At 51.3% G+C, this 57671-nt stretch carries 46 protein-coding genes and 1 riboswitch (1 of these 47 running past the window's edge); of the genes, 41 read left to right on the top strand and 5 right to left on the bottom strand.

Annotated elements, in window-relative coordinates; genetic code table 11:
• The 4 genes from M0R33_RS06730 to M0R33_RS06715 form a co-directional block, all read left to right on the top strand.
• Positions 1 to 283 carry the 3' portion of an ATPase gene (locus M0R33_RS06730; RefSeq protein ID WP_292566888.1) on the top strand. It extends 566 nt beyond the left edge of the window, so 283 of the gene's 849 nt are visible here — the last part of the coding sequence; its start codon lies off the left edge, out of view; the stop codon is at positions 281 to 283.
• A gap of 13 nt (positions 284 to 296) precedes the next feature.
• Positions 297 to 1364 carry a homoserine O-succinyltransferase gene (locus M0R33_RS06725; protein WP_292566885.1) on the top strand — a complete coding sequence of 356 codons (1068 nt, stop codon included), beginning with the start codon at positions 297 to 299 and terminating at the stop codon, positions 1362 to 1364.
• Positions 1365 to 1829, top strand: coding sequence for a nucleoside deaminase (locus M0R33_RS06720; protein ID WP_292566882.1), 465 nt, complete (start codon positions 1365 to 1367; stop codon positions 1827 to 1829).
• A 280-nt stretch (positions 1830 to 2109) separates the two neighbouring features.
• Positions 2110 to 2958, top strand: coding sequence for a hypothetical protein (locus M0R33_RS06715; RefSeq protein WP_292566878.1), 849 nt, complete (start codon positions 2110 to 2112; stop codon positions 2956 to 2958).
• Between the two features lie 37 nt (positions 2959 to 2995).
• On the opposite strand, the gene M0R33_RS06710 is transcribed toward M0R33_RS06715, so the two are convergent.
• The gene (locus tag M0R33_RS06710) at positions 2996 to 3469 is read right to left on the bottom strand and encodes a hypothetical protein (protein WP_292566875.1); all 474 of its coding nucleotides are present in this window, start codon (positions 3467 to 3469) and stop codon (positions 2996 to 2998) included.
• Between the two features lie 175 nt (positions 3470 to 3644).
• Here M0R33_RS06710 and hslV point away from each other — a divergent pair, with 175 nt between their 5' ends.
• The 10 genes from hslV to rimI all read left to right on the top strand — a co-directional run bounded on the left by hslV (position 3645) and on the right by rimI (position 12588).
• Positions 3645 to 4211: an ATP-dependent protease subunit HslV gene (hslV, locus tag M0R33_RS06705; protein ID WP_292566873.1), complete on the top strand. Its 567-nt coding sequence runs from the start codon at positions 3645 to 3647 to the stop codon at positions 4209 to 4211.
• A gap of 4 nt (positions 4212 to 4215) precedes the next feature.
• Positions 4216 to 5535 carry an ATP-dependent protease ATPase subunit HslU gene (gene hslU, locus M0R33_RS06700; protein ID WP_292566870.1) on the top strand — a complete coding sequence of 440 codons (1320 nt, stop codon included), beginning with the start codon at positions 4216 to 4218 and terminating at the stop codon, positions 5533 to 5535.
• Between the two features lie 3 nt (positions 5536 to 5538).
• Positions 5539 to 5928 (top strand): DUF971 domain-containing protein, encoded by a 390-nt coding sequence (locus M0R33_RS06695; protein ID WP_292566867.1) that lies wholly within the window; start codon positions 5539 to 5541, stop codon positions 5926 to 5928.
• Positions 5929 to 5936: 8 nt separating this feature from the next.
• Positions 5937 to 6686 carry a bifunctional demethylmenaquinone methyltransferase/2-methoxy-6-polyprenyl-1,4-benzoquinol methylase UbiE gene (gene ubiE / locus M0R33_RS06690; protein WP_292566865.1) on the top strand — a complete coding sequence of 250 codons (750 nt, stop codon included), beginning with the start codon at positions 5937 to 5939 and terminating at the stop codon, positions 6684 to 6686.
• Positions 6687 to 6749: 63 nt separating this feature from the next.
• Positions 6750 to 7391: an SCP2 sterol-binding domain-containing protein gene (locus tag M0R33_RS06685; protein ID WP_292566862.1), complete on the top strand. Its 642-nt coding sequence runs from the start codon at positions 6750 to 6752 to the stop codon at positions 7389 to 7391.
• A gap of 19 nt (positions 7392 to 7410) precedes the next feature.
• Positions 7411 to 8988 carry a ubiquinone biosynthesis regulatory protein kinase UbiB gene (gene ubiB / locus M0R33_RS06680; RefSeq protein ID WP_292566860.1) on the top strand — a complete coding sequence of 526 codons (1578 nt, stop codon included), beginning with the start codon at positions 7411 to 7413 and terminating at the stop codon, positions 8986 to 8988.
• A gap of 19 nt (positions 8989 to 9007) precedes the next feature.
• Entirely contained in the window at positions 9008 to 9358 is a 351-nt protein-coding gene (locus M0R33_RS06675) for a hypothetical protein (RefSeq protein WP_292566857.1), read from the top strand.
• A gap of 249 nt (positions 9359 to 9607) precedes the next feature.
• The gene (locus tag M0R33_RS06670) at positions 9608 to 11152 is read left to right on the top strand and encodes a 2-isopropylmalate synthase (protein WP_292566854.1); all 1545 of its coding nucleotides are present in this window, start codon (positions 9608 to 9610) and stop codon (positions 11150 to 11152) included.
• Positions 11153 to 11164: 12 nt separating this feature from the next.
• Positions 11165 to 12028, top strand: a complete 864-nt coding sequence (locus tag M0R33_RS06665; RefSeq protein ID WP_292566851.1) for a uracil-DNA glycosylase — start codon at positions 11165 to 11167, stop codon at positions 12026 to 12028.
• Between the two features lie 5 nt (positions 12029 to 12033).
• On the top strand, positions 12034 to 12588 hold the full coding sequence (rimI, locus tag M0R33_RS06660) for a ribosomal protein S18-alanine N-acetyltransferase (RefSeq protein ID WP_292567185.1): 555 nt from the start codon (positions 12034 to 12036) through the stop codon (positions 12586 to 12588).
• Positions 12589 to 12675: 87 nt separating this feature from the next.
• On the opposite strand, the gene M0R33_RS06655 is transcribed toward rimI, so the two are convergent.
• Positions 12676 to 13203 (bottom strand): hypothetical protein, encoded by a 528-nt coding sequence (locus tag M0R33_RS06655; RefSeq protein ID WP_292566848.1) that lies wholly within the window; start codon positions 13201 to 13203, stop codon positions 12676 to 12678.
• A gap of 296 nt (positions 13204 to 13499) precedes the next feature.
• Here M0R33_RS06655 and M0R33_RS06650 point away from each other — a divergent pair, with 296 nt between their 5' ends.
• The 27 genes from M0R33_RS06650 (at position 13500) to M0R33_RS06520 (ending at position 52840) form a co-directional block, all read left to right on the top strand.
• Positions 13500 to 14048, top strand: a complete 549-nt coding sequence (locus tag M0R33_RS06650; RefSeq protein WP_292566845.1) for a type II secretion system protein N — start codon at positions 13500 to 13502, stop codon at positions 14046 to 14048.
• 27 nt (positions 14049 to 14075) lie between these two features.
• Positions 14076 to 15941, top strand: a complete 1866-nt coding sequence (gene gspD / locus M0R33_RS06645; protein ID WP_292566842.1) for a type II secretion system secretin GspD — start codon at positions 14076 to 14078, stop codon at positions 15939 to 15941.
• 1 nt (position 15942) lies between these two features.
• On the top strand, positions 15943 to 17454 hold the full coding sequence (gspE, locus tag M0R33_RS06640; RefSeq protein ID WP_292566840.1) for a type II secretion system ATPase GspE: 1512 nt from the start codon (positions 15943 to 15945) through the stop codon (positions 17452 to 17454).
• Between the two features lie 3 nt (positions 17455 to 17457).
• On the top strand, positions 17458 to 18669 hold the full coding sequence (gspF, locus tag M0R33_RS06635; RefSeq protein WP_292566837.1) for a type II secretion system inner membrane protein GspF: 1212 nt from the start codon (positions 17458 to 17460) through the stop codon (positions 18667 to 18669).
• Positions 18670 to 18762: 93 nt separating this feature from the next.
• The gene (locus M0R33_RS06630; RefSeq protein WP_292566834.1) at positions 18763 to 19341 is read left to right on the top strand and encodes a hypothetical protein; all 579 of its coding nucleotides are present in this window, start codon (positions 18763 to 18765) and stop codon (positions 19339 to 19341) included.
• Between the two features lie 720 nt (positions 19342 to 20061).
• Entirely contained in the window at positions 20062 to 21423 is a 1362-nt protein-coding gene (locus M0R33_RS06625) for an ATP-binding protein (RefSeq protein WP_292566832.1), read from the top strand.
• 2 nt (positions 21424 to 21425) lie between these two features.
• On the top strand, positions 21426 to 22043 hold the full coding sequence (locus tag M0R33_RS06620; RefSeq protein WP_292566830.1) for a response regulator: 618 nt from the start codon (positions 21426 to 21428) through the stop codon (positions 22041 to 22043).
• A gap of 193 nt (positions 22044 to 22236) precedes the next feature.
• Positions 22237 to 23244, top strand: coding sequence for a hypothetical protein (locus tag M0R33_RS06615; protein ID WP_292566826.1), 1008 nt, complete (start codon positions 22237 to 22239; stop codon positions 23242 to 23244).
• Between the two features lie 122 nt (positions 23245 to 23366).
• Complete coding sequence (locus tag M0R33_RS06610) at positions 23367 to 23828, top strand: hypothetical protein (protein WP_292566823.1); 462 nt, start codon at positions 23367 to 23369, stop codon at positions 23826 to 23828.
• Between the two features lie 319 nt (positions 23829 to 24147).
• Positions 24148 to 25467 carry a DUF2254 domain-containing protein gene (locus tag M0R33_RS06605; RefSeq protein WP_292566821.1) on the top strand — a complete coding sequence of 440 codons (1320 nt, stop codon included), beginning with the start codon at positions 24148 to 24150 and terminating at the stop codon, positions 25465 to 25467.
• Between the two features lie 54 nt (positions 25468 to 25521).
• The gene (locus M0R33_RS06600; protein WP_292566818.1) at positions 25522 to 26868 is read left to right on the top strand and encodes a mechanosensitive ion channel domain-containing protein; all 1347 of its coding nucleotides are present in this window, start codon (positions 25522 to 25524) and stop codon (positions 26866 to 26868) included.
• Positions 26869 to 27205: 337 nt separating this feature from the next.
• Complete coding sequence (gspG, locus tag M0R33_RS06595) at positions 27206 to 27637, top strand: type II secretion system major pseudopilin GspG (RefSeq protein WP_292566815.1); 432 nt, start codon at positions 27206 to 27208, stop codon at positions 27635 to 27637.
• A gap of 8 nt (positions 27638 to 27645) precedes the next feature.
• Entirely contained in the window at positions 27646 to 28152 is a 507-nt protein-coding gene (gene gspH / locus M0R33_RS06590) for a type II secretion system minor pseudopilin GspH (protein WP_292566812.1), read from the top strand.
• Entirely contained in the window at positions 28149 to 28580 is a 432-nt protein-coding gene (gene gspI / locus M0R33_RS06585) for a type II secretion system minor pseudopilin GspI (RefSeq protein WP_292566810.1), read from the top strand. Before gspH ends, gspI begins: the two co-directional genes overlap by 4 nt.
• A complete protein-coding gene (gene gspJ / locus M0R33_RS06580; RefSeq protein WP_292566806.1) occupies positions 28577 to 29158 on the top strand; it encodes a type II secretion system minor pseudopilin GspJ in 582 nt (193 codons plus the stop codon). Before gspI ends, gspJ begins: the two co-directional genes overlap by 4 nt.
• Complete coding sequence (gene gspK / locus M0R33_RS06575; protein ID WP_292566804.1) at positions 29155 to 30063, top strand: type II secretion system minor pseudopilin GspK; 909 nt, start codon at positions 29155 to 29157, stop codon at positions 30061 to 30063. Before gspJ ends, gspK begins: the two co-directional genes overlap by 4 nt.
• Complete coding sequence (gene gspL / locus M0R33_RS06570; RefSeq protein ID WP_292566802.1) at positions 30056 to 31252, top strand: type II secretion system protein GspL; 1197 nt, start codon at positions 30056 to 30058, stop codon at positions 31250 to 31252. The genes gspK and gspL overlap by 8 nt, the downstream gene beginning before the upstream one ends.
• Positions 31233 to 31751 carry a type II secretion system protein GspM gene (gene gspM, locus M0R33_RS06565; RefSeq protein WP_292566799.1) on the top strand — a complete coding sequence of 173 codons (519 nt, stop codon included), beginning with the start codon at positions 31233 to 31235 and terminating at the stop codon, positions 31749 to 31751. Before gspL ends, gspM begins: the two co-directional genes overlap by 20 nt.
• Positions 31752 to 32796: 1045 nt before the next feature.
• Positions 32797 to 33564, top strand: a complete 768-nt coding sequence (locus M0R33_RS06560) for a hypothetical protein (RefSeq protein ID WP_292566797.1) — start codon at positions 32797 to 32799, stop codon at positions 33562 to 33564.
• 72 nt (positions 33565 to 33636) lie between these two features.
• Positions 33637 to 35226, top strand: a complete 1590-nt coding sequence (locus M0R33_RS06555; RefSeq protein WP_292566795.1) for a hypothetical protein — start codon at positions 33637 to 33639, stop codon at positions 35224 to 35226.
• 223 nt (positions 35227 to 35449) lie between these two features.
• Positions 35450 to 37081 carry a POTRA domain-containing protein gene (locus M0R33_RS06550; protein ID WP_292566793.1) on the top strand — a complete coding sequence of 544 codons (1632 nt, stop codon included), beginning with the start codon at positions 35450 to 35452 and terminating at the stop codon, positions 37079 to 37081.
• A gap of 110 nt (positions 37082 to 37191) precedes the next feature.
• Positions 37192 to 37271, top strand: a riboswitch (cyclic di-GMP riboswitch).
• Between the two features lie 46 nt (positions 37272 to 37317).
• Complete coding sequence (locus M0R33_RS06545) at positions 37318 to 47454, top strand: filamentous haemagglutinin family protein (RefSeq protein WP_292566790.1); 10137 nt, start codon at positions 37318 to 37320, stop codon at positions 47452 to 47454.
• A gap of 88 nt (positions 47455 to 47542) precedes the next feature.
• Positions 47543 to 49330, top strand: coding sequence for a DUF2341 domain-containing protein (locus M0R33_RS06540; protein ID WP_292566788.1), 1788 nt, complete (start codon positions 47543 to 47545; stop codon positions 49328 to 49330).
• Between the two features lie 23 nt (positions 49331 to 49353).
• Positions 49354 to 49758 carry a biopolymer transporter ExbD gene (locus M0R33_RS06535; protein WP_013817628.1) on the top strand — a complete coding sequence of 135 codons (405 nt, stop codon included), beginning with the start codon at positions 49354 to 49356 and terminating at the stop codon, positions 49756 to 49758.
• A gap of 7 nt (positions 49759 to 49765) precedes the next feature.
• Positions 49766 to 50422, top strand: coding sequence for an energy transducer TonB (locus tag M0R33_RS06530; RefSeq protein ID WP_292566782.1), 657 nt, complete (start codon positions 49766 to 49768; stop codon positions 50420 to 50422).
• 34 nt (positions 50423 to 50456) lie between these two features.
• Complete coding sequence (locus M0R33_RS06525; protein WP_292566779.1) at positions 50457 to 52178, top strand: putative porin; 1722 nt, start codon at positions 50457 to 50459, stop codon at positions 52176 to 52178.
• Between the two features lie 11 nt (positions 52179 to 52189).
• Complete coding sequence (locus M0R33_RS06520) at positions 52190 to 52840, top strand: hypothetical protein (protein ID WP_292566777.1); 651 nt, start codon at positions 52190 to 52192, stop codon at positions 52838 to 52840.
• A 90-nt stretch (positions 52841 to 52930) separates the two neighbouring features.
• Here M0R33_RS06520 and M0R33_RS06515 read toward each other — a convergent pair whose 3' ends face one another.
• The 3 genes from M0R33_RS06515 to lptD are packed head-to-tail and all read right to left on the bottom strand — an operon-like array spanning position 52931 to position 57620.
• Positions 52931 to 53446: a DbpA RNA binding domain-containing protein gene (locus M0R33_RS06515; RefSeq protein ID WP_292566774.1), complete on the bottom strand. Its 516-nt coding sequence runs from the start codon at positions 53444 to 53446 to the stop codon at positions 52931 to 52933.
• Positions 53447 to 53461: 15 nt separating this feature from the next.
• Positions 53462 to 54748 carry a peptidylprolyl isomerase gene (locus M0R33_RS06510; RefSeq protein ID WP_292566771.1) on the bottom strand — a complete coding sequence of 429 codons (1287 nt, stop codon included), beginning with the start codon at positions 54746 to 54748 and terminating at the stop codon, positions 53462 to 53464.
• Between the two features lie 7 nt (positions 54749 to 54755).
• Positions 54756 to 57620, bottom strand: coding sequence for an LPS assembly protein LptD (gene lptD, locus M0R33_RS06505; protein ID WP_292566769.1), 2865 nt, complete (start codon positions 57618 to 57620; stop codon positions 54756 to 54758).
• Between the last annotated feature and the right edge of the window lie 51 nt (positions 57621 to 57671).

The following is a 57671-nucleotide window of genomic DNA, read 5'->3' as shown; positions in this document are numbered from 1 at the left end:
GGCCAAAAAAGACCCCAAACCGCTGTATTACCGGCCGGAGTTTGTCGATGAGAAGCTGGCGCTGTTTATGCGCGAAACAGGATGTACCTCTACCGAGCAGATTGATCCGGACAATTTTGTCTGCTGGGTGTTTCCCGAGTTATTTAAGGCGCGCGTGCCACGTTACGAAGCCATTGCCGAGCAATACGGTTACACGGTTGATGGGGATGAAGTGACCAAGGTTCGCAATGAAGACGATTTTTTGCAACTGATCGCGCAGGCTATTGCGCGTCAACAAAGCTGAGCAGGGAACCGCTATGCCGCCGTTAGTCGCTCATACCGATCTGCCGACTTTTCAACGCTTGCACGAGGAAGGCGAGGAAATTCTCAGTCCCGATCGCGCCAGTCATCAATGTATACGCGAGTTACATATAGGTCTGCTCAATATTATGCCGGATGCCGCCTTGGAGGCGACAGAGCGGCAGTTTTTCCGCCTGGTGGGCGCCTGTAATCAGATAGCTCAATTTCATGTGCATCCCTTTACCATAGACGGGCTGGAAAGAAGTTCCGCCGCCGGGCAGCATATTCAGCGATATTACGAAAGCTTCGAGCAAATCAAACGGGATGGCTTGGATGCGCTGATTATCAGCGGTGCCAATGTTACCCACGATCATTTGCAGGACGAAGCCTTTTGGCTGCCCTTGACCGAAGTATTCGAATGGGCCAAACGGAATGTGACCTCCATACTTTGCTCCTGTTTGGCTACCCATGCGCTAATTCAAAGTTGTTATGGCGTCGAACGTACGCGTCTGCCGGAAAAACGCTGGGGGGTTTTCTCGCATAAAGTCGTGGATAGACAACATCCCTTGATGGCGGAAATTAATACCCGCTTCGATGTGCCGCATTCGCGCTTCAATGAAGTTTTTCAAGTCGACATGGAGAAACACGGCTTGAAAGTGTTGGTGGCCAGCGAAGAGGCCGGCGTGCACTTGGCTGTAAGCCCGGATGGTTTTCGCATCGTGTTCTTTCAAGGTCATCCGGAATACGACGACATTAGCTTGTTAAAGGAATATAAGCGCGAGGTGTTGCGCTACTATCACGACGAGCGCAGCGATTACCCGCCGTTTCCAGAGCATTATTTCGATGTCGGCGTGCAAAAACTGCTGGCCGATTATGCAGGCCGGGTCATACTCGCCAAGGCCAAGGGCAAACCGCTGGAGCCCTTGCCGGAAGCGCAAATTATTCCCCAACTCGACATAACCTGGCGCGATTCGGCCAAAGCCGTATTTAATAACTGGCTGGGCAAGGTGTATCAAATCACCAATCAAGACCGGCGTTTGCCGTTTATGGGCGGTATCGATCCGGAAAATCCGCTGGGCTTATAAATGCACGCGGACTTTTTGCGCCAGACGATCGACTTGGCTTGCGACAATGTCGTTAATGGCGGCGGTCCGTTTGGCGCGTTGGTGGTAAAAGATCAACGCATTATTGCCAGTAGCGGAAACCGGGTTACGCAGAATATTGATCCCACCGCGCATGCCGAAATCATGGCTATTCGGCTAGCCTGCCAAAGCTTGGGTGATTTTCAATTGACCGAATGCACCCTCTATACCAGTTGCGAGCCGTGTCCGATGTGTTTGGGGGCTATTTATTGGGCTCGTTTGCACGCCGTTTATTTTGCCTGCAACCGCTTCGATGCGGCTGCGGCCGGTTTCGACGACAGTTTCATTTACGATGAAATCCCTAAATTGCCAGCTGAGCGCTGTATTGCCATGCATTATATCGAGTTGGCAGGGTCTGCTTTGCCATTCCAGGCTTGGAAGCGCTTGGAGAGTAAAATACGTTACTGAAAGCTGTGTTGGTCAGGTTAGGCGGAAATTGTTGCCGGTCGGCTAATGAGGTTGTCATGGCTGCCAATTCTGGCGTGCGTTCAAAGCAAGATATGGCCTCTAAAAGCATGTAATTTGGTGTAAAGGATTGATTTGTATTGAATTTATGCGGGCTGTCAGTTCTGTCGGGCCTGCGAGTTATTTTGCACTGCAGAATATTTAAACTATTAATTTATTTGGTATTTGTTATTTATGGCAATTATTTTGCTTAATTTTATAAAATTAGCATGGAGTAATGTCAATGAAAATAAACAATATCAAGGGGTTGTTACTAATAGGGTTTTTGGGTGTCGTAGCTCCTTTAAGTGCAGTTAAGGCGGGTAGTATCGTAGTCAATTATTCAGGTTCTGCTATTTTGAATGATCAGCAGGTAGGCTACGAGTCGGGGCAAATTTCGCCTAATCCGTCATCTTCCAGCCTCAGAAGTGTCGGCATTGGTGGAGACAGCCTGACAACAAGTGATACCAGTTATTTATTCTCATCGACCGGGGTGTTTAATGCGTGGTGCGTGGATATTTATCACTGGATGTCCGCGGGTACCTCGACCTATAACGTTGAAACCGGGAATGATCTTGCCGGTGTGTTAACGGGATTGCGTCCAGGAACGCCGGATGGGGCTGCGCGAGTAGATGATCTAATCGGCTTGGCCAATGCGGTATACAGTTCCCTGGCGACCAGGGTTGACAGTGCCGCCTTTCAATTGGCGGTATGGGCCATTACATACGGGACCGTGGATGCGAACGGGCTTTATCAAATTAATGCGACTGACCCTGGTTTTCACGTAGATACAAATACTGCCGTTTCGCAATATGTGATATTGGCAAATGAATGGCTAGCTAATTTAGATACGACGGCTTATAGCGGAAACTATGCGCTCACCTATTTGAGCGATGCAGGGGCAGCCAGAGGTACGCAAAACCTGGTTGTGTTTACGCCGGTCATTTTCAGTGCCACTAGCCAGTCTGCCACTGTTCCGGAGCCGGGGTCATTAACGCTGGTGTTGTTTGGTTTCGCTTTGCTTGCAGCAACCACCGCATTTGGATACGGACCGGGAGGTAAAGTCCCGGCCCGCGTGCGGATATCGGCTTGACTTCTTAGCGCTGTAATTAACGGGAAGGCTGGATTCGTTATTCAGCGTCTTCAGATGCTGGGGCCGGGATATTCCCGGTTGCTTTGGTTTTTGGCTCGTTATCGGCAGTTGCGCCGGTTTTATCGCTGATTTTAAGCAGCCAGCCATCCGTGCCGATGCAATCGCCTTCGGTCGATTTGGCTTCTACGTGAATACGGGCATAGCCATCCCTGAGTTCCGCCGGTAGTTTGGCGGTGACATAATAAAATGTCTGTTTATCGGTAATTTCAACCTGCATGGGAATCTTTTTGGCGCTGGCGCCAATGTGCAGCGGGTCGGCATAGCGGTTGATGTGAAAGGAAATCTCGGTTTCCGGCGCCACTTCCGATTTGGGGGCTGGAGAGAAATCCCTGAATTTGGGTTTGATGCACTTTTTATCCGTTTCTTCGGCGGGTGTGATTGCGGAAACCAGGGGGGCGAAAGCCAAGCCGGTCAATAGGATGGCAGTTTTCCAGGATTTGGATAATTTCATAGCGGGCCTCTTGATGTTGTTTTTATTATGTTTTTCCTGCCCAACTTTAATCAGTTTTTCTACACAATTCAATAATTAAACAACCTGATGATGGATGGGGTAACTTGAAACTTCTGGCCCATCGCTATTCATACCATGTAAAATCGTTGGCTTTTCTTGGTAGCAGTTAGAACAAATGAGTATAGAATTGAGAGGCACCACCATCCTGGCTGTCAGACGTGGCAATAAGGTGGTGATCGGCGGCGACGGGCAGGTAACTTTGGGTAATACCGTTATGAAAGGCAATGCCCGCAAGGTCAGGCGTTTATATCACGATAAGGTCATTGCCGGTTTTGCCGGGGCCACTGCCGATGCCTTTACGTTATTCGAACATTTTGAAGGCAAGTTGGAAAAACATCGCGGCAATCTGACCCGCGCCGCCGTTGAAATGGCCAAGGATTGGCGTACGGACCGAGCTTTACGCAGGCTTGAAGCATTGCTGATCATCGCCGATGCCAAAACATTACTGACCTTGTCCGGTACCGGCGACGTAATCGAGCCCGAGCACGATTTTATGGCCATCGGTTCAGGTGGTGCGTTTGCGCAAAGTGCCGCACGGGCATTGCTGGATAACACCGACCTAAGCGCGCGCGAAATCGTCGAGAAATCATTGAACATCGCCGCCGATATCTGCATTTATACCAATCACAATCTGCGCATCGAAGAGCTGGATGCGGAGCCGCAAGCGCCGGAGAAAGAATAAACCCATGAGTCAAATGACCCCAAGAGAAATCGTCAGCGAACTGGATAAACACATCATAGGTCAAGCCGACGCCAAGCGTTCGGTGGCTATTGCGTTGCGCAACCGCTGGCGCCGCAGTCAAGTTGCGCCCGAGTTGCGCGAGGAAATTACCCCGAAAAACATTCTGATGATAGGCCCTACCGGCGTCGGTAAAACCGAAATCGCCCGCCGTCTGGCCCGTCTGGCCAATGCACCGTTCATTAAAATCGAAGCCACCAAATTTACCGAAGTTGGTTACGTGGGGCGCGATGTGGAGTCCATCATTCGCGATTTGGTCGATACCGCCGTGAAAATGACTAGGTTGTCGGCCATGGAAAAAGTCCAAAACCGCGCAGCGGATGCGGCCGAGGAAAAAGTGCTGGATATTTTGTTGCCCAGAGCCGAAGGCGGCATGCTGTCGGAATCCGAGGAATCCACCCGCCAAAAGATGCGTAAAAAATTGCGCGAAGGCCAACTGGACGACAAGGAAATTCAAATTGATGTGACGGCACCCCCGGTAGGGGTGGAAATCATGGCGCCACCGGGTATGGAAGAAATGACCAGCCAGTTGCAGGGGATGTTCCAAAATCTGCATAGCAGCCGGACCAAAGAGCGCAAATTGAAGATCAAGGATGCCATCAAGCTGCTGCAGGAAGAAGAGGCGGCCAAGCTGGTTAACGAAGACGACATCAAACAAACTGCGTTGGAAGCCGTCGAACAGCACGGTATCGTGTTTCTGGATGAAATCGATAAAATCTGTAAGCGCTCGGAAATGGGGGGTGGTGAAGTGTCCCGGGAAGGTGTGCAACGCGATTTACTGCCGTTAGTGGAAGGCAGCACGGTGACCACCAAGTACGGCATGATCAAAACCGACCACATCCTGTTTATTGCTTCCGGTGCGTTTCATTTGACCAAACCGTCGGATTTGATTCCAGAGCTGCAAGGCCGTTTTCCGATTCGGGTGGAACTCAGTGCTTTGAGCGCCGACGACTTCGTGCGTATCCTCACCGAGCCGGATGCCTCGTTGACCGAACAATATCAAGCCTTGTTGGCTACCGAAGGGGTTGAGGTCAGTTTTACCGCCGACGGTATTCAACGCATTGCCGAATTGGGTTGGCAGGTTAACGAAAGCGTCGAAAATATCGGTGCCAGACGTTTGCACACCATTCTGGAAAAGCTGCTGGAGGACATTTCCTTCGATGCTCCGGATTTGCTGGAAAAAACCATTCGTATCGATGCCGCCTATGTGGATACGCATCTGCAGCAACTGGCGGCCGATGAAGATTTGAGCCGCTATATTCTGTAAACCATGCGTATAAAAATTACCCCTTGCCGCTGTACACCGACCGAAATTAAACTGCATAAGCTGTCGGCTATGTTGGAAATCCATTTCGACGACGGCAGTATTTTCGAGTTGCCCAGCGAATATTTGCGGGTCTATACCCAGTCCGCCGAAGCAGTAGGCCACGGGCCCGGTCAGGAAACCCTGCAAACCGGTAAACAGGATGTCAGCATTACCGACATTCGTCCGGTCGGTAATTACGCTATTGCACTGACCTTTAGCGATGGTCACAACAGCGGGATTTATTCCTGGGATTTGCTGTATAAATTAGGTTCGGAGTTTCCGTTGCTCTGGTCAAATTATCTCGAACAACTTAGCGCAGCCGGTATCAGCCGCAAATCGCCCCTAAAAAATTAATGGCTATCATGACAAACGACAATACTACCCATTTCGGTTTCAAAGAAGTTCCCAAGCAGGAAAAAGTTGCGCTGGTGCGCGGTGTGTTCGATTCGGTCGCCAGTCAGTACGATGTGATGAACGACTTGATGTCGTTGGGAATACACCGTATCTGGAAACGGGTGGCGGTGCAATTGGCCAATGTTCGCGAAGGCGATCATGTGTTGGATTTGGCCGGCGGTACCGGCGATTTGACAACCTTGTTCGAAAAGCGGGTCGGCAAAAAAGGTCAAGTGGTGCTGGCCGATATTAATGCCGCGATGCTGCGCACCGGGCGCGATCGTTTAATTAATCGCGGTTTGGCCGGCAACATTGAATATGCGCAAGTCAATGCGGAGTGCCTGCCGTTTGCCGATAACACCTTCGATTGCGTTTGTATCGGTTTCGGCCTGCGAAATGTTACCGACAAGGATGCCGCTCTGCGCTCCATGTATCGGGTGCTGAAACCGGGCGGGCGGGTGATCGTGCTGGAATTCTCTCATCCCACCGATCCTATCACCGAAAAAGTCTACGATTTTTATTCCTTCAAGCTGCTGCCGAAAATCGGCGCTATCGTTGCGAAGGACGAAGACAGCTACCGTTATCTGGCCGAATCGATCCGCATGCATCCCAAACAGGATGAATTAAAACGTATGATTGAAGAGGCCGGCTTGGAACGTTGCGAGTATTTCAACATGACGCAGGGCATTGTGGCGGTGCACAGAGGCTATAAGTTTTAACCTGAGTATGAAATTAAGCCATACGCGGTTTTTGCGACACCTACAACAGCGGCAGGTCGGCTGATGTCCAATCAATTCATGCAGATTAAGCCATTGCTGATTGCCGCAATGGAAACTGCCCTTAATAGCTATTTGGGGCTAGACGAGCAGCTTGAGCAGTATTTGTCGCCCATGGCCGGCAAAGTCATAGCGATACAGATAACGCCGTTTAACGAAACCTTATATCTGTGTCCGACGCATGATCGTATCCAAATGTTGGAAAGTTACCGGGGCGAGGCCGATGCCCGCTTAAGCGGTTCGCTGTCCGCCCTGGGCTTGATGGGCTTAAGCGCCACGCCCATGCACGCACTGTTCAAGGGTGAGGTGCGTATCGAAGGCGATACCCAGCTGGCCCATAAACTGCAGCGGCTGTTCGAAAAACTGGACATCAATCTTGAAGCCAAGCTGGCCCGTTACACCGGCGATAAGTTTGCTCAGCGTTTGTCGGATTTGCTGCGTGGCAGCCGCGACTGGACCCCGCGCACCATGACCAGTTTCCGTTTGAATCTGGAAGAATTTCTACAGGAAGAAACCCGCGACCTGCCCGCCAAGGCCGAAGCCGAGCTTACTTTTCAGCAGGTCGACGCCTGCCGCTGCGACGTCGACCGGCTCAATGCCCGGATCGAGCGATTGACCGCCGCCCTGAATAAAGCCTCCGAGCTATAATAAACACAAGGACTTTGCCGTGATACACCCCAAAATTCTCATGCGCCTCATCCATATCAATTGGGTGATGATGACACACGGCCTGGATGAGATCGTCTTAAAAACCCATTTACTGCGACCGATTCGTTATCTGGCCTATTTTTCTCCCACATTTTGGTTTCGTAAACCCACGGAATCCCGCGGCGTGCGGATTCGCCGCACTCTGGAAGATTTAGGGCCGATTTACGTCAAGTTCGGGCAAACCTTGTCGACCCGTAAGGATTTACTGCCGGAGGACATCGCCGAAGAGCTGGTCAAGTTGCAGGACAGGGTGCCGCCATTTTCCGCCGAAACCGCGCGTAACATTATCGAGGAACAATTAGGCCGGACTATCGAAGAGGCTTTCGACGAATTCGAGTCGCAACCTTTGGCTTCCGCGTCGGTGGCGCAAGTACATACCGCTAAACTGAAAAGCGGCGAAGATGTCATCGTTAAAGTCTTGCGTCCGGATATCGAAGACAAAATCCATTCCGACGTCGGTCTGCTCTATGAATTGGCGCGGCTGGCCGAACGCTTCTGGAGTGATGCGCGCCGGTTACGAGCCACGGAAGTAGTGGCCGAGTTCGAAAAAACCATTCTCGACGAGCTGGATTTGCTGCGCGAGGCTGCCAATGCCAGTGCGATTCGCAATAATTTTAAAAAATCCGATTCCTTATATATTCCTGAGATACATTGGCCATTGACGCGGCGCAAGGTACTGGTGATGGAGCGTATTTACGGTATTCCCGTCGGCGATATTCAGGCATTACGTGAGGGCCATGCCGATTTTAAAAAGCTGGCCGAGCGCGGGGTGGAAATCTTTTTTACCCAGGTGTTTCGGGATAATTTTTTCCATGCCGACATGCATCCCGGCAATATTTTCGTGCAATTGCCGGACAAATATCTGGCGGTGGATTTCGGTATCGTCGGCAGCCTGTCGAATACCGATCAACGCTATCTAGCGGAAAATTTTTTGGCGTTTTTCAATCACGACTATCGCCGTGTGGCGGAAATGCATATCGAATCGGGCTGGGTATCGCCGACCACTCGGGTGGAAGAGTTCGAGGCGGCGATACGTTGCGTCTGCGAACCGATTTTCGAGAAGCCCCTAAAAGATATCTCCTTCGGTTTGTTGTTGTTGCGGTTATTCCAGACCGCCCGCCGTTTCGACATGGAGGTACAACCGCAATTGGTGTTATTGCAAAAAACCCTGTTGAATATTGAAGGCCTGGGACGTGAACTGTATCCCGATCTGGATTTGTGGCAAACCGCCAAGCCGTTTCTGGAAAACTGGTTCAAACAGCGACTCGGCCCGGCGGCCAAAATCAAGGAGCTGCTGTCCAAGTTGCCCGAAATGACCGAGCAACTGCCGGAATTTCCGGCCCTAATCTTTCAGGCTCTGCAAAGCAATGCCCAGATGCAGCAGCAGGTTCAGCAACATAATCTGGAAATGGCCCAGCTGCGTAAACAGCTAAATCGGAATAGCAACCGCACCCTGTGGGCGATTTTAACCGGCGCGTTGATGGTGGCCGGCACGATATTGCTGCAATCGCCTATGTTAAGCAGTTGGCTGGGTTAATTCAGCAACAGGTATATTTATGAACTTAGCCAACAAGTCCGATGCGGAAATTCTGGCGGTCGCCAATCCCATCATGGATAACCTGATGGTGGGTTCGACCGAAATTGATCACGCCAAGCATACCCGGGATTTTAGCGACAGAATGAACGCCATCGTCAGCGAGGCGTATTTGCAAGAAATCTGCAAACGCTATCAAGCCGAATGGGGCTATTTTGCGGAGCGGGAGTTTGTGGCGATCTTTCGGCGGCCCGATTCGGTGGCGGTGATCTGGAAGCAGCGCTGCAGCAAACAGGCAGGCGAGTTTGTCGCGGAAATGGTTTTGGTGGAAAAAAATGGCCGATATTTAGTCGATCACGCCATGGTGTATTAACCGGCGTTCAACGGCGTGGCATCGGATACTTGAGCCTATTCCCGCAATGCAGTATAGTTCCTAGCCATGAACATTCAGTCACACATTCATTTTGCTGATTTGATTTGCTTGCCGTTCCCCGGCGGCTTTCCGTTCGCCCTGTCTTTAAGACTGCTGCTGCCCTGAGGGGCGCACATTCTATCTACCTAAAAATAAACCCTTTTTCTGTTACTCGGCCTATCGAGCCGAACGTTTCATGACGGAGTTCTCATGAAAGACAAATTGATAATTTTTGATACAACTTTGCGCGACGGCGAGCAAAGTCCGGGGGCGTCGATGACGCGCGATGAAAAAGTGCGGATTGCCAGGGCATTGGAGCGCATGAAAGTCGACGTGATCGAGGCCGGTTTTCCTGCCGCCAGTCAGGGCGATTTCGAAGCGGTGCAGGCCGTGGCCGACGCGATTAAAGATAGTACGGTGTGCGGTTTGGCGCGGGCGCTGGATAAAGATATCGATAGGGCCGGCGAAGCCTTGAAAGGTGCGCAAAGCTCGCGCATCCATACCTTTATCGCCACCTCGCCGATTCACATGCAGAAGAAGCTGAACATGCAGCCGGATCAGGTCATCGAATATGCGGTAAGAGCGGTCAAACGCGCTCGCCAATATACCGATAACGTGGAGTTCTCGCCGGAAGATGCCGGTCGCTCGGAGGAGGACTTCTTGTGCCGGATTTTGGAAGCGGTGATCGACGCCGGCGCTCGCACCTTGAATATTCCGGATACGGTCGGTTACAGCATGCCGCAGCAATTCGGCGCCACCATCGCCAATTTGATCCAGCGCATACCCAATTCCGACAAGGCGATTTTTTCCGTACATTGCCACAACGATTTGGGCTTGGCGGTGGCCAATTCCCTGTCCGCTGTGATGAACGGCGCCCGTCAGGTGGAATGCACTATTAACGGTTTGGGCGAACGTGCCGGCAACGCGTCCTTGGAAGAGGTGGTGATGGCGGTGCGCACGCGACAGGACTTTTTTGGTTGCGATAGCAGTTTGGATGCCCGCGAAATCGTCACCTGTTCGAAATTGGTGTCGTCGATTACCGGCTTTCCGGTGCAGCCCAATAAAGCCATTGTCGGTGCCAATGCCTTTGCGCACGAATCCGGCATTCATCAGGATGGGGTGTTGAAAAACCGCGAGACTTACGAAATCATGCGCGCTGAAGACGTGGGTTGGACTACCAACCGCATGGTGTTGGGTAAGCACTCCGGCCGCAATGCCTTTAAAACCCGCATGGCCGAATTGGGCGCCCAGTTTGATAGTGAAGCCGAGCTGAACGACGCCTTTTTCCGCTTCAAACAGTTGGCGGACAAAAAACATGATATTTTCGATGAAGACTTGCAAGCTTTGATTTCCGAACAAGGTTTCGAGGCCGAGGACGAGCACATCAAATTGGTGGCGCTGAAAGTCTGTTCAGAAACCGGCGAAGTACCCAATGCTACCGTGACGATCCGCGTAGAGGGCAAGGAAATGACCGGCTGCGCGCAAGGCGGCGGTGCGGTGGACGCCAGCTTGAAAGCAATTGAAAGCTTAGTCAAAACCGGGGCTATTTTGGCCTTGTATTCGGTCAACAACATCACCAACGGTACCGACGCGCAGGGTGAAGTGACCGTGCGGCTGGAACATGCCGGACGTATCGTCAACGGTTCCGGCGCCGATACCGATATTGTGATTGCTTCGGCCAAGGCCTATATCAATGCGGTCAACAAGCTGCAAAGTGTTGACCAGAGGCAGCATCCGCAAAAAGGCGATGTTTAGCCTGTAAGTGGTATGGATAACGCAACCCGTTTGCAGTACTTGGAGGCGATGGGCATCGACGTCTGGGTACCCAGATATCAGCCCGTCACCGCTGCGCCGGCGGTTGACGAACCGGAACACACAGGACAGGCTGACGACTGCGGGGATGCGGGAGGTATACCGTCAAGGGCACAAGGCGCAATGCCGGGCACAATTGCCGAACGGCGTGAAGCCGATCGAAAAGACCTAAATCAAAGTACCGTTGCTCCAAGTGAAGCGCTCGAGTACAGGGCTTCATTACCCTCAGCCCAAGCTAGGCAATTATCCCATGCCGGCGATCATGCTTGGAGCGAGCTGCAACAACAGGTTGCCGCGTGCCATGCCTGCGGTTTATGCGAAACCCGCACCCAAACCGTGTTTGGGGTGGGTAACCATCATGCCGGCTGGATGCTGATCGGCGAAGCGCCGGGGCAAAACGAAGATTTGCAGGGCGAACCGTTCGTCGGCAAAGCAGGCCAGCTATTGAATGAAATGTTGCGGGCAATCGGTTTGGCGCGGGAGGAAGTCTTTATTGCCAATGTGTTGAAATGCCGCCCGCCCGCCAATCGTGACCCGCAAGCCGAGGAAGTGGCCGCCTGTCATGATTTTTTGCGGCAGCAGATTGCGCTGTTGCAACCCAAAATTATTTTAGCGGTTGGTCGCATTGCCGCACAAAATTTACTCAATACCCAGCAACCTCTGGCAAAATTACGCGGTAGACTGCATCGACTGGAAAATATTCCATTGGTGGTGGTTCACCATCCGGCTTACCTGTTACGCGCATTAACGGAAAAAGCCAAGGCCTGGGACGATCTGCAATTTGCGTTGTCCGTTTATCAATCGCTACAAGAAAAATAATAATGATGTGGAAATTGCTACATAAATTAAAAGATGTCGTGCTGTACGACGCCGATCGGGAATTCTACGCCAAGATATTCCCTGGCTCCGTGGAAAGCAGAGATTTGCTGAGAATGCGGAAAATGGATCATGGTGATTTACCCAGTGTGCTGAAAATCGAAAATTTAAACTACAAATTTCCTTGGTCGGAAGGTGTGTTTAAAGATTGCTTCCGGGCTATGAATTATGTCAACTGGGTTTGCGAGGCGCCGGAAGATAACATTGTTGGCTATTGCATTATTTCGGTTGCCGCCGGCGAGGCGCATGTGATGAATATTAGCGTCAGTCCGGATTTTCAACGCCAGGGAGCCGGTCGAAAGATGCTGGAGCATCTGGTCGAATATGCCAGGTCTCGAGCTCACAAGCTATATTTGGAAGTGCGTCCGAGTAATATTGCGGCAGTTAATCTGTACCGCCAAATCGGCTTTCGGGAAATCGGCGTGCGCAAAGGTTATTATCCTGCCAAGGATGGTCGAGAAGATGCAATTATGTTCGAACTGGATTTAGTGCAGCTGCTATAGAGCTAACCCAGTAAGCCTAGCGATGCGTAAACGGTCTTTTGGCGGCCAGGCAAACCGACCATCGGTCAGGTATTGGGGCGAATGACGTTAATCGATCTCGTACGAGGAACGATGCAGGTCATTGACCAAGGCCGTAAAGTCGTCGGAATCGGCATATTCGTCCGCGGTTATTTGGTATTTCTCCAAAAAATACCCTTTTAACCAGACTCTGGTTTCCGTATGTTTGGTTTTGGCGGCGTCTGGCGTCATTTGTAATCTTTGTCTAACAGCGTGGTCCGGCATCAGCAGCAGTTCTATATCCGCCATGGCCACGTATTTCTCCGGATGCGTATTGCGGCCGTTGAAAATCTTGAATAGCTGGTGCTTCTTCAATTCCAGGTGCACTGATAACTCTTCCTTGAATTCCAGAAACAGCAATAACAAATCGCTGCCGCAACAAGCATCATCGTTGAGTCTGTGCAGGCGGTTCAACAGATGATGAATCGCAAAACGGTACAGTTTGGACTCGCGGACAAACAATCGAGCTGCTGTTGATCTGACGGCAATGCGGTCGGCATTGCTCAATCTCATGGATACGATGTACTTCCGATCGTTGAATAGTTCGTTCTCGCTCAACGCCTGCTTCCTTTTAAAGTATTGACCAAAGCTGATGGGGTTAAATTTACAATTCGGGAAGAATACTGCGTTAATGTTACAACTTTATAACAGTTTGATTACAAAGTTCTTTTTTGTCTGATTGAGCTGTGTGCCAGCCGCGATAGTCAAACAGGTAAACCCGCGCCTAACTAGGCTTGGCCCAGTTCAAGGCAATATCCGCCAACAGCGCTTCTGGGTTAATAAACCAGCTTCAGTTCAGCTAGAATCCACAGGAGTGTCATAAAACAGTCATATTGACTTCGCATAATTTGCGCATGACGAAGTTATGGTTACTATCCGCAAATGAAATCGCGGTACCGCGATTTTCAATTCGATTATTCAACGAGCAAGCTGCATTGCCGCCGCTAACGGCCGGTATTTTCAGCGCGTTATATCTGATTTGGGTCATTATCGCCTGGCCGTTGCCGGACGATGCTTCCGGGGCGGCGATAGCTGAACTCGCGGTGCCGATAGCAGCGACAAATGCCGATTCCACGCCCGATTATCTGGCAGTCGCCGATTGGCATTTATTCGGAGAGGATGAAACTGTCGCGCCAGAGACAACTGCTATCAGATTAGTGGCGACCCCATTGCAACTCAAATTGTTGGGTGTGTTTTTTCTGTCCGGCCAGTCGGATAACAGTTATGCCATCATCCAATCCGCTGATGGCATGCAACAAAAGTACCGCGAAGGTGAAGCCTTGCCTGAAGACGCTATTCTGCAGCGTATCGAAAAAACACGGGTGGTCTTAAAGCATCTGCAGCGATTGGAATCCTTGGCGTTCGATCCAAATCCTATCTCGTTGGCAGCACCGAATCAATAATTCACCTTTCTATTCAATACCATTGCAATGAAAAAAACACGCGTGTGGCTGGGCTGGCTATTGGTTTTGTTATGCCAAATAAGCTGGGCGGAGCAGCAGGAATTTTCCCTGAACCTTAAGGATGTGGATATCCGGGCTTTGATCGAAACCGTGGCGGACGCCACCGGTAAAAATTTTGTGATCGACCCGCGTATTACCGGCAACATCACCGTGGTGACATCCACGCCCATGCGTGCGGCCCAGGTATATGATGTGTTTTTGTCGATCTTAAAAGTTCATGGCTACTCGGCAATTCCCAACGGCAACATTATCAAAATCGTGCCCAATACCACCGCCAAGCAAGACGGCGAGCCAAGTGAGATGCGGGCCGATTTAAAAAACGGCGACGAACAACAAACCCGTATCGTGCAAGTCCAGCATGTCGATGCCAATCAGTTGGTGCAGACGTTGATGCCGTTGATGCCGCAATATGCCTTTATGGCGGCGGTGCCCGAGAGCAATACCGTGATCATCTCCGATACCGCCGCCAATGTGCAGCGGGTGGAAATGATGATAAGGCAAGTCGACAGAAGCGACGCCCAAAACATAGAGGTGATTAATCTGCGCCATGGCAATGCCGTGGACTTGATCCAACCCTTGAACAATCTGATCAGCACCAGCAATGCCGGAAGAACCACCGCAGTAGCGCCACCGTTGGTAGCCGACGAACGCACCAATAGCATTATCATCGGCGGCAATCCAGACACCCGCCTGCAAATGCGGGCCTTGATTGCTACTCTGGACGCGCCGATCGAAAAAGACGGCAATACCGAAGTGATCTATATGCGCTATGCCTTGGCCACGGATTTGGTGGAAACTCTGACCGGCGTCGGCTCGTTGAAGGACGACAGTGCCGACAAGGCTAAAACCAAGGCCAATACCGACAAAATTTTCGACGTGCGTGCCGACGAAGCCTCCAACTCGCTAATTATCACGGCGCCGCAAGATAAGATGCGTACCTTGAAGGGCGTGGTGCGGCAACTGGATGTGCGCAGGGCGCAGGTACATATCGAAGCCATTATTGCGGAAGTGCGCTACGACAAAAATCAGCAACTCGGGGTGGAATGGCAAACCAAACAGGGTGGGAACGTTTTTGGCGCCTACCGGAAGGATGACAAAAATTCACTCGATTTTTCTCAATTTGTCACATCGGTGGGTAAAGGCCTAAGCGTGGGTTATCTGGCGGGGAGTGAAATCAAGGCCTTGATAAATGCCTTCGCCACCAATACCGATGTCAACGTATTGTCGACACCTTCCCTGGTGACCTTGGATAACGAAGAGGCCAGCATCATCGTCGGCCAGAATATTCCGTTGAATACCGGCAGCTTCACCACCAATACCTCGGGGGCCAGCAATCCGTTTACCACCGTGCAACGCCAGGATGTGGGCATTAAACTTAAGGTATTGCCGCAAATCAACGAAGGCGATGCGGTCAAGCTGAAGGTCACGCAGGAAGTGTCCAGCGTGACCGGCGATGGGCAAAGCTTCGACAAGCGGCAGATCGAGACCTCGGTTCTGGTCGATGACGGCAAGGTGTTGGTACTGGGCGGCTTAATCAAGGATGACGTCAACGAGGTTGTCGACAAGGTGCCGATATTGGGCGATATTCCGTTGTTGGGTTATTTGTTTCAGTCCACCACCACCACGGTTAACAAGACTAATTTGATGGTGTTCTTGCGGCCGCGAATCATTCGCGAGGGCCGGCAGTCAACCGGGTTGACTTACGATAAATACAATTACATGCGCGAGAAACAGCAGCAGTTTAATCAGGACGGCTTGATGTTGATGCCGAATGAACAGCAACCCCTATTAAGTCCCTTGCCGGATACCCGTTCTTTGGATTTGGAACCCTGACATGTTAGCCGGCGAATTCCCCGAGGTAATCACTGCCGCATGGCGAGCGCCGAGTTATGGCTTCGCCAAACGCTTCGGCGTTATCGTCGTCAGCGATGACGAACAGCAACTCTGCGTGCTGTATCGCCAGGATGCACCGGTTGCCGCCTTGCAGGAAGTCCGGCGGTTGCTGAATCGACCCGCATCGTTTAAGTTACTGTCCGAGCAGGATTTCGAGCGCCGGTTGCAGGCGGCTTACGAACATAAATCCGGCCATGCCCAGCAAATGGTCAACGATCTGCATGAAAATCTGGATTTGTCGGATATGGCCCAGCACTTGCCTAAACCGGAAGACCTGCTGGAAAGCGAAGACGAAGCGCCCATCATCCGTTTGATTAACGCCTTGCTGACCGAGGCCATCAAGGAAAACGCCTCGGATATCCATATCGAACCTTACGAGGCGCGCATGGTGGTGCGCTTCCGGGTCGACGGCGTATTGCGTGAAATTATCGAGCCGCAACGCGAATTCGCTCCCATGGTGATTTCGCGCTTGAAAGTGATGGCCAAGCTTGATATCGCCGAAAAGCGCTTGCCGCAAGACGGGCGTATCTCACTGAATATCGGCGGCCGCAGCGTCGACGTACGGGTGTCGACGCTGCCGTCCGGTCATGGCGAACGGGTGGTGTTGCGGTTGCTGGATAAGCAGGCCAATCAATTGAACCTGAAGCAGGTCGGTATGGCGCAGCGGGAACTGGATTGCATTCAAGGCATGATCGCCCGCCCGCACGGCATCATTTTAGTGACCGGGCCTACCGGTTCCGGTAAGACCACCAGCTTGTACGCCATCGTCAATCAGCTCAATCAGCGTAGTCGCAATATTCTGACCGTTGAAGATCCGATTGAATATTACCTGGACGGCATCGGTCAGACTCAGGTCAACAGCAAGGTGGAAATGACTTTTGCCAAGGGTTTGCGGGCCATCCTGCGGCAAGACCCGGATGTGGTGATGGTAGGGGAAATCAGGGACAGGGAAACCGCCGAGATTGCGGTGCAGGCCAGTTTGACCGGTCATTTGGTGTTGTCCACCCTGCATACCAACACCGCTGTCGGCGCCATTACCCGTTTGCGTGACATGGGGGTCGAGCCGTTTTTGCTGGCCTCCAGTCTGGTGGGAGTGATTGCTCAGCGACTGGTGCGGGTGCTGTGTCCGCATTGCAAGCAAGCGTCCAGCGTGGAAGGGCGTGACTTGTTCAGACTGGGCTATATAGGTCCCCAATATGAAACCGTCAGCGTCTATCAGCCGCAAGGCTGCCCACAGTGTTATGGGCACGGTTACAAAGGCCGGGCCGGCATTTTCGAACTGATACCGCTGGATAATAGTATGGCGAAACTGATCCATGAAGGCGCCGGCGATATGGCCTTGGAACAGCATGCCCGCACGCTGGCGCCGAGTATTCAACAGAGCGCGCTGGATAAGGTGTTGGTGGGTGAAACCAGTCTCGACGAAGCCTTGCGCATGACGCTGAAGGACTAAACCATGCCGGCCTTTGAATACCAAGCGATCGACAAGCAGGGGCGAGCTCTGAAAGGCACCCTGGAAAGCGATACCGCCAAAACCGCTCGCCAGCAACTGAAAAGCAAAGGCTTGACCTTGCTGGAGGTCAAAGAGGTCCAAAAAAAAGAAGCCGGCGGCGGCTCGGTGCTTTGGCGGCAACGCATAGGTATGCGCGCCCTGGCGCATATCACCAGACAGTTGGCAGCCTTGCTGAAATCCGGTCTCGCCATCGACGAAGCCTTGGCTATCGTGGCTCGTCAGCTGGAATCGGCACGAGCCCGGCGGATTTTGCTGGCGGTCAGAACCCGGGTGATAGAAGGCCAGAGTCTGGCCCAGGCCTGTCAGTGGTTTCCCAGCACTTTTCCGCCCTTGTACCGGGCTACTATTGAAGCTGGCGAGTCGTCGGGAAAACTGGATCAGGTGCTGGAAAGACTGGCCGATTATTTAAGCGACAAAGGCCAGTTGCATCGCAAACTGCAAATGGCCATGATTTATCCGGTGATGCTGACCTTGGTGTCCCTGTTGGTAGTCATTGGCTTGCTGGCTTACGTAGTGCCGGAAATCACCGGTGTATTCGACAAAATGGGCGGGGAATTGCCCGGCATTACCCAAGGCTTGATCGCCTGTAGCGAGTTTTCCAAAAATTACGGTTTATTGCTGGTGTTACTGGCGGCGTTGGCGGGGGTGGCGGCTAAACTGATATTGCGGCGGGAAAAGCCGCGCATGCTGTTTCACCGCTGGTTACTGAGTACGCCCATGGTGTCCAGATTTTCCCGAGGTATCAACAACGCCCGCTTTACCCGTACCTTGGCGATTCTGACCAATAGCGGCGTGGAATTGCTGGTGGCCTTAAGAATATCCAGCCAGGTATTAGCCAACGATGCGATGCGCAAAGCCGTGGAAACCGCGGCCCTCCGGGTACGAGAAGGGCAAAGCCTTAACAAGGCCCTGGAAACCAGCCGGTTATTTCCGCCCGTGACTATCCATCTGGTCGCCAGCGGCGAGGCCAGCGGCCAATTGCCGCGCATGCTGGAAAGCGCCGCCGACGATCAGGAACGCGATATTCAAGACCTGACCGAAATGACCATGGGCTTGTTCGAACCGGCGCTAATACTAACCATGGGTCTAATGGTGCTGATTATCGTATTGGCGATTCTGTTGCCGATTTTCGAGATGAATCAGTTGATTCGCTAAATAGAAAGCTGCCGACATACGCTGGATAGCCGTAACGAACTCGACATATTCCGCTGTTATGCTGAGCTTTTTACTAGTGTCTGGAGTCAGGTAATGAGATTTACTTGGTTTTTGTTATGCCTTTCCGGGTTGCTGCCTTTCGCTGCCCAAGCCGCGATTGACGCAGGTAATGTCAGTTGTTCCGATAGTTTGGTTGTCGACGACGCCTATGCTATTAACTTAAGCTGCAGCGGCGATTTGTCGTTCACTGATGGAGTAGTGTCTTCCGATATTGGTATTACGTTGCGAGCAACCGGCACGCTTTTGCTAGGCAACTTAAGCCTTTATGCACCGGTTATAGAGCTTAGCGGGTACAGTATCAGTTTGATTTCCGATGTGACGATGACGGGAACATCAATTGATATTGTCAGTTCAAACGGGATCGACATTAATGGTAAATCGATGCCGATTGAAGATAGTGGTTCGATGCTAGTTGTAGCGGGGTATGGATTGGATCGGCTGGACAATAACAACTTGATCCTGAATTCAGTTGATCCCGGAACGCTGCAAGTGCGTCCTGGCGGTAATATTTCGTTGGTGGCCCGCCTTCCTCTGCCGGGCTCGGTTTTTCAATTAAGCCTGGGTCTTTTTACGCTACTGTTTCCTGCAATGAAGCGTAAACAGGGTGTCTAACGATCACGAAAAAGCCGCATCACTTGGGCAAATGCAAGAAGCGAGCGGGAAAAGGGGTAAAGACCGGTCGAATTTTTAGAGACTCAATCCTGAAACCTAATGTGTTCCGTCAAGCCGCCCCTGCTCCAACAGACCTGGCAACAGATCGCTCATTGGACTATTACCCCATAACAAGCAATACTCTAAAATTTCTCGGCTACTATTGTCTTGAAAAGCTGATGTATTCGGTGCAGGTGGTTTATAGTGTCCGACCGCTACAAATTAAACCATTTTCCTGATTATAAAGCGGCTTCAGCAACAACAGCCTGCTGTCAGCGACGGGCCCATGCTCACATTTCACGCGTTAGCTGCGCGCGAGTATCTGCGGCCTCGCCACCAAGCCGCGGTTGGAGAATTGGCGGACATTATTGGCAAGCTGTATTAAAGTAAAGACTTGAGATTCTCGGCGAAGACGGTCTTAGCTGACAGCAAAGTGAATCGGAAAAGCCGGCATTAATAACCAATATGGACCTAATTGGAAGCATTAAGCAGGGGTATGCAAAATTGTTTAAGGGGTTGAATGCATCGAAAATTGCCGTGAGGAGTTCGCGATTTCAATGGCGTCGTCGTGTTTTAATCTGCAAGCAAGAATTGATTCGTCCAAGTCCGGAGCGGTCGACTAGCCGGACAGTTCGGCTGATAAACCATTGCGAATGGACGGTCGTCTGCCTGATTTTTCTTTTGTCCCTATCCTCTGGTGCGGCCGCGGTACAACTTCCCAGCGTGTTGATTGTGTCCGTCGAGAGCCGCTTGTCGCCCGCGCTCTCGGTAGGCGATGAAAATATTCGGGCAGTCGCCCGACGACTTTTGAATCGCCGGCCATCCTTTTGGGAGGTCTACCGAGGCAGCATGATTATCGCGATGGTCATACTGGTGATGCAGACGCTAATGATCACCTTGCTGCTAGCCGAACGACGGCGACGGCGGCAGACCTCGGACCGGCTGTCGGACAGTGAAAAACGTATGAACCTGGCGGCGAATGCGGTGGGCATGGGCATATGGGCCTGGAACATCGGCCGAGACGAAATCTGGGCCACCCCGCAAGCCCGCATGCTATATGGCATCGGTGAGTCGGAAGCGATCGATTTCCAACGGTTTCTCGATAGCCTGGATGCCGCCGACCGGGAGCCGGCGCGGAAAGCCGTCGCGGCCGCATTAGCTTCGAATGCCGGCTTCGAAACCCAATGCAGAGTGAACAATCCCGACGGCAAGAAGCGCTGGATTGCCATGCAGGGGCAGGTGGAGTCGGATGCGTCGGGACAAGCCGTTTCCATCGTCGGCGTCTCTCACGACATTACCTCCCGCAAGTGTGCGGAATTGGCGGCTGAACAACACCGCATCGAAATGCTGCGCATGGCTCGCGTAGGCCTGGTGGGACAACTATCCGGCTCAATCGCCCACGAATTGAATCAACCCTTATCCGCGATCCTTGCCAATTCCCAGGCGGCGCAACGACTGTTGGTCTGCGAACCCGTCGACCGGTCGGAAATAAGGGAGATTTTGCAAAGCATCGTCGAGGACGACCAGCGTGCGATCGAAGTCATTCAGCGTCTACGTTCTCACTTCAAAGGCGAGTCGCAACGTCAGCAGCTGAACCCGACTGAAGCCGTCAGGGATGCCCTAAAGCTGGCTCGTAACGATATTCTCACCCATCAGGTTAACCTGGTGATGGAACTGGCGGACCAGTTGCCTATCATCGCGGCGGACTGGGTGCAATTGCAGCAAGTAATACTGAATTTAGTTGTCAATGCCTGCGAAGCGATGGCGGAGAACGAGCTCGATCCGCGCAAACTCACGCTTAGAACCTGGAAAGACGATGGAAAAGTCATTATCGAAGTAGCCGACACCGGCAGAGGGGTCAATGCCGGCGTGGAGACGCGTCTGTTCGAGTCCTTCTTCACTACCAAGGCTAACGGTATGGGTATGGGGCTTGCGGTCAGCCGCTCCATCGTCGAAGCGCATGGCGGGCGGCTTGAATTGGTTAACAATTCGGAGCGAGGCGCGTCCTTCCGAGTCAACCTGCCGATCATGGCGGGAGGATGATAATGACGTTAACGGAACCCACGATCTACCTGGTCGACGACGATCCGTCGGTACTTAAGGCGTTGGCTAGGCTACTCGGAACCGAGGGGTTCCGAGTAGAGGCTTTTGCTTGTCCGCAGGCGTTTTTGAGCAGCTACGACCCGTGGCAAGCGGGCTGCCTGGTGTTGGATTTGACCATGCCTGGCCTAACCGGCATGGAAGTGCAGCAGCGGCTTAATGCATCCGGTGGGCATCTGCCCATCGTTTTTCTGACCGGTCAGGGCGACATTCCGACTGCCGTGCGAGCGATTAAGGCAGGCGCAATGGACTTTCTCACCAAGCCTATCCTCGACGAAGAACTGTTTGCTGCGATACGCGCGGCCCTGGCAAAGAACGCCGTCGACCATGTGTCCCGTGTCGAACTGGGGTTGATCCGGGACCGCCTTGCTTTACTGACGCCGCGAGAAACGGAAGTGCTGAAGCAGGTGGTGGCCGGCAAACTCAACAAGCAAATCGCCGCTGAACTCGGTACGGTAGAAAAAACCATCAAGGTACACCGGGCCAGGGTGATGCAAAAGATGCAGGCGAAATCGCTGGCCGAACTGGTTCGATTGACCGAGCAAGTCGGTCTTGCTTCGTAAGCCCGGCCTGACAAATGGCGAACAGCGCTGTCAGTTTCTTTCGAATTGGTTCGACTGTTAGCCTAAAGCCCAATAGCCGATAGTTGCTTCATTTTGATACCCTGCCCGCGTGGTATTGCTGGCATATTAGCAACCACAGCATCGGACACGGAACCGTGGACCACTGAATCTAACGATTATTATTAGGAAAACGATGAAAATACTATCTTTTACGAAACACGCAATCGCTTTAAGCGTGTCCAAGCCGCTGATCGCGGCGGGTTTTTTGGCGTTTGGTTTAATGGCTCAGCCCGCGCAAGCGGCTTTGACCTTTAATTTTAATTATCTCAGCCCGGGACAAGGTTTCGACGACCCGACCTTCGGCGCCGATAGAAAAGCCGCGCTAAATGATGCAGCCAATGCCTTGGGTGCGTATTTCAGCAGCTACACGGCCAATCTGGTTTACGACGTGACCTCGTATAGCACCGACAACAGCACCTTGGCCTCTGCCGGTAGCTCTACATTTGAGGTGCCAGGGACTTTTCAGCAAACCTTTGCGCAATCGAAAATTCTCAGCAACGGTAACGATGCAAACGGCGCCGCCGCGGACGGTGTTATAAACTGGAACTTTTTCCACGATTGGGGGCTGTTCGATACCGTCGGCGCCAACCAACTCGATTTTAAATCCACGGCGATGCATGAATTGCTGCATTCGTTTGGTTTTTCCTCGTATATTGAGAATGGCGGCGTGGATTCCGGTATACAACCCGGTAATCAAGCCACGTGGCTTACTTATGATAAATTTCTCACCGATGCGGCTGGCAACCGATTGGTGAGTGACGATGGCATATTCGACCCGAGCAAGGTTGCCGCACTGACCGATGGTACCGAAAACGCGGCCGGCGTGTTCTTTAGTGGTGAAAACGCACTGGCGGCGACCAATGGCACCGGCATAGCCGTTTATAGCCCCAATCCTTGGGTTGACGGCAGCAGCATTGCTCATCTGGACGATAACAGTACGGCTACAAACACCTCTATAATGAATGCAGCCGCGCATAATACAGGCCTGGATACACGCACCTTGGGTTCTCTTGAGCTGGCGGTGTTGAAAGATATCGGTTATACCCAAGTCGCTGCCGTGCCGGTACCTTCGGCGGTTTGGTTCATGCTGAGCGGATTGGTAGGTGTGTTGGGTGTCAATCGCAGACGCAAAACCGCCTGATCGGTTTCGGCTATTTATCTAAGATGAGGTTCTTTCGGGGGCCTCATTTTTTCAATTTCCAGTTATCCATAAAAATGCCTAAATTGCCGCTGTTCGGTTTGTTATTGTTTGGAGTTACAGTCATGTCCAATATCGCCGAGGCGGGAGACGATGCTACGCCTAGGCCGCCGGAGCAATATCGGTTGGCCGACGTCTCAATTACCATCCGGCATCAGACCAGCCGCGGTATTCCGGGCGGTTACCAGATTGCCCTGCATGGCGATGGAACTGCTTATCTGCAAAACACCGACGCTAACCCGGTAAAAACCGAACTGCACAATTCAACAGCCGCCATCATCGAGTTACTTAACGACTTTTATCGTATCCATTTCTTTGATTTAGCCGATACCTACGCGAAAAAAAAACAGGTACTTCTGCGTGATGACGGACTAGTTGCCACCACCGTCATGAAAATGGCCGACGTTGACAGTAAGAAATTATGCGTCCAACTCGCCGATTATCAAAAATGCGTGACCATCATCAATAATGAACCGGCGGAAGCCTCGCAATTGATCGCTAAAATCGAAAAGCTTTTCAGGCATTGACGCCGATTTTCACCCGCGCCGAAAACGGTCTGTATAACCGATTACAGTTTGAACTTAGTCAAACAGGCTAGGTACCCGTTACGCCGTAAATTTCGAAAACCGCAGTGAGCCGTCGAGGCGGTCTTGGTTGACAATATATTTCTTCCCGTGGGCCAATTCAGATATCGAGTTTGCGTTGGCGGATTCCCGTGGTAAGGTTAAACCGCCGTGTCTTCATACAACAGCGCTTCTGCCTCAACGGCAACTCCAACTACTCTCAGGCTGGATTGGCGGATTAAATCCGAATTCACCCAAACCAAACTCTTTTATGAGTAAAACGATGCGAACTTGGCTGATTCACTTTTGGGAATATCTGCGTAACAGTTATTGGTTGATCCCGGTGATTATGCTGGTTACCGCCATTGCCTTGTCCTACGGCCTGCTCGAGGCGGATACCCGTATCAACTTATCCCGGCTTGATGGATTCGGGTGGTTGGTGTTTACCAGTTCAGATGGCGCTCTGGCCGTTTTGTCTACTATCGCGGCTTCCACTTTTGCCGCCGCAACGTTGACCTTTTCGGTGACCATGGTTACCTTGAGTTTAACCAGTTCTCAGTTTGGCCCGCGGTTGTTGCGTAATTTTTTGCGCGATCCGGTCAATCAATTCGTGTTCGGCGCATTTATTGCCACGTTTGTGTATTGTTTGCTGATTATGCGCGGAATGGTTGTGGCGGATAAGCAGATTCCAAGCATTTCAATCAGTCTGGCACTGGTGTTTGTGTTGAGCGACAGCATTATATTTATTGGCTTCATTCATCATTTAACCTGGTCCATTCGTATTGAACGTATCGCATTTGAAATCGGACAGGAATTTATCGAAGCCATTCACCGTTTTCTCCCGCAGCCGTATGCGGAAAATGAGCGTCCTTCCAGGGTGCCATCCCTCCCAAAAGACACGGCGACCGTAATCCGCTCCGAAGCCTTTGGTTATGTGCAGGCCATTAATGATTCAACCTTGCTAGCCCTGGCGGAAAATGAAGAGATTACAATCGAACTATTATTCAAACCTGGCCATTACGTGCTACCGGGGGCGCCGATAGCAAACATCTGGCCTTACGTACACCTGAAAGATCACATAACAAGCTCGGTGCGTGCGAGTTTTCTGTTGGGCAAAGAGCCCAGCGGCGAGCAAGATTTGGAATTTACTATTCGGCAACTGGTGCAAATTGCCGCTCGGGCCCTGTCCCCCGGCATTAACGACCCTTTTACCGCGATGACCTGCATTGATTATTTAGCCGCCGGCCTGGCTGTTATCGCCACCCGGCAATTGCCTGAGTTCCAAATCAGAAATGAGACGGGGCGCCTACTGCTGGTTAAAAGCCAGATTTCGTTCCAAAGTTTGCTAGAGGCCTGTTTTATTGGAATCCGCCAAATGTGCAGTAATAATCCGCCGGTTGTGATTTATTTACTTGAGACATTCGCACAATTGGCTTCTTTGACTCAAAGAAAGGCTGACAGGGAGGCGCTCGCACGGATTGCACGGCTAACATTTGATTCGACGAGAGACCAAGGGCTGTTGGACTACGATGAACAAGCCATTAAACAAAGGCTTGAACGCATTCAACAGATTTTAAAGCTATCCGAAAAGACCACGTCCTGATTGGTATTGTTAATGCCGTTACGACAGAATAACGACTCACATCGAAAAAACACTATGCGCATTTATGTTATTACCTTCGCCCTAGCAATCTCGAGTATGCTAATGGTGCACAGTGTTTACGCTGATGCCATCGATCAAATATTGACCAACACCCCCAAATCGGAGAGCTCGAATGCTGGTAAAACCATAGAGCTGGAACACAATAAACAAAATGATAAGCAAATCAAAAGACGCTTGGAACAGATCTATTCGGAACTGGAGGGCTTGAACGATTTGCAGGTGACAGTCGCAAGCAGCGTGGTGACATTAAAGGGCGCGGTGGATTCGAAAGCCTCCGAACAAAAGGCGCTGGATTTTGCCCGGAATATGCAGGGTGTGATTGAAGTTAAGAATCAGCTAATCACCACGCATGACTTAAAAAAGCGTCTCGATACGGTTCAGAGCAAATTTAAAGCCAGCGCCGAACAAATACTGGTGGAAATGCCTCTTTATCTGTTGGCATTGCTGACCTTTTGCTTATTCTGGTTTATCGGTTCGTGGTTGGCGAAGCGGCAGCAATTGTATAGAAAAATCGCGGTTAATTTTTTCATAGCCGACCTGTTAAGCAAGCTGGTGCATTTAATTTGTACGCTGCTGGGTATTGTGTTGGCGCTGAGTTTGCTGGATGCCACCGCGCTGCTGGGTACCATTCTGGGAGCAGCCGGTATCTTGGGCTTGGCTATCAGTTTTGCCGTGCGAGATACGGTCGAAAACTTCATTGCCAGTCTGCTGTTAAGTATTCGAAATCCTTTTGAAGTGAATGATGCCGTCGATATAGAAGGATTTCAGGGTAGTGTGGTTAGACTGACTTCAAGGGCGACTATTTTGATGTCGTTTGACGGCAATCATGTGCGGATACCTAATTCAACCGTATTTAAAGCGGTTATCACAAACTATACCCGGCATCCGAATCGGCGCTTTGAATTTGATCTGGGGATTGGCTACGCGGAAAATGTCGGATATGCGCAAGAATTAATTTTGCATGTCCTTACCGAAATGCAAGGCATTTTAGGCGAACCCAAACCGCAAGTGATCGTCAATGAAATCGGCAATTCGAGTATTGTATTGCGCATTTACGCCTGGATAAATCAAACGGAATATGACTTTCTTAAAGTACGCAGCGAGGCGATCAAAAAGGTTAAAGACTGTCTCGATCAGGCCCATATCAGCGTGCCTAAACCCACTTACGATCTGAATCTAATTAAAACGCCTGTTGCATTTCAAGAGCAGCTGCCCATGCCAAATCATGATGAAGTAACTGATGTGGCTGCCGATGATACGTTAAAAGAACAGATCATCCAGGATAACTTGCAGAACGCCGACGTAAATCTGCTGGATCCAAATGCCAAAAAAGAAATTTAAGGCTTTCCCATGCTGGATTCCCTGAGCAGGACGGATTTTTAAATCCGTCCTCATCGTATAAACAATATACAAACACCAAGGCATAACGTTTGGAGCGGATTGAATAACCCGCCCCGCGCCGGCACCATGCGAGTCAGATTCTGGTTAATCTCAATCCAGTGAAGTTCATTAATATTTCGTTGTTCATGGTCGCAAATAATAGGGCTTCCCCCCTGTAAAGGTCTTTCTGCATATGCGGTTTTGTATCTTTTGTCATACACCTGTCACGTTGATTTCTTAATATTTCCGTCACAACAGCTGCTGGTCGGCTATTCGTTTGCACAACTTTTTGATTGGTATGAACAACAAAACACAGCAAGGTTTTACCTTGATCGAAGTGATGATCGTGGTGGTTATTCTGGGGATTCTGGCGTCCATCGTAGTGCCTAAAATCATGGGTAGGCCCGACGAGGCTCGCGCTACCCGCACATTGCAGGATATTCGCGCCATCGGCGCGGCGCTGGATTTGTACCGCTTGGATAATTTCAGTTATCCGACGACAGAACAGGGGCTGGAAGCGCTGATCACCAAGCCGGCGGGACTGGCGCCGGGCGCGCATTGGAAGCAGGGCGGTTATCTGGATCAGGTGCCGACCGATGCCTGGGGCAAGCCCTATATGTATCTTAAGCCGGGCGTGCACGGCGAATACGATTTGTATTCCTTCGGCGCGGACGGCGTGGAAGGCGGTGAAGAGGCCAACGCCGACATCGTCAACTGGAATAGCAAATAAGCACGGGCATGCGCGCCGGCGGATTTACGCTGATCGAGTTATTGATCGTCTTGATATTGATTGGAGTGATGACCGGCATGGCCATGATATCGATAGGCAACGACGGCAAGGACCGCCGGCCGCGTCTTGAGGCGGAGCGACTGGAAACCTTGTTGGAGCTAGCCGAGCAGGAAGCGCTGCTGCGCGGCGAAGCCATGGGGCTGGAACTGTTCGCGCACGGCTACCGGTTTTTGGTTTTCAGCGAATCGGGCTGGCAGGAAGAAACCGGCGATGCGGTATTTCGCGCCCGCCAATTGGATGGCGATATACGTATCATTCTACGCGTGGACGGCGAAAACAGGGTGCTGGCTGAACGAGCGGGAATGTCTGCTCAAACCAGTCCGCAGATATTACTGACGCCGGACGGCAACAGCGAAACCATACAGATAGATATCAGCGATACCCAGGGTGTCATGCAAATCAGCAACGGCGGAGCACAGGGATGGACCATCGTCGACGCCGCCGTGGAATCATGATGTGGTTTTATTCCGGACCTGCGCGGCAGGTAGCCGGCGGCAATCCGGTGCCAAATAGATTCTGTTGTCGGCAAGCGGGTTTCACGCTATTGGAAGTATTGATCGCGCTGTCGATACTGGCGATTCTGATGACCGGGCTGATCAAAATTGCCGCCAACAACACCCGTAATTTGTGGTTTCTGGAAAACACTACCATAGCCGAACAGGTTGCCCAAAACCGTTTGTTGCAGTTGCGTCTGGCGGAAGACAAACCCGAAGCCGGCGATGGCTGGGAGGAAATGGCCGGCCGGCGCTGGTATTGGCAAGTTTCCCGGGCGGTGGCGCATAGCTTGGGCGACGGTGTATGGCGCTACCGGGTGCAGGTGTTTCTGGAAGGCGAGAAAACAGCCTATGTCGATTTGGTTGGCTATGTCACGAGTGAGTCATGAGTGCACGGCTGGGCGGCGTCAAAGGCTTTACCTTGCTGGAATTGCTGATCGCGATGGCGATCTTCGCCATTATGGCGACCATGGCCTACGGCGGCTTGAAATCCGTTATCGACACTCGCCAGGCCACTCAGGCCAGGGCCATGCGCGTGCGGCAGTTGCAACAGACCTTGTATCTGCTGAATGAAGATTTGCTGCAGGCGCTGCCGCGTACGATTCGGGACGAACTTGGCGACGACGAACCGGCATTTCGCGGCAGCAATGGTCCGGAGCTGCTCAGCTTGACCCGCGCGGCGCCGGCGTTACTGCAGGACAGCGAACGTAGCCGCTTGCAGCGGGTCAGCTATCGCTTCGAGTCCGGTCAGTTGTATCGGCTGGTCTGGAGCACCTTGGATAGAACCCAGCAAAGCCAGCCGTTGCGAAAACACCTTCTGGATGCCGACGGCGTGCAAATACAATTTTTCGGCAGCGAGTGGGTCGGCAGCTGGCCGGCCTCCGGAAGTGGCTTACCCAAAGCGGTGGAGGTTGTTTTCAGTTTAAGCGGTTTAGGCGATATTCGGCGCGGGTTCTGGATACGATGAGCGAACGATTAAACCGAGCGCAGCGGGGTGTGGCATTGATTACGGTATTGCTGGTGCTGGCCTTGGCTACCGTGACGATAGTCTCGATGTCCAGTGAGCGGCAGTTGGACATACGCCGCACTGAAAATCAGCTGCGCGGCGATCAGGCCTGGGCATATGCGCTTAGCCTGGAAAATTGGGCCGTCACGCGTTTGCAGGGTAGCGATTGGCGAAAGCCGTTGCAGATCAGTGAAGACGGCGAGGTTGAGCTGCGCGCCGAAATCGACGATTTGCAAGGTAAAATCAATTTGAATAATTTGCTTGTCGACGGCGAAGTCAGCACTGAAGACGTCAATCGCATGAAGCGCTTATTGAAGCAATTGGAGCTAGACTCTGAAGTGATGGACGCCATCCTGGACTGGATCGATGCCGACGGCGACATTCGCTATCCGTTCGGCGCGGAAGACGAAGTCTACTCTCGTAAGCATCCGCCGCGCCGTACCAGCAACCGGCTGTTTGCCGACGTCAGCGAGTTGCTGTTGGTGCAGGGTGTTACGCGGGAGATTTACGACAAACTGCGGCCCTTTGTCTACGCCGCCCCCGGCTATGCGCCCATCAACGTCAATACGGCGCCCGCGCAGGTATTGCGCTGTCTGGCGGACAAGATTAGCGCCGATCAAGCCGCATCCATGTATCGGGCTAGCGGTAAACCGTTTAGCGAATTGGCCGATTTCTTTAAAGACGAAGCGGTGGAGGGACGCGGCATCGGCAAACACGGCTTGAGCGTAAAAAGTACATTTTTTTTATTGTCGGGATCGGTGGATATGGGAAGGGCGCGCTTGCGGTTTGAATCGCAGTTGCAAAAGAGGGCGGATAGCATGGCGATAGTGATACGCCGGGCGCGTAGCGGGTGGCTGCGTGGCTGAGGCAATCTTGCTGCGGGAAGGGCCGCTTGTTGGTCAAGTACAGTGGCTGGATACCGCCGAGCCGGCGGATGGCGTGCATGTCGGCGGTTTGGCTGAATTGGCCGCGCAAGCGCAAGGCCGGCCGCTGATATTGGTTTGGCCGGCCGCCTCGCTGTTGTTGCTGGAAATAGAGTTGCCGCTGCGGAGCGCGGCGCAAATAGCCAAGGCATTGCCTTTTGCGTTGGAAGAGTTGCTGGCCGAGGATGTGGAGCGCTACCACTTGAGCTGGCGCCGGCAAGCCGGCACTCAGCGTATCGCGGTGGCGGCCGTCGATGGCGAGCTTATCGCAGCTTGTACCCGCCGCTTCGCCGAAGCCGGGCTGACCTTGCAATGGGCTGTGCCGGAACCGCTGCTGTTGCCTTGGCAAGACGGGCAGTGTGCCATGCTGCTGGAGGGCGACAATGGGGTGTTCAGGTATGGCGAATGGCTGGGTGGCGGCGGCGAGCGCGAGCTGTGCGGGGTATTGCTGGAAAGGCTGTATGCAAACGGACAGGCTCAAGGCGATTTGCAGCTGTGGTCGCGGATCGGCGCTGAAGTTCCCGGACTGTCGCTGCCGGTCCGGATCGAGCAGCACGCAATGGACGACACTTTGTTGCTGTATGCGGGGCAGTGGCAGGCGGCGAGCGGATTAAATCTGCTGGTTGGCGCTTATGCCCCGCAAATTCGCCGCCAGAATGAGCTGAAAGCTTGGTTGCCGGCTGCCGCGATTTTGCTGATCGCCTTGTTGGCGCAACTGGCCGGACAGTGGCAATTGCTGGATAAGCAACGGCAGCAATTGCAAACGTTGGAAACCAATACTCAGACTTTGTTTAAGCAAACCTTTCCCGACATCAAGCGGCTGGTGAACCTAAAAGTGCAGGCGGACCAACAATTGTCGGCTTTGCAAACCCAGTCCATGCAGCAGACGGCCGGCTTTTTGCCGTTGCTGTACCGCGTCGGCAAACGCCTGAAAGATCAGCCGCAATTCAAGTTGCGGAGGCTGCAATTTGCCGACAATAGCTTGCATCTCAAGTTTTTGGCTCCGGATGCGGCCAGTGTCGAACAACTTAATCGCCAGCTAAGCGACGAGGACGGCTTGCAAGTCGATACCCGCGCGGTAGTCGGCGTTACGGACGGTACGGAGGCGGACATTGCCATTCAACAAAACTGAACTCCTGCAGCGCTGGGCGGCGCTATCGTCGCGCGAACGTTTGCTGCTGATGGCCGGCCTGACGGCGGTTTTAATCGCAGCTGTTTATGGCTTTGTGTACGAGCCCATGCAGGCGGAAAACCGCCGCCTACAGCAACAACTGCAAGCGCAACAACAAATCTATATGCATCTACGGGATGTGGCCGAGCGGGTGGCGCAATTGCGGCAATCCGGGGCGGAAATCGCCGTAACGCCGATGGCGCCGGCGGCGGCGATTGCCGACAGCAGCAAGCAATTAGGTCTCGACGCGTTCATAGGTCAACAGAAAACCGATCCCGAGGGCGGGGTTGAGCTGGAATTGCACAAAATGCCTTTCGACAAATTGAGCTATTGGCTGGCGGTATTGCAGCAACAGCATGCGATTGTGGTCACCCAGCTGGATGTCGGTCGGTATGCGGACGACAGCACTTTGCTGGATGGTAAGCTGACGTTAACCACCCTAAACCGTGGGCCGGAATAGTCGGATGGGCACAGGTAAGCCACCGGAAACGTTGTGCTTAGGATTGGGTTTGGAATAACGTCCCGAATTGGAATCCCCACTCAAAACATCGTCGTTCCGGCAGGGATTGCCGACACCCAGAGGGTATGCCGGCATGAGGTGCCTGGATAGCGGAAAGTTGTTTATCGCCAAATCCTTGTTCCGCTCTACAGGGTTATATCTTACGCGCATCAAGTTATTCCCGCTCCTGCAGGAGAGGGTTAGGGTGAGGAGAATTTAAAACAAAATTTGATGTGCAATGAGTATGCCTTCCCGCTTGCCGATTCTGGAGTGTAGGCTGAGTTATCCGGTCGGAGCAGACGATCCGGTACGGGATGTTAGTTCTAAACGGATCTTAGTCAGCACTTCGGTAGCTATTATCAGTTCGTGGCGGGCACGATGTTGAATAAGCGGCTTGCCGCCAGTCCGGAAAAGCGGTTAGTTCGATCCATTCAGACAGCCTGGATTAACCGGCGCCAACAGTCCTTGTGGCTTTTTTAAGACAAATCCGCCCCCGCCAGCGTCTTCCTCGGGATGAATTCTCGCTTTTCAGCTGTTTCGTCGGCTTCGTAGGCCCCGGCATAGCTATGTTGCAATACAAATGTATTACATTTTTCGAAACTGTAATCGACCTGTAACTGAAACCATACATTTGCTTTGAAACAATATGTCCAACGGTTAAGGGCGTTGATGCAGCGCTAATAACCAAAGGATCTGGAGAAACTAGGGAGCAAGGATGGCACGCAGACGGAGCGGCAAGGGAGAAAGTTAAGGAGTCTGGAAAAGGGGAATCAAAAAATGGTAGCGGGGAAGCGCCACTCTTTGAGTGTTAGATAGGAAAGCGTGTAAAAGCCAAACCCGTCGCGAGGCGGGGACGGAAAGTCACGGGTCTTGAAGGGTTAGTCATGCTCGCTTGCGAGTAGCCAAAGTGGGGCTTGCCGCCCAAGGGCGGCAATGACAGGGACCGCTGTTCAAGACGGCCGGATCGTCACCTTGTGTATTAACAATTTTAAACATGAGGATTAATATGAAACATTTAGTAAAAGCGGCTGTTGCCACGGTTTTGTTGGTGGGCGCGGGTGCGGCGAATGCGAGTATCGAAAAAAACGCAGGTGGTCTGAACGAAGCCTATTTGTCGGCTTACGACTTTACCACCGGTAAAACTTTTTCTTTCGATACCGGCGTAACTTTTAATGAGTTAGTGGCCAATGAATCGAATGCGGCTTACAGCCTGAACTTCGATTTTTCCGCCGATGCCAATTGGTTGAACTTCATTACCGGTGCCACGACCAGCGCTATCAAATATGTGGTTGCGGTAGGTAATACCGGTGATTTGGGTGCGGCCATTACCAGCAATGCGCAATTGACTCCAAATGTAGAAAACGATCTGGGCATTTTCTTTGGTTTTGACGTAGCTTCTGCGATTGAGAAACATGCTATTGATTTAAATACTGGTTTAGTAGTTAACAGCTTGTTGAATGAAAGTAGATTGTCTTTGGACACTGATTCACCCCTTTCAGGCCAACATGCGAATGCTGATTCGGTTTGGGGTTCTTGGATTCAAGATCCGCAAGCCAATTATGGTCAAGCGATCGGTTTTCAATTAGGTATGTTGGATAACAACACCGGCGCCAATATCGCCAGCACTTTTGCGGGCCAATGGACTTTGGCCGGCAATAGCCTGACTTATGCGGCCGCTACTTCAGCCGTGCCGCTGCCGGGTGCGGTCTGGATGTTCGGCGCTGCGTTAATGGGTATGCTGGGTGTAAGCCGTCGCAAAGCAGTCGCGGCGTAATCAGTGTTGTTCCCGCCTAAATTGGCGGGAACGATCTGTTTCTTTCTTTTAATTTTTGTTTTGAGAGATATTATGAAAAAGTTAGCTTTGGGCGTAGCGGTTTCCGCGGCGCTGTTTGGCGGCATGGCGCAAGCCGCCGTCACTTTGGATGGTTCCGGTAAAGTTGTTGTTACGCCGGCCGATACTTACGAAATTTATTTGTCGGGTGCTTCCGCGGCGCTGGACTATATCGAAAAATTGTCTACCAGCACTACGGTCACGCCCGCGGAACGTATGTGCGACAGCACTCAGCCTGTTTTTAAATTCAAAGACAACGGTTCCGGCAAAGACCAGAATGCTTATCTGTGTACATTGAACCCGCTGAACCCACAATTAGTTGGCTTGGCCGGCGGCAAAACCAATCTGATGATTTATAAACGCAGTGCCGGCGGTTCCGCCATGGGTGTAGCGCCTATCATCGACGATGCCAAGGGTGCGGCTACAGCGGCTATCGCGTTTTTGAACGTTGACCCTGCTATTTGTACGGTACCATCGCCAGCGCCTGCGGCGGGTGTTTTAAGTACGTCGACTTGTACTTATTCCGAAGCAACTGCCGGTCAGTTCCAAGTTAAAATCCCTGATTTCGGTATTTCCGATGTCGACCCTGAGCAATTCCGTGGCGTTAATACACCAGCCGGTTTTTCTCCAGTCAACCCAAGCGATATTGGTTTGATGAATGTCGACTCAGCTGGCGGTCAAGTGTTCGGTATCGGGGCGACCTTGAAACTGCGTAATGCCTTGCAGGAAGCGGAGTTTGGCGTGGCGTCCGGTTGCGTCGGTTCAGAAACCGAAGCCTGTATGCCTAGCCTGACTCGCGACCAAGTCGCCAGCATCATTACCGGTAAACTGGACAGCTGGAACGACCTGAAAATTGGCGCCACGGGTTTGCTGGCCGCGACCACTATCGCCGCTAACAAACCAGCCGGCGGTGTTAAAACCGATCGTGTGCACATTTGTACCCGTACCGACGGTTCCGGCACCAAAGCGCAAATGGGTATCAACTTTTTGAACTACCCATGTTCAAGTGCTGCGACGTCGCCTACAGCCGATACCGGTGCTTTGAGCGAAATCGTTGCCAAAACCCAGGTTCACGCGAACTCTTCTTCAGGTACTCTGTCTGAATGTTTGCGCGAGTTGGATAGCGGTCTAAACACAGTTGGTACTGCATTCAATAATACTTACGGTACACGCTGGGCGGTGGGTATCCAAGGTCTGGAGAAGAACGCCGACCAAACTGAAGACTGGCGCTTCATCAAAATCGATAACGTTGCGCCTACTCTGGAAAACGTAGCCAAAGGCAAATACCACGACTGGGCCGAGCTGACCTTCCAATATTCTAAAACCCACGTATTCGATGCCGGCGAAAAAACCATTGTTGACGAGTTCATCAAGGCCGCCAGCAATCCAGCAGTATTGGTTACTTTGAATGCCGGCAACGTGCATCCATTCGGTGCCAGCGGTTATTTGGCTTCGCCAAAAAACTATGCGCCTGAAATCAATGGTCAGTTTGCAGCCACTTATCCTGTAAACCCATTCAGCCATGCAACTACTTCGCAAGGTGTTAACAATTGCCGTATTCCTGCTACTTATGATCTGAAAACAGGTGGAATCCAGCTTAAATAATCACAGGTTGTGATGCTGAAAACATAGCGGCCAGGGATGGCTGCAATCCTTTCAACCAGCCGGTTATTTAACGGCTGGTTTTTGCGTTTGGGGTTAATGGCTTTTAGATTTGCTTCCGATAAGTTTAATTTGTTTGTCATAAAAGTTTAACCATTCGTTCATACAATGTTCGGCTAGCGGTTTTCAAGGGGAAAACCGTTTATTTTCTTGGAAAATCCAATACATGCAGTTATTCGATACCCAATTGGCAAGGACTGTTTTGATGGCGGCCTGCTGTGTTTTTATGCCGTTAGATTATGCCTGCAGTCAGGAGGTGCAAGCGGAGGTTGTGGCTCAGCCCGCTAACAACCAAGCGCCGGCGACTTTTGATTTGATGGAGTTGCGAATCAAGGGTAACACCTTGCTGGATAAAAAACAGTTGGAACGGACCATCTATCCATTTTTGGGGCCGAAAAAGAGCATCGATAATGTCGAGAATGCACGTGGTGCTTTGGAACAGCTTTATCGTACCAAGGGTTATCAGACCGTGGCGGTTGATATTCCGGAACAGGATGTAAAAAACGGCATCGTTTACCTGCAAATCGTCGAAGGTAAGATTTCCAGATTACGGGTGAAAGACTCGCGTTATTTCGATCAAGGCAGAATCAAGGCTGCCGTGCCGGAGCTAGCGGAAGGCTCGGTGCCGAACTTTCCGAAAATGCAGCAGCAGTTGGCGGAATTGTCCGGTCAAAGCAGCGATCGACAAATCGTACCGGTGCTGCGGGCAGGCGAAACGCCGGGGACATTGGAAGTCGATTTGAAAGTTAAAGATGAATTGCCGGTGCACGGCAAGGTGGAATTGAACGGTCGCAATACCTCGACAACTTCGCGTTTAAGGCTCGTGAGCTCTTTACGTTATGACAATCTTTGGCAGCGCATGCATAGTGCGTCTTTGATGTATCAGGTTTCTCCCGAGGACAATAAGCAGGTGGATGTCTGGGCCGGTACTTATGCCATGCCAATAATGGATAGCGATGCCAGGCTGGCGCTTTACGCAGTCAGCTCATCGTCCAGCGCCCAGGTGGCTAGTGCCGGCGCATTGTCGGTAATCGGTATCGGTAATATTTACGGTGCGCGTTTTATCAAACCGTTGAAAGCTTTGGATAATTACTTTCATAGTTTAACGGTTGGGGTCGACTATAAAGACTTTAAAGAGGATTTGAATCTATTAGGTTCAGACTCTATCAGAACGCCCATCAGTTATTTGCCGTTTTTGGCGCAATACAGCGGTACGGCAAGGACTGAAGACTCCATGACCAATTTTGATATTGGACTGCATTTTTCAGTACGGGGTTTAGGGAACACCCAAACACAATTCGAAAATAAACGCTTCAAGGCCAGAGCGAATTACGCTTACTTGTCGGGCAATATGAAACACCGGCATAACTTGCCTCTGGATATGGAGTTGGTGGCGCGTTTTGCCGGGCAGGCCGCTGATTCGCCGTTGATCAGTAACGAACAATTCTCCTTGGGGGGTGCGCAAAGTGTGCGAGGGTATTTTGAAACCCAGGCATTGGCCGATGATGCAGTATTTGGTTCGTTGGAATTGTATTCCCCGCATTTAGCGCCGGCTGATTGGGATGATGTCAACGAGTTGAAGTTTCTGGCTTTTTTCGATGCCGGTAAAGGTTGGATCAAAAACGCCTTACCCGGTAATGTCAATGGCAGTTTTCTCAGCGGAGGCGGCGCTGGTTTGCATTTTAAATTATGGAAACAGCTGAGCGGTGGGTTTGATGTGGGGGTGCCGTTCTCTAGCTTGGGGCCAGTAAAAAGCGGTGATCCGCGTGTGCATTTCTCGATAGCCGGCGAGTTTTAAGGTGTTGTCGAATTGAAATTTCGAAACGCAACAGGTTCAGAATTGCTAGCGGGTGCTGTTCGTGGCTAGACGCCCGTTTTAGGTCTATTTGACATTGCAAGTTGCAATGTTTGTATTAATGCCAAACCTGCTGCGAAGTGGGGACGGAAAGCCGAGGGTCTTGCTGGGGCAAGATGGCCGGGTTGCCACGAAAAGTGACGTTTAATTTTAGTAAGGGCGACAGTATGGTCAACAAAATGCAAGCAAGCAAAACTCAGGTATCGGATGTTCGTTTTCGTTTGAAACCGTTAGCCGCGGGAATGCGTTTTGTGGTGGCGAGCGGTATGTTTGTGAGCGCCATGGCGCGCGCCGAATTACCCGTACCTGTTGGCGGAGAGGGCTGGGTAACATCGGGGAGCGCCACCAATCAGATCATCGGCGACACGCTACGTATCGATCAACAAACCGACAGGGCCATACTGAATTGGCAAAGCTTTAACGTTGGTAAAGAAAATACGGTTCAATTCGTTCAGCCCGGTTCCTCCTCTATTGCACTTAACCGAATTTATCAGGCCGATCCCAGCCGGATCATGGGTCAAATCGTCGCCAACGGCCAAATTTATCTCTATAACGCAAACGGATTTGTATTCGGCAAGGATTCAGTAGTCAATACCAATAGTTTGCTGGCCAGTACGCTGAACATCAGTGACGAAGTATTTAATCGGGGCATCACTCGGGTATTTGATGAGGATGGCCGGGCCGCATTAGGCGTCGACGGCAGCTTAAGCCCGGCGACTTCCAAAATATTGATAGACGCGGGCGCCAAAATCAGCGTTGATAAAGCAGGTCGTATTATTTTAGCTGCACCGACCATTGATAACCAAGGCTCGTTATCCGCGGGGGAGCAGGGTCAGATCATTGTCGCGGCCAGTCAGGACAAGGTTTACCTGCAGCCCGCGGATGCGCAAAGTCCATTCGCCGGTTTGTTGGTGGAAGTCGATACCGGTGGAAAAGTTACGAATGGCGGCGATATCAGCGTTAGGCAAGGCAACATCACTTTGGCGGGTTTTGCGGTTAATCAAGAAGGTCGCGTTAGTGCTACAACCTCGGTTAATGTTAACGGCTCGATACGCTTGCTGGCGCAGGAACAACATACCGTGGATGGCGGCAAATTGATTGCCAGCAAAACGACTCGGGCGGCCGATTTGGGGGATGGATTGGGAACCCAGTCTAAATTGCGCTTTGCAACCGGCAGTGTCACTAAAATCGTGGCCGATCAGGCCGGTGGTTCGGCAATTGACGAGCAAGCGCAACCACAGTCTTATCTGGAGGCTCAAGCTCAGACAGTGAGCTTGGAGAGCAGGTCGTCCATTGTAGCGCCGGCGGGGCAAGTCAACATCACTGCTACCAATAATCCTCAAAGTCCTAATTTAGGTACGACGGGTAGAATTGACGTCGCAAGTGATGCTTCGATTGATGTCTCGGGCTATGCAAATATCCCCGTATCGATGCAACGAAATGTAGCGGAAATTTCAGTGCAAAGCTTTGATTTACGCGATGCACCGGTTCAAAAATCCGGACCGCTTAAAGGTACGACGGTCACGGTCGATTTACGCAAGGGCAGCTCGATAGTTGACACCAGCGGCGCTCAAGCCCGGATTGAAAGGACTCTGATCGAACGGATGGCTAACGGCGGGGTAATTAATTTGACATCCAGCGGCGATGTTGTGGTCAATAATGGCGCAACCATAGATATTTCCGGCGGTTCGGTGGATTATCAGGCTGGCTTCATAAGTACTACCAAGCTATTGACCGATTACGGACGTATCGTCGATATCAGCGATGCCGACCCCAATGATCACTATGTGTCAATTTACGGGGTGGTCAACGAGGATCATGCCAAATGGGGCTACAACCAGCAATGGACGATTGTAGACCAGGTTGCTACAGCGCGCTATGAAGCCGGTTATACGCAAGGAATGGCGGCGGGTAGTTTGAATATCAATGCGCCGGCGTTAGTTTGGGGTGGCCAGCTGGTGGCCGGTACCAAAAACGGTATTAATCAAAGACAGCCTTTGAATCGTGCCGATGGCGGGAGTTTTGTCTTTGATTCAACTGCTTTCGTCAATACACTACAAAATGTGCGCTTTCAGACTGAAAAAGGTCAGATCGATTTAGCGCTGGGCGATAGTTTTCCGTTTATTGGTGGACAGCCGCAGGCGCTGATTTTACCGAGCGAATTAATTAATAGCTCCGGTGTTCAGCATGTTATCGTCAAAACCTTGGCCAATGTAACGGTTGCTGAAGATGCCAATATCAATATGGTGGCGGGTGGAGAATTCAAACTCCAGGCCGCGGCAATCGATATACAAGGTCAGGTACATGCTGCGGGCGGCGAAATTAACTTGGCGATTGCGCAATCCTTGTCGGGTGTCAATTTAGGCGCGCATTCATCGCTCGATGTGTCGGGGCGTTGGGTCAACGATTTTCGCTTGGGGTTCGATGCAAGTCCGGTTGATCCTTTGATAATCAATGGCGGTACAGTCAAGGTTAGTTCGGTAGGCGACTTGCACATGAAGGCAGGCGCAAAAATAAATGCTGACGGCGGCGCGTGGCTGGCTCAAAACGGACGACTGACAACGGGTAATGGCGGTGATATCGAATTAATTGCCGATGGGCAGGGGCATGCCAGCCGATTGTATTTCGATGGTGAAGTGTCTGCCGCGGCGATGGGTAATGGCGGTAGTTTAACTTTAGGCAGTTCGGAAATCGTAGTTGGAAATGGGTCGGCTATTACCGCGAATCCATTGCGCTTGACTGTAAGCAATGGTCATTTTGATTTTGATCGCCAGGGCGGTTTTGCCCAAGTAAATCTCATTGGTAATCTAGACGGCGTCACGGTAAGTAACGGTACGGTGCTGGATTTGAAAACGGCTAGTTTATTGCTGGATAATAATTTCATAAACAAAGCCAGCGATAGTGATATCAGAAGTTTTAGCCACTTGGCGTTATTGCCGGAATATCTTAGACAAGGCAATAGTTTGAATTTGTCTTCGCGCGGCGATGTGATTGTCGCTAGCAATAGCGCAATTACCACGGATAAACAAGGCAGCGTCGGTTTGGTTTCCTCGCTAGGCGGGGTCTACGTCGATGGGCGTATTGAGACACCTGGCGGGAGTATTCGGTTGGCGATTGAAGCCTCTCCAAATGCGGAATACGATAATACTCAGACTGTTCGGTTGGGTGAGCATGCGCGTTTGTTGGCGCGAGGAACTTCTCGTCTCAATGCGGCTGACGCTTTAGGTCGTCGAAGTGGACAAGTACTGGATGGAGGACTGGTCAGTTTCGATTTGCAGCGTGGTAGTTTGATTTTCGAACAAGGTTCGATTGTTGATGTGTCCGGTACGCACACCGTATTGGATTTATCCAAAGCCGGCATCAACGGTGTAATTACGGCGCCGAGTGATGTGTTCGGTAACGCGGGTAAAGTGGATATAGCCGCGGCGGAAGGCGCGGTGTTCGACGGTAAAATTATCGGCTTGGTAAGTTCCGATAGTGCCCGAGGTGGCCAGTTTAGCTTTACATTAGATAGAACGCGCCGTTCTCCGCCGGATGAACCTTTGATAGCATTTCCTAATAACCCGCTAGTGGTGCGGATCAGGGACGAACAACAACCGTTATTTAATTCCAACATCGCATTTGGCGATGTCATACCCAACCAATTCAATGGGCAGGCCGTTATTTCGACTAACATGTTGGAACAGGGTGGGTTTGCCGACATTCGCTTGAATACGCCGGATAATATTCGTTTTGAAGGTAATGTCAGTCTGGATGCCGCGGCAAGGGTCGATTTGAACTCCGCCGTTATCAATTGGGCGGCTCTCAATGGCGAATCAAGCGCAGCCATCAACATCAATAGCGCTTTGATCAGGCTGGGGTCCTCGCTGCAACGAGAAGTAAGCGGCACGCCGGTTAGTGGCGGCGCAACCTTCGATGCAAATGCGCGATGGATAGAAGTGTTTGGTGGGACACGTTGGGATGGATTCAATAGTTTAACTCTAAACAGCGCACATGACTTACGTGCGGATGGTTTACGTTTTGGTGCTCAACGCAATTTTCTCGGAACGCTGGTCACTGCAGCCAATCTTAATCTTAAAGCCAGTCAGATTTATCCCACCACGTTGAGTGACTTTACCTTTGCGGTGAAAAACAACCCAACGGGGAAAATTACCGTCAGTTCGAGCGGAAATACTGATCAAACACCTTTGTCTGCCGCCGGTACATTAACCATGGATGCTCCGGTTATCGAACAAGGTGGCGTTATTAAAGCACCGTTGGGTAGTATCCACCTTAAGGCTAGTACCCGTTTAACGCTGAATGACAATAGTCTGACGTCGGTATCTGGCGACGGAAAAATAATACCGTTCGGTGTGATTCAAGCCGGGCTGGATTGGTTGTACCCATTGGATAGCATTCGTAATTTGGTCTTCAACACACCACCGGAGAAAAAGTTAGTGTTGGAAGCGCCGGAACTTTTGATGAAGCAAGGCAGTGTGGTTAACCTGGCCGGAGGCGGTGATTTTTATGGTTATGAATTTTTACCAGGCGCTGGTGGTTCGTATGATTACCTAAATCCCAATAGCGCTTCCTACCAAGGCGGGTTTGCTATTTTGCCTAGCTTGGGTTCCGGGTTGGCGCCATTCGATCATTATGAAAACGATTTTGTCGGCTGGTCTTATGATCTCGGCAGTCAAGTCTATTTGGACGGTTCCAGCGTTAAAGGTTTGGCCGCGGGCTTGTACACCATTTTGCCCGCTCATTACGCACTGCTGCCGGGCGCTTTTTTGGTGACCCCACAGGCAGGTAGTCAGGACCAAAGTGTAACGACATATACTTCTCAGGGATTACCGGTAGTGGCGGGCTATTTCTCGCAGGCGGGTTCCGGTACGCATGATGCGCGCTTGAGTGGTTTTAAAATCGAAAACGGCGCCGATATTCGGTTGCGCTCTCAGTATGAAGAGCATTTAGGTAATGCTTATTTCAAGGCTCAAGCGGCGCAAAATGCAACAGCGTTACCGTTATTAGCCATGGATAGCGGGCAGATTTCCTTGATTGCGCAAAACAAGCTAATTTTGGAAAGTCAATTCATGATCGATTCCATCACAGGCGGTAGAGGCGCCAAAATGGATATCGCGGCTGACAAAATTCATGTCGTAAACAGTTTGAGCGTAAACCCGCAATCTGGTGTTCTGGAAATTCTTGCTAATGACCTCAGTAACTTAGGTGTGGATAGTCTGTTGTTGGGTGGTGCTCGCAACATAAACGCTCAAACCGGCGATACTAATCTGGCGGTAAGCGCCGAAGAAGTCGTTTTTGCGCAAGGTAGTCGGTTTACCGGCAAGGATTTGATTGCCGCGGCAACCGACAAGGTGGAAGTGCAAGATGGCGCCTCGTTGAGCGCGGAAGGTAAGGTCAATACAGGTGACAAAGTCTTTAATGTCAGTGGTGACGGTGCTTTCCTGAGAGTGTCCGCCGATAAACAGGTCGCTTTAAACCGTATTGGCGCACCAGGAATCACCGGACAGTTAAATATTTCAGCTGGAGCGACGTTGTCGGCATCCGAATCAATGTTGCTTGACGCCAGTAAGTCGACCTTACTAGAGGGCGATATTGTGATGCATCAAGGTTCTTTAAACCTGAGCGCTAATAGCATTAACCTCGGTGAAGTCGGTAACCTGGGTGGCTCGGCATTAAATTTATCCAATAGCAGATTGTTGAATTTGTCGGTGGATGAGCTAATCCTAACGGCGCGTGACAGTATAGGTATCTATGGGAATTTGGGTCGGGTTGACCAGAATGGTGCGCCTGTCATCGGTGATGGCGGTTTGCAAGACGCTATTCAATTCAAACGTTTGGTACTGGATGGCGCTGGTTTGGTCGGACATGGACAAATCGATGACAGAGCGCGGATACAGGCCGATACCTTGCGATTGCAAAACAGTCAAAATGTGACAAATCATCAAGCGGCGGATGGTCTAGGCCAAATCGATTTGCTGGGAAATAACCTAGAAATTGGTGATGGTGGTCTGGCATTACAAGGTTTTAATGCCGTAAATCTGCAGGCAGCTGCTCAAGTACGCGTCGACGGCCAAGCTACTTTAAATGTGGACGCCAATCTGAATGTTACGACTCCGGTTGTGACGGGTAAGGGAGGAGGTAGTTTGACTGTGAATATGGCTGGTTACGATGCCAACTTTATCTCTGCAACAACGTCCGGCTATGTGAGCAGCGGTTTTGGTAGCAAACTGGCCGTCACGGCCGATAGTATCGATTTTAATAGCCAAATATTGCTGCCTTCCGGGACTGTGGAGTTGCACGCTTTGAATGGTGCTGTGACGTTGGGCAGTCAAGCTAAATTAGATTTGGCTGGGCGCGCGGTTAAATTTGCCGACATATACGACTACACGCCGGGAGGGCATTTCAATGTAGTGGCTGAGCAGGGACGAGTGACAATGGCAGCCGGTTCGTTAGTGAATCTTGATAGTGGCGGCGGTAATGTGGCAGGCGGTGAGTTGACGTTGTCCGCTCCGACGCAATCCATCGAGTTGGCGGGTGATATTCAGGCTAGCAATGGAAGTGCCAGCCTGGATATTAATCATTTCAGCAACGGTTCAAATTTTGATGAACTAATGCAGGCTCTTCGCGGTGCTGGCATCAATCAATCTATTTACTTACGCACCCGTGGTGCGGACATCATTCAATCGGCGGCTTCAGTCGTTGAAGCTAAAAATCTCACATTCGTGGCAGATGCTGGAGCTATCACGCTTGCCGGTCACGTCAATGCAGACGGCAGTGCTGTCGGCGGAAATATCAATCTATATGCCGGCGACATCATTACCTTACAAAGTGGCGCTAGTTTGACGGCCAAAGGCAATCAGGGCGGTAAAGTGTTGTTGTCATCGACTGATAACAACAATAACGGAATTAGCGGCATCGATATCAAAGCGGATAGCTTGATTGATGTGAGCGGAGCTACCCCGGCCCAAGGCGGCGAGGTGACCTTACGAGCTTTACGTGACGGTAATGGGATTAAAATTCAACCGATTGCGGGTACTGTGCAAGGTTTTGCACAGCAGGCTGCCGTTTATGATAGCAATAATAATCTGCTTGAGCATGGGTATAGGAATTTCTTTGCCGAGGGCGTCAAAAAATACACCGATGCTAATGGTTTACTAACCAGCAGTGACTACTCGACTATCCAATCGGATACCAATAATTATATGACTGCCGGCAACATGCAGGCAGTCGAAGCTGTCTTGGGTGGCAGCATTCGCCTGCGTGCCGGCGTCGAAGTAAATTATGACGGTAATTTGACGTTGTTAGATAAATGGGACTTAGTGGACTGGCGGTATAGTGAGGGCGGTGATTTGGTTGCCATGTCCGGAACATTGAGCATACGTGCAAGTGGTGGGTTAAGTTTGTTTGATTCCCTGTCGGACGGATTCAAGGATGGTGTAATTTCGTCGATATTCGGGGATATTCCGTTCAGCGACATGTTGCAAAGTGGCGAATCCTGGTCTTACCGGTTAGTCGCGGGTGCGGATTTGGGTGGCGGGGATCTTACTGCTACCTCGGGTTCCGGTAATCTGGTCATTGGATCCAATGTCAGCGTACGTACGGGAACAGGCGATATGCAATTGCTGGCGGGTGGCGATTTCGTGCTGACGGATCAGACCTCGACGGTTTACAACGGCGGACGAACCACCGAGGTCGATCCTTATGGCAGCTTGGCGTTGCATATGGCGATTACCGCCTTCCCATACGCCGATTATCCAGTTGATGGCGGCAGCTTGGTCATCAATGCCGGCGGCGATATCAAGGGTGCCGTCAATAATAGTCAGTTCATTAATGATTGGATGGTGCGCCAGGGTACTCAGGACCATGCCGAAGACTTTTATTTAGCAGGCGTTGCGGCTGATTTGGCGGCACTTAAGGATAATGCGGCGGGCTTGGCTGCTTACATAGAAACATTGCCATCTCAACTTCAGGCCAGTATTCATGACGGTTATAAACTTGATACGTTGGCGTATACAGAGCCGACAACCTGGGGCTTAGTATTGGGTAATGGCGTGTTTCAGCAGAATATCGGTTCGTTTGGTGGCGGTAATGTTGAAATTAACGCGGCCGGGAATATCAACGATCTATCGGTAATGATGCCTACCAGTGGTAAGCAAGTGGGTACACCCGCCTGGGACCCTAATAACTTGCAAACATTGTCGTTGTTGACTAATCAGGTTGAAGTCAACGGCGGCGGCCAAATGGTGGTCAAAGCGGGCGGCGACATTGCCGGCGGAGCTTATTATCTGGGGCAAGGCAATGGCAGCATGTTTGCCGGCGGTAGTGTCAAGGGAGGTAGTCAATTTACAGCTGGCCCGCAATTGCTGTTGGGTGATACCAAAATGGCTATTCAATCTACTCGAGATTTGACTTTGGGCGCGGTGTCCGACCCGATGATTATGCACTCAGGCGACACAAATTTCTTTAGTTATGGCGATAATAGCGAAGTAATTGCCAAATCGATGGCCGGCGACGTGCATTTGGGTGCGGATGTTACTAAAACGGCAAGCCTGGTCGGATTGGGAGCCACTCAAACCACACTGGCTCAAATTTATCCGGCAGGATTGAGTGCTACCGCTTTTGGCGGCAGCGTTGTGTTGGATAATGATGTGGTGTTGTTTCCTGCACCACGAGCCAATGTCAATATTTTAGCGGAACAGGACTTTAAGTCCAAAGGCGATGCCAGCAGGTTAGCCATGTCGGACGCCGACCGAGCGCTGTTGCCTACTGCGTTAACGCCAGTGTCGCGTAATAATATGAATGATGCTGTCGCTAGAATCAACCCGTATGGGTTGGCTGCCTTTGCTCATGCCGCGACCCCGATACACACTGGCGACATAATGCCGGTTCGGTTAGTAACTAGAGAGGGCGATATCACCAATGTACAGGTTAATCTGGCTAAAAAAGCGGTGATTCAAACGGGCAGAGATTTTAAAAATGTACTGCTGCAAGTTCAGCATGACAACCAAGGGGATGGTACTGTATTTAACATTGGTCGTGACCTCAAATTCACGAGTAGCCGAGATCAGAATGGGCAGTTAGTGCCCAACATTAATGGAATCAATATTGCCGGTCCCGGTGAGGTTTTATTCAAAGCCGGGCGCAATTTCGATTTAGGTGCCGCTGTTGGTGTGGCTACTTCGGGCAACCTAAGCAATACGGCATTAGCTAGTGGCGGTGCCGGGGTTTCTGTTTTGGTAGGTCTACAAGGCCAGCAGCCGGCTTATGTGGCGTTTATTGATAAGTATTTGGGTGCTGATACGCAATATCCTACCGATGCCGGCCAGATTAAGAGTTTAATCACGGGTTTTATGCGTGATCGGCTGAATAACCAGCTATTAAGTGAAGAGCAAGCTTGGACGGCATTCAAGGATTTAAGTGCAAACGATTATTTGACACTTCAACCCAAGCTTAATGCCTTGGTCGAGTCGGTATACATGAATGAAGTGAAGCTGGGGGGCAGAGCTGCTGCTAAGACAACGGACTCGGCAGCGAAGAAAGTCGCCTATGAGCGTGGGTTTACCGCAATTAATACCCTGTTCCCAGGCGAAAATTGGAGTGGTGATCTGAGCATGTTCTTCAGCAAAATTCACACATTGGATGGTGGTTCGATTAATCTGCTGGTGCCGGGCGGGCAGGTTAACGCCGGTCTGGCCGTGGGCACTGACGCTAAAAAACCATCTGAACTGGGTATTGTTGCGCAGCGTTCAGGGGATATAAATGCAGTAATTCGTGATGATTTTCTAGTTAACCAATCGCGGGTATTTGCCTTGGCGAGTGGCGATATTATGCTGTGGTCTTCAAAAGGCGATCTCAATGCTGGAGCGGGTGCGAAATCGTCTATAGCCGCACCGCCTCCGCAAATTACTTTCGACGAGAACGGCAATCTGGTTATCGTTTTCCCACCAATTGTCTCAGGTAGTGGCATCCGTACTGCAGCTGAAGCAGGTAAAACCCCTGGCAATGTCGACTTATTTGCACCTCAAGGTGTGGTCGACGCAGGTGAAGCGGGAATAGGTGGTAACAACGTCACTATTTCGGCAACAGCGGTTTTAGGGGCCAATAATATCCAAGTAAGTGGAGTTGGTACCGGCGTGCCGGTGGCTTCCACCGGCAGTCTGGCGGCGGGTTTGACAGGTGTCGGTAATCTTACATCGGGGGTTACTCAAATGGCTGAAAACTCCGTCGGCGGCGATATGAGCAAAGGCGCGGCAAATGCGTTGGCTAAAGCGATTCTGGGTATGTTGAGCGTCGAGGTTATCGGATTTGGAGAATAGTAAAAAGGTCAGAAAAAGCTTACTTCTGTCATAAAATTGTAAAAAAATGTCGGCATAATTCGCTAAGTGTATTGATTAGAGGTAAAAAATGAAGCGAATTGTTTTATTGGCATGGGCTTTGGCTTTTCTGCCCGGTTTGGCGCACGCGTGGTGGAACGACGATTGGGGTTATAGAAAAAAAATTTCTATCGATGCCCAGCAATTGCAGCAGCAAGGGGTCAAGCCTGTTGCTGAAGGTTTGGCTGTTATTCGCCTGCATACCGGTAACTTTGCCTATTTTATGGACCTGGCGGAGCAGGGTAAGGATTTGCGTTTTATCGCCGCCGACGACAAAACGCCGCTGAAGTTTTATATCGAGAAAATCGATCCTATCAACGAAATGGCGATTATCTGGGTGAAGCTGCCCAACGATATCGCCAACGCTGCCGAGCCGTCGCTATGGATGTATTACGGCAACGCGACGGCGGTGGAGGCCAGCGACGCCGGCGGCATCTTCGATGTGGCCCAAGTGGTCGACTATCACTTCAATGCGGATACCGTGGTCGATGCCACTGCATACGCCAATCAACCGGCTACTGCCAATAATAGCCGCATTGAAGGTGGGGCCATTGGTGATGCTGCTGCGTTTGATGGCAGTCAATCCGTCACCATTGCTGCTTCGCCGGCGATTCAAATGGCGGATAACTTTGGCTGGACGGTTTCCGTCTGGGTCAAAATAGACCAAGCGCAAGCCGAAGGGGTGGTGTTTGAACGCGATGGACTTATGTTATCCGTTAGAGGGCAAACGCCGGTTTTAAATGTCAATCGGAAAGAATTGGCCAGCCCCACCGATATGAATTTGGCGGCTTGGCACTTGTTGGCGGTTACCGGCAGTCAGGAAGGATTTAGCTTTTATGTTGATGGCAAGCAGATAGGCGTGTTGGCGCCCAGCGTGCCCGGTTTTCAAGGTGACATCAGCATTGGCGCCTCGGTAGACGGCAGCCGCGGACTGATCGGTGCAATCGACGAATTCGGAATTGCCAAAGCTGCCCGCGATCAAAACACCTTAGCCTTCAATACCTTAATGCAGGGCCAGACTTCCGCGCTATTAACTTATGGCGAAGACAGTACGCCGGACAGCGAAGGCGGTGGTGAATCGCGCATTATGGCGACTTTGAGTGACGTCACCTTGGACGGCTGGGTGATTATCGGCTTGCTGGCTGTGATGTTTGTAGTGAGCTGGATCATCATGTTGGTCAAGTCGCTGGTGATCAATAAAAACATTGCCGAAAACCGTAAATTCGAGGATGCCTTTCAAAAATTGAATGCAGCTGAAATGACCCAACTCAATCGGCAGATGACTGAGGATGATGAAGATTTGGATGCCTCGCCTTTGCTGGCGATGACCGGTAGTCATGGACAGTTTGCCGGTTCGTCGTTGTATCGACTCTATCATGTCGGGGTTGAGGAAGTGAATCGACGCTTAGCTAAATCGGTGGGTGCCGACGCGGCGGAACCGAACATTTCCGACAAAGCCATCAATACCGTGCGGGCAGCCATGGAGTCCATATTGGTGCGCGAAGTGCAAAAATTAAATAATCAGATGGTGTTGTTGACCATCGCCATTTCCGGCGGGCCGTTTTTGGGCTTATTGGGTACGGTGCTGGGGGTGATGATTACCTTCGGCGATATCGCCGCCAGCGGCGAAGTGAACGTCAACGCCATCGCACCCGGCATTGCCGCCGCCTTGGCGACCACGGTAGCCGGCTTGTTGGTGGCGATTCCGGCCTTGTTCGGTTATAGCTATATTGCCAGCCGAATTAAACTGGTAACCGCCGACATGTATATTTTCGTCGACGAATTCACCGCCAAATTGTCCGAACGCTACGGCGATTAACCTGGAATTGACAGTAGACCATCATGCGCTATCAAGAAGAACTGGACAGTTACGACGAAATCAACGTTACCTCCATGCTGGATTTGGCCTACGTGCTGCTGATTGTGTTTATCATTATGACCACCGCGGCCGTGCAGGGCATACAGATCAATCTGCCCAAGGCCAGCAATCAACCCAGCCTGGCTAAGCCTAAAACCAAGGCTATTACCGTTACGGCGGAAGGCACCATATTTTTGGACACCTTTCCGGTGACCATGGAGCAACTGGAGTCCACATTGCTGCAATACAAAGCCGCCGATCCGTCCCTGCCCGTGGTGGTGAAAGGCGATGCCACCGTGATGTATCAAAGCGTCATCGAAGTATTGGCCTTGCTGGGCAAGCTGGAAATTACCCAGGTAGGTCTGGTCACGCAGAATTTGGTTAAGTAACAAGGGCATGACTGAGATAGGTAAGAAACATTTTCGGGTCTATTTGCCCAAGATCATCTGGGGATTGATTGCGCTGATGACGCTGTTTTTTTTCGTGAAGATGGTGATGCATTTTCTCGATAATCAACAAGAGCGGCCGCAACGCAAAATACAGCCCGTGACTTTGGTTGCACCGCCCCCGCCTCCACCTCCGCCACCGAAAGTCGAACCGCCGCCACCCGAGCCGGAGATGGAAAAAATCAAGGAACCGGAACCCGAGCCGGAACCGGAGCCGGAACCCGAGGAAGCGCCTGCCAGGGATTTGGGGCTGGATGCCGAAGGTACGGCGGGTTCGGATGGGTTTGGTTTGGCGGCCCGTAAGGGCGGCACCGGTTTGTTTGGTGGCGGCAATCCATTTGCCTGGTATGGCGGCATCATCAAAAACGATCTGGTCAATTTGCTGAGTAATTACGAGCAACTGCGCCGCAAGGGTTATACAGCCATCGTCAAAATCTGGTTAAAACCGGATGGATCGGTGGAACGGGTCGAATTGGCGCGCGGCAGTAACGATCCGGAAATAGACGATTTGTTGAGTAGCACGTTGAACAAATATAAACGGGTTAACGAGCCGCCTCCGCCCGGCATGCAGCAACCGATTAAATTAAAAATTACATCACGCGTTTAACGCATTTAACGCATTTAGGTATTAGGTAAACTCCATGATCCACAATAAACGGCTACTAGCCCTGGCGTTATCCGGGCTGGTCGGTATCGCACAGGCCGGCGAAAAGGAAGAGCTGCTCAAATTACGCAACACTACCACCAATTTGATCAAACAATTGGTTAAGCAGGGTGTTATCACTGAAAACGCTGCTGAACAAATGATCAAGCAGGCGGAAGCCGATGCGGAAACGCAAGTCGCGGTGGGCAAAGCGGCAGCGGCAACCAGAGAGGCGGTGCCGGCCGACGAAGTGCGGGTGGCGTATGTGCCGGATTTCGTGAAAGATGAGATTCGTCAGCAAGTACGGAGCGAGCTGCGGGAAGAAGTGGTAGGCGATGTGATGGCCAAAGCCAAGAATGAACAATGGGGCTTGCCGAATGCGTTGCCGGAATGGACGAAGCGGTTCAAGCTGTCGGGAGATTTAAGGCTGCGCGAGCAGATGGAATTTAATGCAGCGGATAATGCTTTACGGGGTTATCAAAATTACCAAGCCATTAACGACAGGGGCGGTACTACTGCGGCGGCGGCAAATTCCGAACAGTTTTTGAATACCACTAAAGATAGAAACCGGATGCGCGAGCGTTTCAGGCTGGGGATCGATGTCAATATTGCCGATGGAGTGGATGCAGGTGTTCGGCTTGCTACAGGTAATATCAGAAACCCCACCTCGACTAATCAAACCTTGGGTAATTATGGCGATCGATACGAATTTAGAGTAGATCGCGCTTATCTTAAATATGATGCGCTGGATGATAATAAATTTAATTGGTTAACGTTGACTGGAGGTAGAATCGCAAATCCTTTTTATACCGGCGGCAGTGAATTGGTGTGGGACGAGGATTTATCTTTTGAGGGTGTAGCGGGAACCGTTAGACATCGTTTCGGCGCTTCATCGGGAAGTCTTGATGAAATTGGAGCTGCGGGGCCAACAATATTCGCTACGGCTGGTGCATTCCCTCTACAGGAGTCAGGGTTAAGTACGCACGATAAATGGTTGTTTGGTGGCCAAACCGGCTTGGATTGGGAGTTTTCCAATCAGGATAATCTGACAATGGGTGTTGCTTATTATGATTATCGAAATATTCAAGCGCGCCCAAACACTAATCAAGCTGGTAATTTTCAATGTAATTTAAATAATGCCGATAATACTTTTTCTAAACCCGATTATATGCAGCTCGGCAATACTTTGACTACTATCTGTAACGAATCGGGTAGCACTCCGTTTCTGGGTGCCGCAGGTTTAGCGGGCGATTATAATATTCTTAATATTAACGCGGCATACGATACTGCGTTATTTGCGCCCGTGCATGTTAGGTTAAGCGCAGATTATGCTAAAAATATCGGTTTTAATTTAAATGATATGCAGCGCCGATACAGAGATTTGCTTCCATTTGGTGGCGTCCTGAATGGAACGACATTAAAGGCACAAACCACGGCTTGGCAGGTAAGGGCTGATGTTGGTTGGACCAATGTAGCCTTGCCTGGAAACTGGAGTGTATTTACTGCGTATAAATACCTGCAACGCGACGCTGTGTTGGATGCGTTTACCGATTCCGACTTTCATCTGGGTATGACCAATGTTAAAGGCTGGATGATTGGTGGTAATTACGGCTTGATGAAAAACGTTTGGCTGACAGGGCGTTGGTTGAGCGGCGATATAATAACTGGTCCGCGTTATGGGCTTGATATTGTGCAAATTGACATCAACACCCGATTCTAGGGGAGGCTTTTATGCAATTTTTCGCCCAACAATTCGCTAAATATGGTCTGGCTTTTGCGTTGCTTGTTGCCTTTGCATTGATGCCCGACGCCTCCCAAGCCGTGCCGCGCGATGCCAACGCCAACAACGGTGCGGTATTAAAGTTGCAAGCCATGGTCAAAAGCCTGTCTTCCGAACGCGATGCGGCCAAAGCCGAAAGCGCCGGTCTGGCGGCCGAAGTGGAGCGGTTGAAAAAGGACAGGGCCGATGCACTGGCCGCCAAGGACAGCCTGAGCAGCGAGTTGGCGGCGCAGAAAAGTAGCGCGGATGCGGTGCGCAACCGCTTGGGTTCCACCGAGAGCCGATTAAACGATGTGTCCGATAAATATGCTAAAACCAGCAGCGCAAAAGCCGAACTGGAACGAGAATTGGCGGCGCTGAAGGCCAAACAACAGGGTACTGAACAGCAATTGCAAACCTGTGGGCAGCATAACGTCAAGCTGTATCAGTCCGCGGAAGAGTTGCTGCAGCGTTATCAGAACAAAGGCACGTTCTCCGGACTATTGCAAGACGAGCCGTTACTGCAATTTCAAAGTGTCGATATGCAAAATATCGTTCAAGAATATCAAGACCAATTAAATGCGGGCCGGTACGCTCAAGAAAACCCTGTTGAAACGCATTAAATGCTCGGGGCTTAAACGCTAATGAGGCAAACCTTCAGATGATAAAAAGGCCGTTTGGCGCGCAAGGGCTCAGCGGCTTTGTTATGGGGTTTACTCATTCGGCCGTTTCGGGTCGCGAAATTTCCTACGGTTGGGTTTAACCCGTTTAATATTCAGCGGGTGACCTTGCACGGTTGCTTCGCTGAGCAATTGAAAAATATCGGCGGGCATGCCGTCCGGCAGGTCGACCAGAGTGTAACTGTCGCGGATGTCGATACGGGCTATGCGTTTTTTGTCGACACCGGATTCTTCGATGAGTGTGGCCAGTAATTGTTCATGATCGATCTGGTGGTTCTTGCCCACGTCTAGCCGGTAGCGAACATTACGGTAATTCGGTGCCTTAAAAACCGGCGGCAGAGAATCGCTCGTAATTTCCGGTTCGGCGGCGTTCTGGAATAAATGCGGCTGGCTAATGTAAAGTAGTGCGGTGGCGCAGTCCGTGGGATCCATGCCCAATTCGGCATTGATTTGCTGCACGACCTGTCGGTGTGCCTTTAGGTTTTCCTGTGTGTGAACCAGTTGCAGGCGTTTTTTTAGTTTTTCCAGCTTACGGGGATGAACGTGCATGTTCCGCGGGTCCTGTTACAGTCTATCCAGTTCGATTTCCACATAGGCCTCGTCGCGTAGACGGCGTAGCCATAATTCGGTTTCTTCTTCGATTTTACGCTTGCGGATTTCGTCTCTGACTTTGTCTTTCCTGAATTGTTCGCTGTCATCCTGACTTTCCCGCCCCAAGACTTGAATCAGGTGCCAGCCGAACTGGGTTTGTATCGGATTGCTGATTTGATTGATATCCAGTTTATTCATGGCATCTTCAAACGGCGGTACCAGCGCGCCCGGGGTGACCCAATCCAGCGAGCCGCCGTTGATGGCGGAGCCTTTGTCGTCGGAATGGGCGCGGGCTAAAGTGGCAAAGTCGTCGCCGTCCTTGATGCGCTCTTTAAGCGCCAGCAGACGTTTTTGGGCTTCGGCGTCATCCACCAGTTCGTTGGTTTTGATCAGAATATGCCGCACTTTGGTTTTATTGACTATGTGTTGCGCGGAACCTTCGGTTTCCAACATTTTAATGATATGAAAACCGCTGGGGCTGCGAATCGGGTCTGACACGTCGCCTTGCAACATACCAGTGACCAGGTCGGTAAATAGGGTGGGAATCTGGCCGATACTGCGCCAACCTAAATCGCCGCCTTTCAAGGCATTATCGTCGTTGGAATAGCTGATGGCGGTTTCGCGGAAGTCCTTGCCGTTGCGTAGTTCGGAAACGATCTGGTCGGCCTGTTGTTTGGCCTTTTGAATCGCACTGGCTGATGCGCCGGACGGTACTGAAATTAAAATGTGCCCCAAATGGTATTGGGTAGTATTCGAACCCGCTTTGCTTTGGGTTTCCAGATAGTGGTTAACCTCGGCATCGGTGACCTTGACGCGGGAACTGATTTCTCGGCCTCTTAGCTGGTTGATGATAATTTCATTGCGTAGATTTTCTTCGAAACTCTTGTAATCCAAACCCTGTTTGACCAGTTCTTGTTTGAAGGCTTCCACGGACATATTGTTACGCGAGGCAATGTCCGCAACCGAGTTGCGCAGCATTTCGTCGCTGACCTGAATGCCCGAGCGGGTGGCCAGTTGCCGCTGCAATTTGTCGACAATCATCCGTTCCAGAACTTGCTTACGTAGCACATAGTCCGGCGGCACCATGACGTTATTGGTGCGCAGTTTTTGAGTGATGGCCGCGGCCTCGGTATTCAGTTCGCGTTCCAATATCACGTCGTCTTCCACGACCGCCACGATTCTATCCAGCGTTTGCGCCGGAACGGGAGGGATGTCGGCAATTATCAAAAACCAAGCGGCGAAAAAAAGTTTTTTAATCATGGCGGAATTAATCTTCAAAATAGCTGGCAGGGCGGTAACCGTTCAGGTTGCGCTGTAGAAATTTGTCTACTTGGTCGCCGAAACCGGTTAAGCCCTTTAATTCAAGTTGCACGAATACTGCGTTTTCCGGTTTGGCATCCGGCGCCAGAATGTTGGTGGTGTTCGCGCCGTTGATATAGCGGCGGCCAATCACGCGTAAACGCCAGCAGCAGTTTTCTTTTTCAATACCGATAAAACTTTCGGTAGTTTTGCCGAAGTTGAATGAATATTGCCAACGTCCCAGACCATACCAACCGGCAGCCAAAGGCCAACGGAAAGAGACGTCGGATTGTGAAATGGTTTGTCCGACCGCGGTCTGCGTTGTGACATTATTCAACGGGTTGATGAACGAGGATTGATCGTTCGGCGTGTTGCGGCGGTAACGGTAACCCACGTCGAAAATCTGATCCGGCTGGTTACGGTATTTAAGCACTGCAAGGCCGCGGGCGAAGCCGTTGGCTTCAGGGTCCCACTGCGCGCCGGCCGTATAGGACAGATGATTGGTGACCTGGCCGGACAATTCGCCGATAAAATTCGAGGTGGTACTGGTTTGATTCGGAATGCCGGGTAAATTGACATTTCTATCCTGGAAATAAAGAATTTGTCCCAGGCTGATTTTCAAAGGTTCCAGACCGGTGGTTGAATCGATAAAACGTGACGTGCCGGCCAATGTGATCTGATTGGCGTCCTGAATGCGGTCCACGCCGCTGAAACGGTTTTCCCTAAACAAGCTGTAAAAGTTGGTATCGTAGGCAGCCGTGTCGAAAATGGGAATATTATTTTGATCCTTACGTGGAATGTATAAGTAAAACAAGCGGGGTTCCAGCGTATGAGTATAGGGGGTGTCGCCTATATTGAGTTGCTTCTCAAAGGTCATGCCGGTATCGGCCGAAAATATCGGCAAAAAGCGGCTGACGCTATTAGGTTCATTAGCTGTTGTCTGATTGGTAAGCTGATAATTAGTATATTGGCCGGTGATTTTAGGAATGAAAAACCCGGCGCTGGATTCCAGCGGAAAACTCACCGATGGGGCCATATTTAAACGCTGGCCGTTTACCAGATCGGTGTGATAAAAATGCGTGTACTGGTTATCCATGGCCAGTGCTAACGGCATGTCGTCGAAATTGTGGCTGAGATTGACATTCACCCTGGGCAGAATGTCATAGGGCATGCCGGCGTCGGTAATGGTTTTATCCACCGATTGGTAATGGTTGACGCCGCCGGAAATTGAAATGTCCGGGCGGTTATAGTACAGATACGATGTGGTGGGCAGGAAACGGTTGGTTTGAAAACCCAACGCATTGTTCATATCGTTAAAATATTCTTTATCCGATACATAATTCAGTCTGGTAATCGAGCTTAAATGGTTGGTAAAGCGGGTGTTGTCGGTGAAGGTGGCCGAATAACGGCTTTTATTTCTGAGTTGGTCGTCGGGTAATATCTCGGCACCCAAACTGCCGCGGGATGCTTCGGTCAAATAGCGGAATTTGCCGCGCAACATTTCGCCGCGTTTTTGCATGTAACGCGGTGTGATGACGGCGTCATAATTCGGGGCTATGTTCCAATAAACCGGTGCGGACAAGTCGAACCCATTCCGGTCCGTATTCGACCAGGTAGGAGCCAATAAGCCGCTGGTGCGCCGATTGTCGACCGGGAAGGAAATATAGGGGGTATATAAAACCGGTACACCTTTGAATTCCAGCCAGGCGTTTTTAGCGGAACCGTGGCCGCTTTCGCGGTTTAACTTAACCCGCGAGGCATGCATGATCCAGTCCTGATTACCGGGCGGACAACTGGTGAAGCTGGCTTCATGGTAGCGGGACAGGCTTTTACTGTCACGATACATGACATCCGCTGTCCCCCTAAAAGGGGCGTTTGCTTCAATGAACTGGGCCTGTCTAATCCGGGCTTCGTCTTTACTCAGGCTAAGCGAGACCGTGTCGCTGGATAATGCCAAAGTATCCTCGCTATAAATCACGTTACCTTGGGCGTCCATGGTATCGGCCACGCTATCGTAGCTGGCTTTATCGGCCCGTAAATGCTGGTCGGCGCGGTTCAAGTCGACATTGCCGGCAAAATTAAGAATCTCGCCTTCGAATACTTCGGAAAAGTCAGCCAGTACATCGGTATTGGCTTCGTCGCGGGTTTGGCCGGATGTGCCTTTGATTTTACGTTTTTTTGCCGACCAGTTCGAACAGTTTTGCCAAGGGTCTTGCTCGAACTCGCCGCGCAATACTTGAAAGGTGCGTTCTTGCTGGCGATCGTAATAGGGTGTCAACCAGGGATTGCTGATTTCCGAATCGGCAACGATTTGGGCCTCGCCCTGGGGGTCCGGGCCGACCAAATTACAATTCCAATTGCCGTTGGCGGCTTCCCCGGATTGGCAGGTCCAGCCCGGATTTTTAATGGTAGCTGCCGCCGGTTTGTTGCGTTCGGGCAAGGTCTCCATGGTCGGCTTTTGATTTTCGGCATAGGTGACACGCGGTTTTTGCGGCTTAGCCGCGACAGACTCGACCGGTTTTTCCACCTCGGGCTGGCGGGCCTGTTGAATGGCGGGTTCCGGCGCGGCGGCGGGCGGCGGGGTCTGGGTAATCGCCGGCTCCGATTGCGGGACGGGCGTTTCCGATGCTACGGGGGGCTGTTCGGCTTGAGGGGTTTTTTGGGTAGTGATGACCTTGGGTTGGGCCGGCTCCTGGTTGGCTTGACCTTGATTCAGACAGGTCCATTCGCCGTTTTTACTCTGCTCGCAATTCCAGGCGGCATTGTTGGTGGCTGTGGCGACTTCCGTAAATGATAATAATGCTAAATAAACTGTATAAAACCTAAGATTCATATCGAGGTTGGCGGCTAAATTAACTTAGCGGAATGAAAATCAATTAAAATG

The sequence above is a fragment of the Methylomonas sp. genome, assembly GCF_023228165.1.
GTDB lineage: Bacteria > Pseudomonadota > Gammaproteobacteria > Methylococcales > Methylomonadaceae > Methylomonas.
Note: the sequence above shows the minus strand (reverse complement) of the source record. Positions and strands in the feature narration are given on the sequence as shown.

Bases quoted from the DNA above. Each gene is read 5' to 3' on its own strand.
- rimI (WP_292567185.1), top strand. From the start codon at position 12,034: ATGTGGAAATTGCTACATAAATTAAAAGATGTCGTGCTGTACGACGCC.
- hslU (WP_292566870.1), top strand. From the start codon at position 4,216: ATGAGTCAAATGACCCCAAGAGAAATCGTCAGCGAACTGGATAAACAC.
- M0R33_RS06665 (WP_292566851.1), top strand. From the start codon at position 11,165: ATGGATAACGCAACCCGTTTGCAGTACTTGGAGGCGATGGGCATCGAC.
- M0R33_RS06560 (WP_292566797.1), top strand. From the start codon at position 32,797: ATGAAACATTTAGTAAAAGCGGCTGTTGCCACGGTTTTGTTGGTGGGC.
- M0R33_RS06615 (WP_292566826.1), top strand. From the start codon at position 22,237: ATGAAAATACTATCTTTTACGAAACACGCAATCGCTTTAAGCGTGTCC.
- M0R33_RS06725 (WP_292566885.1), top strand. From the start codon at position 297: ATGCCGCCGTTAGTCGCTCATACCGATCTGCCGACTTTTCAACGCTTG.
- M0R33_RS06710 (WP_292566875.1), bottom strand. From the start codon at position 3,469: ATGAAATTATCCAAATCCTGGAAAACTGCCATCCTATTGACCGGCTTG.
- M0R33_RS06555 (WP_292566795.1), top strand. From the start codon at position 33,637: ATGAAAAAGTTAGCTTTGGGCGTAGCGGTTTCCGCGGCGCTGTTTGGC.
- M0R33_RS06670 (WP_292566854.1), top strand. From the start codon at position 9,608: ATGAAAGACAAATTGATAATTTTTGATACAACTTTGCGCGACGGCGAG.
- M0R33_RS06605 (WP_292566821.1), top strand. From the start codon at position 24,148: ATGCGAACTTGGCTGATTCACTTTTGGGAATATCTGCGTAACAGTTAT.
- M0R33_RS06545 (WP_292566790.1), top strand. From the start codon at position 37,318: ATGCAAGCAAGCAAAACTCAGGTATCGGATGTTCGTTTTCGTTTGAAA.
- gspK (WP_292566804.1), top strand. From the start codon at position 29,155: ATGAGCGAACGATTAAACCGAGCGCAGCGGGGTGTGGCATTGATTACG.
- M0R33_RS06535 (WP_013817628.1), top strand. From the start codon at position 49,354: ATGCGCTATCAAGAAGAACTGGACAGTTACGACGAAATCAACGTTACC.
- gspI (WP_292566810.1), top strand. From the start codon at position 28,149: ATGATGTGGTTTTATTCCGGACCTGCGCGGCAGGTAGCCGGCGGCAAT.
- gspG (WP_292566815.1), top strand. From the start codon at position 27,206: ATGAACAACAAAACACAGCAAGGTTTTACCTTGATCGAAGTGATGATC.
- gspF (WP_292566837.1), top strand. From the start codon at position 17,458: ATGCCGGCCTTTGAATACCAAGCGATCGACAAGCAGGGGCGAGCTCTG.
- gspD (WP_292566842.1), top strand. From the start codon at position 14,076: ATGAAAAAAACACGCGTGTGGCTGGGCTGGCTATTGGTTTTGTTATGC.
- M0R33_RS06720 (WP_292566882.1), top strand. From the start codon at position 1,365: ATGCACGCGGACTTTTTGCGCCAGACGATCGACTTGGCTTGCGACAAT.
- gspE (WP_292566840.1), top strand. From the start codon at position 15,943: ATGTTAGCCGGCGAATTCCCCGAGGTAATCACTGCCGCATGGCGAGCG.
- M0R33_RS06600 (WP_292566818.1), top strand. From the start codon at position 25,522: ATGCGCATTTATGTTATTACCTTCGCCCTAGCAATCTCGAGTATGCTA.
- gspH (WP_292566812.1), top strand. From the start codon at position 27,646: ATGCGCGCCGGCGGATTTACGCTGATCGAGTTATTGATCGTCTTGATA.
- M0R33_RS06610 (WP_292566823.1), top strand. From the start codon at position 23,367: ATGTCCAATATCGCCGAGGCGGGAGACGATGCTACGCCTAGGCCGCCG.
- M0R33_RS06525 (WP_292566779.1), top strand. From the start codon at position 50,457: ATGATCCACAATAAACGGCTACTAGCCCTGGCGTTATCCGGGCTGGTC.
- M0R33_RS06515 (WP_292566774.1), bottom strand. From the start codon at position 53,446: ATGCACGTTCATCCCCGTAAGCTGGAAAAACTAAAAAAACGCCTGCAA.
- gspJ (WP_292566806.1), top strand. From the start codon at position 28,577: ATGAGTGCACGGCTGGGCGGCGTCAAAGGCTTTACCTTGCTGGAATTG.
- M0R33_RS06540 (WP_292566788.1), top strand. From the start codon at position 47,543: ATGAAGCGAATTGTTTTATTGGCATGGGCTTTGGCTTTTCTGCCCGGT.
- M0R33_RS06620 (WP_292566830.1), top strand. From the start codon at position 21,426: ATGACGTTAACGGAACCCACGATCTACCTGGTCGACGACGATCCGTCG.
- M0R33_RS06530 (WP_292566782.1), top strand. From the start codon at position 49,766: ATGACTGAGATAGGTAAGAAACATTTTCGGGTCTATTTGCCCAAGATC.
- M0R33_RS06695 (WP_292566867.1), top strand. From the start codon at position 5,539: ATGCGTATAAAAATTACCCCTTGCCGCTGTACACCGACCGAAATTAAA.
- M0R33_RS06630 (WP_292566834.1), top strand. From the start codon at position 18,763: ATGAGATTTACTTGGTTTTTGTTATGCCTTTCCGGGTTGCTGCCTTTC.
- ubiE (WP_292566865.1), top strand. From the start codon at position 5,937: ATGACAAACGACAATACTACCCATTTCGGTTTCAAAGAAGTTCCCAAG.
- M0R33_RS06550 (WP_292566793.1), top strand. From the start codon at position 35,450: ATGCAGTTATTCGATACCCAATTGGCAAGGACTGTTTTGATGGCGGCC.
- M0R33_RS06675 (WP_292566857.1), top strand. From the start codon at position 9,008: ATGAACTTAGCCAACAAGTCCGATGCGGAAATTCTGGCGGTCGCCAAT.
- lptD (WP_292566769.1), bottom strand. From the start codon at position 57,620: ATGAATCTTAGGTTTTATACAGTTTATTTAGCATTATTATCATTTACG.
- M0R33_RS06650 (WP_292566845.1), top strand. From the start codon at position 13,500: ATGACGAAGTTATGGTTACTATCCGCAAATGAAATCGCGGTACCGCGA.
- M0R33_RS06520 (WP_292566777.1), top strand. From the start codon at position 52,190: ATGCAATTTTTCGCCCAACAATTCGCTAAATATGGTCTGGCTTTTGCG.
- M0R33_RS06715 (WP_292566878.1), top strand. From the start codon at position 2,110: ATGAAAATAAACAATATCAAGGGGTTGTTACTAATAGGGTTTTTGGGT.
- M0R33_RS06510 (WP_292566771.1), bottom strand. From the start codon at position 54,748: ATGATTAAAAAACTTTTTTTCGCCGCTTGGTTTTTGATAATTGCCGAC.
- hslV (WP_292566873.1), top strand. From the start codon at position 3,645: ATGAGTATAGAATTGAGAGGCACCACCATCCTGGCTGTCAGACGTGGC.
- M0R33_RS06685 (WP_292566862.1), top strand. From the start codon at position 6,750: ATGTCCAATCAATTCATGCAGATTAAGCCATTGCTGATTGCCGCAATG.